The 57,671-nt window shown below is 62.4% G+C and carries 46 protein-coding genes and 1 pseudogene (1 of these 47 running past the window's edge); 27 read left to right on the top strand and 20 right to left on the bottom strand.

The genetic code is table 11. From position 1 onward, the window contains the following. From BAC01S_RS31980 to BAC01S_RS19870, 3 genes are all read left to right on the top strand, one after another. On the top strand, positions 1 to 137 hold the 3' end of the coding sequence (locus BAC01S_RS31980) for an Lrp/AsnC family transcriptional regulator (RefSeq protein WP_043202952.1). It extends 346 nt beyond the left edge of the window; only the last 137 of its 483 coding nucleotides appear in the window; its start codon lies beyond the left edge, outside the window; it ends in the stop codon at positions 135 to 137. Positions 138 to 281: 144 nt separating this feature from the next. Then, complete coding sequence (locus BAC01S_RS19875) at positions 282 to 1,760, top strand: NAD-dependent succinate-semialdehyde dehydrogenase (protein WP_027796335.1); 1,479 nt, start codon at positions 282 to 284, stop codon at positions 1,758 to 1,760. 21 nt (positions 1,761 to 1,781) lie between these two features. Beyond that, complete coding sequence (locus BAC01S_RS19870; RefSeq protein WP_027796334.1) at positions 1,782 to 3,176, top strand: aspartate aminotransferase family protein; 1,395 nt, start codon at positions 1,782 to 1,784, stop codon at positions 3,174 to 3,176. Positions 3,177 to 3,375: 199 nt separating this feature from the next. Here BAC01S_RS19870 and BAC01S_RS31975 read toward each other — a convergent pair whose 3' ends face one another. After that, on the bottom strand, positions 3,376 to 4,776 hold the full coding sequence (locus tag BAC01S_RS31975) for an MFS transporter (RefSeq protein ID WP_084168696.1): 1,401 nt from the start codon (positions 4,774 to 4,776) through the stop codon (positions 3,376 to 3,378). 199 nt (positions 4,777 to 4,975) lie between these two features. Between BAC01S_RS31975 and BAC01S_RS31970 the strand changes: the two genes are divergently transcribed. Beyond that, the gene (locus BAC01S_RS31970) at positions 4,976 to 5,824 is read left to right on the top strand and encodes an alpha/beta hydrolase (RefSeq protein WP_043202950.1); all 849 of its coding nucleotides are present in this window, start codon (positions 4,976 to 4,978) and stop codon (positions 5,822 to 5,824) included. Positions 5,825 to 5,862: 38 nt separating this feature from the next. After that, entirely contained in the window at positions 5,863 to 6,714 is an 852-nt protein-coding gene (locus BAC01S_RS19855; RefSeq protein WP_027796333.1) for a 2OG-Fe(II) oxygenase, read from the top strand. 19 nt (positions 6,715 to 6,733) lie between these two features. Here BAC01S_RS19855 and BAC01S_RS19850 read toward each other — a convergent pair whose 3' ends face one another. The 6 genes and pseudogenes from BAC01S_RS19850 to BAC01S_RS19825 form a co-directional block, all read right to left on the bottom strand. Beyond that, positions 6,734 to 7,003 (bottom strand): DUF1488 family protein, encoded by a 270-nt coding sequence (locus tag BAC01S_RS19850; protein ID WP_027796332.1) that lies wholly within the window; start codon positions 7,001 to 7,003, stop codon positions 6,734 to 6,736. A 52-nt stretch (positions 7,004 to 7,055) separates the two neighbouring features. Then, on the bottom strand, positions 7,056 to 7,313 hold the full coding sequence (locus BAC01S_RS19845; RefSeq protein WP_027796331.1) for a CsbD family protein: 258 nt from the start codon (positions 7,311 to 7,313) through the stop codon (positions 7,056 to 7,058). Between the two features lie 324 nt (positions 7,314 to 7,637). Then, positions 7,638 to 8,780, bottom strand: a pseudogene (locus tag BAC01S_RS31965) (AAA family ATPase); the annotation flags it as partial. Between the two features lie 112 nt (positions 8,781 to 8,892). Continuing rightward, positions 8,893 to 9,378, bottom strand: coding sequence for an Hcp family type VI secretion system effector (locus BAC01S_RS19835; protein WP_027796330.1), 486 nt, complete (start codon positions 9,376 to 9,378; stop codon positions 8,893 to 8,895). A gap of 92 nt (positions 9,379 to 9,470) precedes the next feature. Continuing rightward, the gene (locus BAC01S_RS31960; protein WP_043202947.1) at positions 9,471 to 11,294 is read right to left on the bottom strand and encodes an OmpA family protein; all 1,824 of its coding nucleotides are present in this window, start codon (positions 11,292 to 11,294) and stop codon (positions 9,471 to 9,473) included. Continuing rightward, positions 11,291 to 11,953, bottom strand: a complete 663-nt coding sequence (locus BAC01S_RS19825; RefSeq protein WP_156954480.1) for a DotU family type IV/VI secretion system protein — start codon at positions 11,951 to 11,953, stop codon at positions 11,291 to 11,293. The genes BAC01S_RS31960 and BAC01S_RS19825 overlap by 4 nt, the downstream gene beginning before the upstream one ends. A gap of 510 nt (positions 11,954 to 12,463) precedes the next feature. On the opposite strand from BAC01S_RS19825, the gene BAC01S_RS34760 reads away from it, so the two are divergent. From BAC01S_RS34760 to BAC01S_RS31955, 5 genes are all read left to right on the top strand, one after another. Then, the gene (locus BAC01S_RS34760; RefSeq protein WP_156954479.1) at positions 12,464 to 12,619 is read left to right on the top strand and encodes a hypothetical protein; all 156 of its coding nucleotides are present in this window, start codon (positions 12,464 to 12,466) and stop codon (positions 12,617 to 12,619) included. 123 nt (positions 12,620 to 12,742) lie between these two features. Next, positions 12,743 to 13,255: a type VI secretion system contractile sheath small subunit gene (tssB, locus tag BAC01S_RS19820; protein ID WP_027796328.1), complete on the top strand. Its 513-nt coding sequence runs from the start codon at positions 12,743 to 12,745 to the stop codon at positions 13,253 to 13,255. A 70-nt stretch (positions 13,256 to 13,325) separates the two neighbouring features. Next, complete coding sequence (gene tssC / locus BAC01S_RS19815) at positions 13,326 to 14,861, top strand: type VI secretion system contractile sheath large subunit (protein WP_027796327.1); 1,536 nt, start codon at positions 13,326 to 13,328, stop codon at positions 14,859 to 14,861. Positions 14,862 to 14,954: 93 nt separating this feature from the next. Beyond that, entirely contained in the window at positions 14,955 to 16,550 is a 1,596-nt protein-coding gene (gene tssA / locus BAC01S_RS19810; protein WP_043202944.1) for a type VI secretion system protein TssA, read from the top strand. Positions 16,551 to 16,603: 53 nt separating this feature from the next. Next, on the top strand, positions 16,604 to 17,503 hold the full coding sequence (locus tag BAC01S_RS31955; RefSeq protein ID WP_156954478.1) for a zinc-ribbon domain-containing protein: 900 nt from the start codon (positions 16,604 to 16,606) through the stop codon (positions 17,501 to 17,503). Between the two features lie 75 nt (positions 17,504 to 17,578). Here the strand turns inward: BAC01S_RS31955 and BAC01S_RS19800 are convergent, their stop codons facing one another. From BAC01S_RS19800 to tssC (BAC01S_RS19780), 5 genes are read right to left on the bottom strand one after another with little or no spacing between them, the layout of a single operon-like run. Beyond that, positions 17,579 to 17,854: a PAAR domain-containing protein gene (locus BAC01S_RS19800; RefSeq protein ID WP_027796324.1), complete on the bottom strand. Its 276-nt coding sequence runs from the start codon at positions 17,852 to 17,854 to the stop codon at positions 17,579 to 17,581. Between the two features lie 30 nt (positions 17,855 to 17,884). Then, on the bottom strand, positions 17,885 to 18,316 hold the full coding sequence (tssE, locus tag BAC01S_RS19795) for a type VI secretion system baseplate subunit TssE (RefSeq protein ID WP_027796323.1): 432 nt from the start codon (positions 18,314 to 18,316) through the stop codon (positions 17,885 to 17,887). Positions 18,317 to 18,323: 7 nt separating this feature from the next. Beyond that, a complete protein-coding gene (locus tag BAC01S_RS19790; protein WP_027796322.1) occupies positions 18,324 to 19,001 on the bottom strand; it encodes a DotU/TssL family secretion system protein in 678 nt (225 codons plus the stop codon). Next, positions 18,998 to 20,344 carry a type VI secretion system baseplate subunit TssK gene (gene tssK / locus BAC01S_RS19785; RefSeq protein ID WP_084168693.1) on the bottom strand — a complete coding sequence of 449 codons (1,347 nt, stop codon included), beginning with the start codon at positions 20,342 to 20,344 and terminating at the stop codon, positions 18,998 to 19,000. Before tssK ends, BAC01S_RS19790 begins: the two co-directional genes overlap by 4 nt. Positions 20,345 to 20,363: 19 nt before the next feature. Further along, on the bottom strand, positions 20,364 to 21,719 hold the full coding sequence (tssC, locus tag BAC01S_RS19780; RefSeq protein ID WP_027796320.1) for a type VI secretion system contractile sheath large subunit: 1,356 nt from the start codon (positions 21,717 to 21,719) through the stop codon (positions 20,364 to 20,366). 317 nt (positions 21,720 to 22,036) lie between these two features. On the opposite strand from tssC (BAC01S_RS19780), the gene BAC01S_RS19775 reads away from it, so the two are divergent. From BAC01S_RS19775 to BAC01S_RS19725, 13 genes are all read left to right on the top strand, one after another. Continuing rightward, the gene (locus BAC01S_RS19775; protein WP_027796319.1) at positions 22,037 to 24,361 is read left to right on the top strand and encodes a type VI secretion system Vgr family protein; all 2,325 of its coding nucleotides are present in this window, start codon (positions 22,037 to 22,039) and stop codon (positions 24,359 to 24,361) included. Between the two features lie 17 nt (positions 24,362 to 24,378). After that, positions 24,379 to 27,276 carry a cell wall hydrolase gene (locus tag BAC01S_RS19770; protein WP_027796318.1) on the top strand — a complete coding sequence of 966 codons (2,898 nt, stop codon included), beginning with the start codon at positions 24,379 to 24,381 and terminating at the stop codon, positions 27,274 to 27,276. Between the two features lie 39 nt (positions 27,277 to 27,315). Next, a complete protein-coding gene (locus tag BAC01S_RS35645) occupies positions 27,316 to 28,137 on the top strand; it encodes a hypothetical protein (RefSeq protein ID WP_245616628.1) in 822 nt (273 codons plus the stop codon). 999 nt (positions 28,138 to 29,136) lie between these two features. Further along, positions 29,137 to 29,652, top strand: a complete 516-nt coding sequence (locus BAC01S_RS34755; RefSeq protein WP_156954477.1) for a hypothetical protein — start codon at positions 29,137 to 29,139, stop codon at positions 29,650 to 29,652. Positions 29,653 to 29,722: 70 nt separating this feature from the next. After that, positions 29,723 to 30,079 (top strand): lysozyme inhibitor LprI family protein, encoded by a 357-nt coding sequence (locus BAC01S_RS34005; RefSeq protein ID WP_084168689.1) that lies wholly within the window; start codon positions 29,723 to 29,725, stop codon positions 30,077 to 30,079. 529 nt (positions 30,080 to 30,608) lie between these two features. After that, on the top strand, positions 30,609 to 31,766 hold the full coding sequence (locus BAC01S_RS19760) for a hypothetical protein (protein WP_027796317.1): 1,158 nt from the start codon (positions 30,609 to 30,611) through the stop codon (positions 31,764 to 31,766). Then, complete coding sequence (locus BAC01S_RS19755; protein WP_027796316.1) at positions 31,763 to 35,359, top strand: ImcF-related family protein; 3,597 nt, start codon at positions 31,763 to 31,765, stop codon at positions 35,357 to 35,359. The genes BAC01S_RS19760 and BAC01S_RS19755 overlap by 4 nt, the downstream gene beginning before the upstream one ends. 118 nt (positions 35,360 to 35,477) lie before the next feature. Further along, positions 35,478 to 37,289, top strand: coding sequence for a type VI secretion system baseplate subunit TssF (gene tssF / locus BAC01S_RS19750; RefSeq protein WP_027796315.1), 1,812 nt, complete (start codon positions 35,478 to 35,480; stop codon positions 37,287 to 37,289). Between the two features lie 11 nt (positions 37,290 to 37,300). Further along, positions 37,301 to 38,389, top strand: coding sequence for a type VI secretion system baseplate subunit TssG (gene tssG / locus BAC01S_RS19745; RefSeq protein WP_027796314.1), 1,089 nt, complete (start codon positions 37,301 to 37,303; stop codon positions 38,387 to 38,389). Positions 38,390 to 38,420: 31 nt separating this feature from the next. Then, positions 38,421 to 39,038 (top strand): type VI secretion system lipoprotein TssJ, encoded by a 618-nt coding sequence (gene tssJ / locus BAC01S_RS31950; RefSeq protein WP_043202937.1) that lies wholly within the window; start codon positions 38,421 to 38,423, stop codon positions 39,036 to 39,038. A gap of 78 nt (positions 39,039 to 39,116) precedes the next feature. Continuing rightward, on the top strand, positions 39,117 to 39,617 hold the full coding sequence (locus BAC01S_RS19735; protein WP_027796313.1) for an OmpA family protein: 501 nt from the start codon (positions 39,117 to 39,119) through the stop codon (positions 39,615 to 39,617). Continuing rightward, entirely contained in the window at positions 39,614 to 40,675 is a 1,062-nt protein-coding gene (locus BAC01S_RS19730) for a DUF746 domain-containing protein (protein ID WP_084168686.1), read from the top strand. The genes BAC01S_RS19735 and BAC01S_RS19730 overlap by 4 nt, the downstream gene beginning before the upstream one ends. Positions 40,676 to 40,944: 269 nt before the next feature. Next, the gene (locus BAC01S_RS19725; RefSeq protein ID WP_027796311.1) at positions 40,945 to 41,169 is read left to right on the top strand and encodes a hypothetical protein; all 225 of its coding nucleotides are present in this window, start codon (positions 40,945 to 40,947) and stop codon (positions 41,167 to 41,169) included. Between the two features lie 14 nt (positions 41,170 to 41,183). On the opposite strand, the gene BAC01S_RS19720 is transcribed toward BAC01S_RS19725, so the two are convergent. From BAC01S_RS19720 to BAC01S_RS19705, 4 genes are read right to left on the bottom strand one after another with little or no spacing between them, the layout of a single operon-like run. Beyond that, positions 41,184 to 42,167, bottom strand: a complete 984-nt coding sequence (locus BAC01S_RS19720; protein ID WP_027796310.1) for a Wadjet anti-phage system protein JetD domain-containing protein — start codon at positions 42,165 to 42,167, stop codon at positions 41,184 to 41,186. Beyond that, the gene (locus BAC01S_RS19715; protein ID WP_027796309.1) at positions 42,140 to 46,570 is read right to left on the bottom strand and encodes an SbcC/MukB-like Walker B domain-containing protein; all 4,431 of its coding nucleotides are present in this window, start codon (positions 46,568 to 46,570) and stop codon (positions 42,140 to 42,142) included. The genes BAC01S_RS19720 and BAC01S_RS19715 overlap by 28 nt, the downstream gene beginning before the upstream one ends. Positions 46,571 to 46,629: 59 nt before the next feature. After that, positions 46,630 to 47,298 carry a chromosome partition protein MukE gene (locus tag BAC01S_RS19710; RefSeq protein ID WP_043202935.1) on the bottom strand — a complete coding sequence of 223 codons (669 nt, stop codon included), beginning with the start codon at positions 47,296 to 47,298 and terminating at the stop codon, positions 46,630 to 46,632. Further along, complete coding sequence (locus BAC01S_RS19705; protein WP_027796307.1) at positions 47,291 to 48,730, bottom strand: hypothetical protein; 1,440 nt, start codon at positions 48,728 to 48,730, stop codon at positions 47,291 to 47,293. Before BAC01S_RS19705 ends, BAC01S_RS19710 begins: the two co-directional genes overlap by 8 nt. 1,109 nt (positions 48,731 to 49,839) lie before the next feature. Between BAC01S_RS19705 and BAC01S_RS19700 the strand changes: the two genes are divergently transcribed. After that, on the top strand, positions 49,840 to 51,549 hold the full coding sequence (locus BAC01S_RS19700) for a dihydroxyacetone kinase family protein (RefSeq protein ID WP_027796306.1): 1,710 nt from the start codon (positions 49,840 to 49,842) through the stop codon (positions 51,547 to 51,549). A gap of 7 nt (positions 51,550 to 51,556) precedes the next feature. On the opposite strand, the gene dbpA is transcribed toward BAC01S_RS19700, so the two are convergent. Together dbpA and BAC01S_RS19690 are read right to left on the bottom strand one after the other, a co-directional pair. Further along, positions 51,557 to 52,954: an ATP-dependent RNA helicase DbpA gene (dbpA, locus tag BAC01S_RS19695; RefSeq protein ID WP_027796305.1), complete on the bottom strand. Its 1,398-nt coding sequence runs from the start codon at positions 52,952 to 52,954 to the stop codon at positions 51,557 to 51,559. 69 nt (positions 52,955 to 53,023) lie between these two features. Beyond that, complete coding sequence (locus tag BAC01S_RS19690) at positions 53,024 to 53,500, bottom strand: YaiI/YqxD family protein (RefSeq protein WP_027796304.1); 477 nt, start codon at positions 53,498 to 53,500, stop codon at positions 53,024 to 53,026. A gap of 182 nt (positions 53,501 to 53,682) precedes the next feature. Between BAC01S_RS19690 and BAC01S_RS19685 the strand changes: the two genes are divergently transcribed. Beyond that, positions 53,683 to 54,081, top strand: a complete 399-nt coding sequence (locus BAC01S_RS19685) for a hypothetical protein (protein WP_027796303.1) — start codon at positions 53,683 to 53,685, stop codon at positions 54,079 to 54,081. Between the two features lie 220 nt (positions 54,082 to 54,301). Here the strand turns inward: BAC01S_RS19685 and BAC01S_RS19675 are convergent, their stop codons facing one another. Next, entirely contained in the window at positions 54,302 to 55,261 is a 960-nt protein-coding gene (locus BAC01S_RS19675) for a GlxA family transcriptional regulator (protein WP_027796302.1), read from the bottom strand. Between the two features lie 116 nt (positions 55,262 to 55,377). On the opposite strand from BAC01S_RS19675, the gene BAC01S_RS19670 reads away from it, so the two are divergent. Together BAC01S_RS19670 and BAC01S_RS19665 are read left to right on the top strand one after the other, a co-directional pair. Next, positions 55,378 to 56,175: an SDR family NAD(P)-dependent oxidoreductase gene (locus tag BAC01S_RS19670; RefSeq protein WP_027796301.1), complete on the top strand. Its 798-nt coding sequence runs from the start codon at positions 55,378 to 55,380 to the stop codon at positions 56,173 to 56,175. A 75-nt stretch (positions 56,176 to 56,250) separates the two neighbouring features. Then, positions 56,251 to 56,562 (top strand): DUF4148 domain-containing protein, encoded by a 312-nt coding sequence (locus tag BAC01S_RS19665; RefSeq protein ID WP_027796300.1) that lies wholly within the window; start codon positions 56,251 to 56,253, stop codon positions 56,560 to 56,562. 83 nt (positions 56,563 to 56,645) lie between these two features. Here BAC01S_RS19665 and BAC01S_RS19660 read toward each other — a convergent pair whose 3' ends face one another. Continuing rightward, positions 56,646 to 57,536, bottom strand: a complete 891-nt coding sequence (locus BAC01S_RS19660; RefSeq protein ID WP_027796299.1) for a LysR family transcriptional regulator — start codon at positions 57,534 to 57,536, stop codon at positions 56,646 to 56,648. Between the last annotated feature and the right edge of the window lie 135 nt (positions 57,537 to 57,671).

Raw genomic sequence — 57,671 nt, 5'->3', positions numbered from 1 at the left:
TCGATCACTATCAGCGCTTCATCGACAGTCTGCTGGTCGAGGATCTCGGCATCGAGCGCTATTTCACCTACATCGTGACGAAGGTCGTGAAGTGCGCGCCTTCGCAGGTGCCCGGCTGGGCCGCCGAGGGCCTTTGAGTCTCTTCGCGGGGCCGGCTGTTTTTTTCGCGCCGGCCGCCGCCATTTCAAAAAGAACCGCATTTCCGGCGCCGCGAAACCAAAAATTTCACGCGCGCCGGCGCGACAGAATGGAGTCCATACCGACCACGAAGGAGTAGAGACATGTTGCCTGGACATCCCATCCTGTTCAAATCGCTGTGCTATGTGGACGGCCGCTGGATACACAGCGACAGCGCCGCCACCGTCGCCGTGCAGAATCCCGCCGATCAGACGGTGATCGGCCATGTGCCGATGCTGGAGCGTGCGCAGATCGTCGCGGCCGTGGATGCCGCGCAGCGCGCCTTCGAAACCTGGCGCTGGGTGCCGCAGCCGCAGCGCAGCGCGGCCCTGCTGCACTGGCACGCGCTGATCCTGCGCCACCAGGACGATCTTGCCTCGCTGCTCTCGCTCGAACAGGGCAAGCCGCTGGCCGAATCGCAGGGCGAGATCCGCTATGCGGCGAGCTTCGTCGAGTGGTTCGCGCACGAGGCGAAACGCCTGGCAGGCCGTACGATTCCCACGCATATCGACGGCGCCCACCTCGCGACGGTGGCGGAGCCCGTCGGCGTCGCCGCGCTCATCACGCCCTGGAACTTCCCCGTGGCGATGATCACGCGTAAAGCCGCCGCGGCGATCGCCGCGGGCTGCACGACGATCGTGAAACCCGCGCACGAGACCCCCTATTCGGCGCTCGCGCTCGCGCAGCTTGCGGAAGAGGCCGGCTTTCCCGCGGGTGTCTTCAACGTCGTGATCGGCGAACCGCAAATGGCGATGGAAACGCTCGTGAGCGATACCCGCGTCCGTGCCGTGAGCTTCACCGGATCGACGCGCGTGGGCGCGCTCGTCACGCAGGCGGCGGCGCGCGCGGGCATCAAGAAAGTCGCGCTGGAGCTGGGCGGCAACGCGCCGTTCATCGTGACCGCCGACGCCGATCTGGAGCAGGCCGTGAAGGTTGCCGTAGGCGCGAAATTCCAGACCTCGGGGCAGGACTGCTGCGCGGCCAACCGCATCTTCGTGGCGCGTCCGCTCTACGAGGCCTTCGTCGAGCGCTACGCCGCGGCGGTGCGCGCACTGAAGACGGGCCCGGCGTTCGAAGCGGGCGTGGAGGTCGGTCCGCTCATGCATCAGGCCGCATTCGACAGCACGGCCGCGCGCGTGGCCGACGCGAAGGAGAAGGGCGCGCGCATCGTGGCGGGCGGTTATCCGCACGCGCTGGGAGGCTGGTTTTTCGAGCCCACGGTGATAGCGGATGCCGCGCCCGGCATGCGCGTGTATGACGAAGAGAACTTCGCGCCCATCTCCGCCGTCTGCGCGTTCGACACGCTCGACGAAGTCGTCGCGAAGGCGAACGACACGGAGTACGGTCTCGCCGCCTACGTGTGCGCGACCCACGTCAACACGATCTTCCAACTCGTGCGCCGGCTCGACTTCGCCATGGTTTCGGTCAACGGCGTGAAGTTCACAGGCGCGCCGATTCCGTTCGGCGGCATGAAAGCGTCGGGCCTCGGCCGCGAAGGCGGCGCGGAAGGCTTCGAGCCGTTCGTGGAAACCAAATATTTTTGTCTTGGCAATCTTGGCCTGCCGCTCGCGGCCACGGCCTGAACCCCGCATCAGGAGCACATCATGACCCAATCTCTCGAAACCTTGTTCCAGCAGGACCGCGCGCATTTCATGCACCCGTCCACCCACGCGTACGATCACGAAAGCGGCGCGCTGCCCGGCAAGATCGTACGCGGTGCGAAAGGCATCCGCATCGAAGACCATCAGGGCAAGCAGTACATCGACGCCTTCGCGGGCCTCTACTGCGTCAACATCGGCTACGGCCGCACCGAGGTGGCCGACGCGATCTACGCGCAGGCGAAGCAGCTCGCGTACTACCACACCTATGTCGGGCATTCGTCGGACGCCATCATCGAACTGTCGTCGCGCATCATCGACTGGGCGCCGGCCGGCATGAAGAAGGTGTACTACGGCATGTCCGGCTCGGACGCCAACGAAACGCAGGTCAAGATCGTCTGGTACTACAACAATGTGCTGGGACGCCCGAACAAGAAGAAGATCATTTCGCGCGAGCGCGGCTATCACGGCTCCGGCATCGTGACGGGCAGCCTCACGGGACTGCCGAGCTTTCATCAGCATTTCGATCTCCCGATCGATCGCGTGAAGCACACGGTCTGCCCGCACTGGTATCGCAAGGCGCCCGTGGGCATGACCGAGACGCAGTTCGTCGCGTACTGCGTGGAGGAGCTCGAAAAGCTGATCGCCCGCGAAGGCGCCGACACGATCGCCGCCTTTATCGCCGAGCCCGTGATGGGCACGGGCGGCATCATCGAACCGCCTGCCGGCTACTGGCCCGCGATCCAGGGCGTGCTGAAGAAGCATGACATCCTGCTGATCTCCGACGAAGTGGTGTGCGGCTTCGGGCGCCTCGGCTCGAAGATGGGCGCGCAGCACTTCGGCATGGCGCCGGATCTCATCACCGTCGCGAAGGGCCTCACGAGCGCCTATGCGCCGCTCTCGGGCGTGATCGTCGGCGAGAAGGTGTGGGACGTGATCGCGCACGGCTCGCAGGAGCATGGGCCGATGGGGCACGGCTGGACCTACTCGGGCCACCCCGTTTGCGCGGCGGCGGCGCTCGCGAACCTCGACATCCTCGAGCGCGAGAATCTGGTCGGCAATGCGGCGGACGTGGGCGCATATTTCGGCGCGAAGCTGCGCGAAGCGTTCGGCGCGCATCCGCTCGTCGGCGAGGTGCGGAGCGTGGGCATGCTGGGCGCGCTCGAATTCATGGCCGACAAGGCAGCACGCACGCCGTTCGATTCCGCGCTGAAGATCGGGCCGCAGGTGTCGGCCGCGGCGCTCAAGCGCGGTGTGATCGCGCGCGCCATGCCGCACGGCGACATTCTCGGTTTCGCCCCGCCGCTCGTCATGACGCGTGCCGAAGCCGACGAGATCGTCGGTATTGTCCGCGAGGCCGTTGACGAGGTGGCCGAGCGCAATCTGACCGTTGCCGGTTGAAGTCTTGCCAAGCTGACTGCGAGAGCGGTCAGCCTGGCAGTCCGGATCAAAAAAGCCTGGGCCCCGCTCGACGCGGGGCCCAGGCTTTTTCTCATTGTGCAGACCGTCTCGACGAAAAAAAGCCCAGCCTGGGCTGGGCTACGAGCGCTATGAGCGCTACGAGAGGCGAGGGCCCGAAATGCCCTCGGCCGGGGATGCATCAACGCGTCTTGCCGGGCACCGTATGGCCGCGCAGCGAACACCCGCGCGTTTCGATGACGAAGAGGAGTGCGATTGCGCCGACCGCGCAGGCGGCCATCATGTAGTACGCCGGAACGAGGGCGCTGCCGGTCTTGTCGACAAGCCAGTCGCTGACGATCGGCGCCGTGCCGCCGAAGAGCGACGTGGAGAGGTTGTACGCGATGGCCATGCCGGCGTAGCGCACGTGGGTCGGAAACATGGCGGGGAAGGTCGCGGAAATGGTCGCCAGCTGCGGGACATAAAGCAGTCCGAGCACGGAAAAGCCGATCAGCGCGCCGATCACGCCATGGTGCATCAGCTCGAACATCGGCACCGCGGCGACGAAGAGACCGATGAGCGAGAACCACCAGAGCCGCTTGCGCCCCAGGCGATCCGAGAGATGACCCGCGAAAGGCAGCATCACCATCATGGCCAGCATGCCGAGAAGCGGAATCAGCAGCGACAGGTTCTCGCTCACGCCCAGCTCTTTGTGCATGTACGTCGGCATATAGGCCAGCAGCACGTAGTTCACGACGTTCAGCGCCACCACGAGGCCGCCGAGCAGCACGAGCGGCAGGCGATAGTCGCGCAACAGCGCGCGCAGCGACACCGCCGGCCGCGCATGCGCCGCTTTCTCGATCTGCGCTTCCAGTTCGCGGAATACGGGTGTGTCTTCGATGCGCGAACGCAGATAGCAGCCGACGAGCCCGAGCGGCGCCGCCACGAGAAACGGCAGGCGCCAGCCCCACGCATGCATCGCGTCGTTGCCGAGCAGCAGCGAAGCCGCGAGCATCAGCAGCGCGCCCAGCGAAAAGCCGGCCAGCGTCGCGAATTCGAGGAAGCTGCCGCAGAAGCCGCGCCGCTCGTCGGGCGCATATTCGGCCATGAAGGTGGCGGCGCCGCCATATTCGCCGCCGGTGGAGAAGCCCTGGATCATGCGCAGCGCGATCAGCGCGGCGGGCGCGAGCCATCCGGCCGTGGCGTAGGTGGGCAGCAGGCCCACGAGCAGCGTTGCGCCGGACATGAGCAGCACGGTCAGCGCGAGCACGCGCTTGCGGCCGAAGCGGTCGCCGAGCGGTCCCCAGAAGAGACCGCCGAGCGGCCGGATCAGAAACGAAATGGCGAACGTGCCGAGCGCGAACAGCGTGGCGCTGGCCGCGCTGCCGGGAAACAGCGCGGCGGAGATATAGGCGAGCCCGTAGGCGTAGATCCCGTAGTCGAACCATTCGGTCGCGTTGCCGAGTGCCGCGGCCGCGATGGCCCGGCGCGGCAGCGTGTGCGACCGCCCTGCAGCGGAGCGGCGTTCTCGATCCGCGGAAGCCTCGACTTCCCAGGGGGACCGACCCGCGGGCTTGCGGGGCCAGGGTAAGGCGTATCGCATAAGGCATCCTCAGTCTGGAGCAGCACCCGAATGGCCTGCTTGAGCGATCAAGTTATCCCGGTCAATTTGCGAGGGCGATGTCATAGGACGATTTCGCCTCGGGAATTTCCCTGGTCGGGCGCAGGTTGCACACCCGGGCCGCACGCGCCGTGCGTGTACCATGGCGTCTCCGAGTTCCAGCGAGTGACGCAGATTCCCGATGCCAAACCGTTTTTCCGGCGCCGCGCTGCTTGCGGCCTGCCTCTTCGTCAGCGCCGGGGCAGGCTGCGCCGCACTGGATCCCGTGGGCCACGCCGATGCGATCGCGCAAGCGGCGCATCTGCAGCGCGAGCGGATCGACGCAGGCGACTTCGTCCTGACCGCGTACGCGAAAATCGGCAAGCCCGGCGAGCCGCTCCATGTCTATATCGAAGGCGACGGCCAGGCATGGATCTCGCGCACGCAGCCCTCGCTGGACCCGACGCCGCGCGAAGCCACGGGCCTCAAGCTCGCGGCCGCGGACCCCGCGCCGAATGTCGTTTATCTGGCCCGTCCCTGCCAGTACACGCCCATGGCCATGAATCCGCGCTGCGGCATTCCGTATTGGACAGGCAAGCGGTTCGCGCCGGAAGTGGTGGCGTCGATGGACGATGCGCTCAGCCAGTTCGCCGCGCGTGCGCCGGGACAGCGGATCGATCTGATCGGCTATTCCGGCGGCGCCGCGGTCGCGGTGCTGATCGCGGCGCGTCGCACCGATGTCGCCTCGATCCGCACGGTGGCCGGCAACCTCGACGACGAGTTCGTCAACCGGCTGCACCATGTGTCGGCGATGCCGCAGTCGGATAATCCGATCGATTTCGCGGGACAGGTGGCGTCGATTGCGCAGATCCATTTCAGCGGGGCCGATGACGACGTGGTGCCGCCCGCCGTCGCGCAACGGTTCGTTGAAGCCGCGGGCCCGCGCTGCGCGCAGGTCCGCACGGTCCCGGGCATGACGCACGACGGCGACTGGAGCCGGGTGTGGCCGGCGCTGCTGAAAGCGGCGCCCGTCTGCACTTCGGCCAACTGATCTTTTACACGTTTGCAGCCAAAGAGGAAACGCAACCCATGCCGATTATCGATGCCGCCTGGCGAAGCTGGCTGACCACGAATGCGGGCCGCGGATGCAGCGCGCAATCCATGATCGACGCGATGGTGGAAGCAGGGTTCGATTCCGCCGCGGCGGACGTGGCCGTGCAGGAGACGCTGGGCGCCCATGGCGGCGTTGAGGCAAGTCCCGCCCGCGGCCCGTCGGGCGAGTACCGGTACGACCGCGGTCCCGTTGCGGCCGGCAACCGGATTCGTGCCCGCGATCGCGACGTCACGGTGCTGATGCGCAGCGAACGGCCCCAGGTCATTCTCTTCGGCGACGTCATGTCCCCAGGCGAGTGCGCCGAGATGATCGAGCGTTCGCGGCACCGGCTCAGGCGATCGACCACGGTTCATCCCGAGACCGGCCGCGAGGACGTCATCCAGAATCGCACGAGCGAAGGCGTCTGGTTCCAGCGCGGAGAGGACGAATTCATCAAGCGTCTCGACGACCGCATTGCGAGCCTCATGAACTGGCCAGTCGAAAATGGCGAGGGCCTGCAGATTCTTCACTACAACGTGGGCGGCGAGTATCGGCCGCATTTCGACTATTTCCCACCGGATCAGGCGGGCAGCACGGTTCACACGGCGCGCGGGGGGCAGCGCGTGGCAACGCTCGTCGTTTATCTGAACGACGTGCCGGCCGGCGGCGAGACCGTCTTCCCGGAGGTTGGGCTATCCGTTGGAGCCCGACAGGGCTGTGCGGTGTATTTCCGCTACATGAACGCGATGCGGCAGCTCGATCCGCTGACTTTGCACGGCGGTGCGCCGGTCCTCGCCGGCGACAAATGGATCATGACCAAATGGGTGCGAGAGCAGCCCTATGTTTGAGTCCGCATCAAGCCTTCTGTCAACGCATGCCCTCGAAGTCGAGTGCTTCCAGTTCCACGGACAGTCCGCCGTTGCTGTTCAGGGCGTGCCGCGCCGCCTGCTCGATCTTCGCGCGGTGGGTCTCGAACGCGCCCAGCAGCGCATGCGCCGACGTATCGGTAACGCCGAAGCGCTCGCTTGGCGCGTCCATCGATACGCTGCACCACACCGGCCGATTGTCGACGTGTGCCTCGAATGCCACCCGGGCGGCAGCCACGACGTGGCGACGGCTCGTAAATTCGACTCTCATCTCGATCCTCCGCGTCGTTCAATCCATGCTCGCAGCGGCACGTGGGGAAATTTTATTCGCGGTTCGCGGACCATAAGGCACCCACTAACATACCGATGCCGAGCGCGATGCCAAGGGCCGCCAGCGGATTGCCGGACACCGTCTCGCGCGCGGAAGAGGCCGCGTTGGCCGCCAGCCGCTGCAAGCTTCCGCATAGCGCTCTGGTTTTTCCGACCAGGTGCGTGCCTGTATCGCCAAGCGCATCGCCCGCCAGTTCCTCGGCTCTTCCCGCCACTTCCTGCGCCATGCCCTTCACCTTTGCCGTTTCCATAGTTGTCCTCCTTGTCATGTCAACGGCTGGAGAAGCAGCCGTCGTGCCTGCATGGCATCCATCCTTCTGTGCGGCGTGAGACCGGCACGGCGGCCACCTCGATTCCGCGCGGTCCAACGCACGCGAGCGGGGTACATCGCTTGCGCCACGGGAAGGCAGTCAACAGGAGCGCCCCATGCCAACACGCCGTCGCAAAGCCGGACCGCCTGCCACCGAAGCCGCCCAGGCGCGTTTCTCGGGCTATGCGAAGCCGCTCGTGAGCGAGGCGCGCAGGCGCGCGGCGATGCCCGCGAAACGGCGCGCGTCGTGCTGGCCGGCGCCGAACTCAAGCGCGGCATCGCGCTCGAAGTATTCCTTGTACTCCGACCAGGTGGTGGCGGCGATCGTGCGCAGCTCGCCGCGCGCGAGCGCGGGCTTGAGCAGGTTCGCCGCGTCGGCGCCGCCCGCCGCGTTGCCCGCACCGATCAGCGTGTGTGCCTCGTCGATGAAGAGCAGGATCGGTACAGCCGAGGCCTGGACTTCGTCGATTACCGTCTTGAGGCGCTGCTCGAATTCACCCTTCACCCCCGCGCCGGCCTGCAGCAGCCCCAGATCGAGTGTCAGGATGCGCACATCCCGGATCACGTTTGGCACGATGCCCTCTGCCACGCGCAGCGCGAGACCCTCGACGAGCGCGGTCTTGCCCACGCCGGGCTCCCCGACGAGAATGGGGTTGTTCTTGCGGCGGCGTGCGAGCACGTCGACCATCTGCTGGATCTCGCGATCGCGCCCGAAGACCGGATCAATTTTTCCCTCTCGCGCTTTTGCCGTGATGTCGATCGCAAAGCGGGCAAGTGCGTCGCCTTCCACATTGCATCGGGTTGCGGGTGGGGCCGGCACGGCCGCTTCCTGCGACGCGTGACCGCCGGCAACGGTTCCTGTTGCCGCCGCAGTGTGTTCCGGCAGGGTTTCCGGCTCGTCCGTCGGGTTCTCGCAGGTTCTTCGCCCGAGGCGCGGCAGCAGTCGCGGGATCTGCGCGGTGCTGAGGGAGAGCAGTTGCCAGGCGTTGTTCGCGCGCAGCACATGCGGCGCTTCGATGATGGCCTGCAACACGTTGCCGGAGCGGATCACCGGTTCGCCCGTTGCGTCGCCGGTCGACGCATGAAACCAGGCATCCTGGAGCACGACGGCCAGTTGCGGGGACAGGCTGGGCCGGCCACGCAGGTTGCGCGGCGTATGGTCGATTGCCCTGAGCAGCGCATCCCAGATGGCATCGACGTTCAGATCGTAGTGGTTCATGATGGCCGGGATATCGCCGTCCCCGGCCTCGATCAGCTTGAGCAGCCAGTGCTCGACCGTAATCTCGTCCGAGAGACGCCCCTGGCAGAGGCTTGCCGCGGCTTCCAGTGCATTCGCGCAGTGAGGATTGAGCCGCTGCAGCGGGTTCGCGTCACGGGAGGAAGGATTCCGGCACAGGTAAAGGAGCAGCGGCCGCGGAAGGCGGCCGCCTCTCGCAATAAAAAGACCAGCCTGTTGGCACAGGCTGGCGAAAGGGGAGGTCGTCATGCGTGTCGACCTCCAACTACACAGGTGCCGGATATCAGGAACGCTCGTTCCAGGTATCCTTGTGGATGATGTTGCCGTCCTTGTACGACCAGGTGATCGTCTCGTAGCGCAGTTCGACGACTTCCAGGTGGTTGTGCTTCTCGTAGTCCGGGTTCTTGATGTCGTACATCACCGGGCTGACCGAGACGATCTTGACGTTATCGAGCTTGGTGTTGAAGTACTCCTTCTCCTTGCCCGCGTCGTCGATCTTGTACCACTTGATCTCGGCCGACTTCAGCGTCTGGCCGCTCGTCACGGCCTTGTAGAGATACGGCGTCGAGGCGTCGGTTTCTTTCACGAGCTTGATCGGCTTGTGCACGCGCGTGCCCGTGAGCTTGCCCGTGTTGCCGTCGGTCGGAATATGCAGGCCATGGTCGAACGCCGTGATCTCGACGCTGCCCTCGCGGCCCTGGACGGTGACCGAACCCTTGATGTCCGCGCCACCATCGTCCTTGAGCCACATGTATGACGGAATTGCCATTACTTACTTCCTTCTTCGTACCGCAACAAGCGCCCGGATTCGGTTACCGGGCTACACAATCCCGAAGCCCTCGCTTCGGGGACTAAACCGCGTTATCCGGCTGAACCTGTCGCGCCTGACGCCGGGATGGCCGGCGCCGGGGCGGGCTTTATATCGGGAACGAGCGTAATCTCCACGCGGCGGTTTTTTGCCCGCCCGGCTTCCGTGTCGTTGTCCACAAGCGGGCGGGTGTCGCCATAGCCCTGGATCGCAAACTGCGTGGCCGCCATACCGGAAGCATCGATGAGCCAGTCGCGCACGGCCTCGGCGCGCGCCGTCGAGAGCTTCAGGTTGCTGTCCGGGTCTCCGACGTTGTCGGTGTAGCCCGCCACGAGAATCCGCTTGCCCGGATGCGCCTTGATCATCTCGAGTGCGCCCACCATGACCCGCGTCGAGCCGTCCTTGAGTTGCGCGCGGCCGCTGTCGAAGAGCGACATGCTGTCGAGCGTCACGATCTGGGGCGGCGGTGGCGGTGGCTGGTACGAGGCGATAGCCTCGTTGAGTGGCGGGATGAGCCTGGCGCCCCGGTACAGGCCGAACGAAAGGGGCAACGGCGTGCCGGTGCGTGCATAACGCTGGAGCTCGTTGCGGTCGGCAACCAGCGCCTGCAGTGCATCGCGCTTCGCATTGTCGTGACTGGCCGGGATCATCGAGTAACGGCCCAGGTCCGCCCCGATGCGGGCAAGCAGCGCCTGGTTGTGCTGCGTCGAGAAGAGGCAGGCGGCGATGGCCGCACAGGTCAGCATCGCCAGGGCGTGGGCCAGCGCGATCACGCGCGGCGACATCCAGAACCGCTGGGGCATCGCGCGGATCAGCGGCTGCGGGAGCGGCCATGGCATCGGCGAGGCGCCCGCGGGCACGCGCGAGACCCCGGTGTGCGTCTGCACGTCGCTCTCCCACGGGCGGCCCGGCCCGCACGCCGGTCCGCAGTCGATCCAGCCGATGCCATACAGTGGCCAGGGCGCGGCGGGTTGCCGCGAATCGACGAGTGCATGGATCACGACGCGCTGCGTCCAGTCCATGATGGACGCGAGGGCGGCGGCACGGGCAGCAGGCACGCCGCTGTCTGCCACGCAGGCGGCCTCGTTGTCCGCGGCCCGGATTACCGTCGCGAAATGCCGCGCATCCACCTTGTGGGTGGCCGACGACACGCCATACCACTGTGGCGCGAGAGCGTCAGCCGGCGGCGTGGCTGTGTGTCCCAGGACCAGCTCCTGCGCGAGACCCCGGAGTCCTCCCGTCGCGAGTCGCTGATACACCGCCACATAGCCCGGAAGAAGGCGTGTACCCAGCATCCGTGCCGCGTCGGCCATGGCCTGCCGCACCACGCGCAGCGCCTGCGTGAGCGTATCCTCGTCCGTATAGCGGGCCGGGGAGACCACCAGCACGATACCGTCCGGCGCCCGTCCGTCGCGCCACTGCCTGACGATTGATGCCATGCGCGCCAGATTCTCGGGCCGGTCCACGCGCAGCCAGATCGCGCCATCGCCGATGTGTACATGGCGCGCGCCGTCGTGCCGGTCGAACAGCGCGGGCAGATCGTCGCCCGTGACCAGTACGAGCGGCATGCGGGTGCGCAGACGCAGCGGAATGTCGGCGGTCGCGGCGCCCAGTGCGGTCAGCACATGCGCGCTATCCCGGCGCGCCATCGTGACGCGCCGCGTGCGCCAGACCTGCAGCGCAAGCCCGGCGATCACGATGACCGCCGTCAGCGCAGCAGCCAGTCCGGCGGGCAGCCGGGCCACCAGCCAGATGACGGCGAGCGCCAGCGCGGTCGCAAACACCACCATCAGCCGCAGGGGATACCCCAGCCCGTCGTGGCCCGTTGCCGGCACCGCAGCGGTTCCGGCCGTCAGCATCGACAGATCCGATTTCATGGCCGGATGCCTCCAGTCTTTACCTTGACCGGTGCGATCTGCGCGAGCTGTGTCTCCAGCATCCTGCTGCCCACGGTCCAGACAGCTACCATCACGAAGCACCCGAGGACGATGGGGATACACGGCGCAAGCCGGCGAAACCCACCGGAAAGCCTGGGTCCGGCCGCGTCGGTCACGAAGGGCTCGTCCACGGTCGTGCGAAGCGTCCGGGTTCGCGCATCGAGGGCGGCAATCAGGGCCGTGCGCTTCGCCTCGCCTTCGCGGGCATGGCGACCGAGGAATCCCAGAGCGAGAACTGCAGCATAAAACTCAAGCAGCCCGACATCTGGCGAGGGCTCGTGCACACGTGCTTCAATGGCGTCGATCACGCGGCGGCCGGCGTCGTAGATGGAGAAGCGCTCGACCTGCATCGGATGCAGTTCCCATGCCGTACGCGCGTCACCAGGCAGATAGCGCAGCGCCACCTCGTCGAGCAGGCCGCACTGCGCCACCAGCGCTTCGTGCTGGACGTCCCCGGGATAGTCCCCCTGCGTGAGCGCGTCGGCGAACTGTTCAACAAGCTGTCTGCAGCGCTCGCGAAAGCGTGCTGAATCCTGGACGGTTCCGCCGGAGGTCAGTGAGCTCACCAGCAGCGCGGTATCGTGCAGCAGGTCGCGCATGCCAACACCGGTGGGACCTGCACTCCCGGATGCAGGGTTCATGAGAGGCCGTCCGTTGCGGCCCAGGGTCAGTGTGATCATGCGCGCTGATGTGTGGTGCAGGACCGCCCGGCCTGAAGCTCAGGCATCGTGCTTCGATGGGACTGCCGACATTTCAGCGCAGTGGTAAACGGCGAAGTTCGGTGCTTCACAGGTTGCGCGGGAGAAGGGTCTGCCGGTCCGGACAGGCGATCGGTCTGCAAGGTGTGGTCTCGGTTATTTTTCCTGTAACGCGGCGATTCTATATGGCCCTTTTCGATTTGGCATAGCGAATTCTCCGGTATCCATGATGATAAGGTTTTTAAAATTTGTCATATAAAAATGGTGGTTAAATTAGAGATAACTATTGCGCATTGAGTAGTGAGTATTTGATTGATGGTCGTCAAGGAACGGGCAGAATATGACCGTTAAAGACCATATTTTCCAAGGAATTTCCTCTACCCATACGCCGAGAACGGGAGTGGATCAGGAATGGAAAGTGTTCCGGCAGGCGTGCAGAATCACCGGAATTTAATTCTGGATAAAGCGAATGATGCGCTTTGGACAAGTGTTGATAAATTATTGTGCGCAGGCTTTGACGGAATGCGGGTAAACCTGTTTAATGGCGCTGCCAATAGGGTCGCATGAATGGAAACCCGGCTATGGGAGGCAGTCTGGATGATGAGCATTCGCGGTGCGTGTGCGGGGCGCTTTTCTGTTGCTGCGGTTGATTCCTGCGGAGATTGTGAACGTCATTCCTGAGGACAACTGATGGACAGCTTCCAGAGAGAAATTCCCAAGAGCCGTGTCTCAATAACACTTGACCTGCATACGGGCGGGGCGCAGAAGAAGGTCGAACTGCCGCTCAAGCTGCTGGTCGCGGGCGACTTCAGCGCGGGCCGCGAGCAGGCGCCGCTGGCCGAGCGCAAGAAGGTCAACATCGACAAGAACAACTTCGACTCGGTGCTCGCGGACTACGCGCCGGACCTGAAGTTTGCGGCAGACAATACGCTGTCTGCCGACGGCTCGGAACTGCCGATGAACCTGTCGTTCCGCTCGATGAAGGACTTCGAGCCGGAGCAGGTCGCCCGCCAGATCCCGGAGCTCCAGGCGATGCTCGCGATGCGCAACCTGTTGCGCGACCTGAAATCGAACCTGCTCGACAATGCCACCTTCCGTCGCGAGTTCGAGAAGATTCTGAAGGACAAACGTCTGTCTGACAAGCTGCGCGGCGAACTGGCGCAGCTGGCAACGGCGGCCACGCAGCCGGAAGGCCATGCCTGAGCGGCGGCCGAAGCAGGCCTTCACCGCATTTCGCCACCAGGCAGCGTTACAGAATCCGACAGGAATCCAGATGAAACGGAATGAATCCCGCAAGGGCGCAGCCGAAACCGTTGTGCTCGACACCCCCGACAGCGTCTATGCCTCGCTGTGCAGCAAGATCAACCTGAAGCCCGTCGCCGAGGCGCGCCCGATCGAGGCGTTCCGTGACAGCGACACGCTCTCCGAAGCCTCCGCCGACGAGCGCATCGCGCGCGGCATGGGCGCCTTCCTCGAACTGGTCGCGAAGTCGAGCCAGCCCGTCGAGCGTCTGGACAAGTCACTGCTCGATTTCCATATCGGCCAGCTCGACCGCCAGATCAGCCGTCAGCTCGATGCGGTGATGCACGCGCCGGAATTCCAGGCGCTCGAAGGTCGCTGGCGCGGCCTCAAGATGCTCGTCTCGCGTACCGATTTCCGCCGCAACGCGCGCGTCGAGGTGCTCGACGTCTCGAAGGAAGCGCTGCAGCGCGACTTCGAGGACACCCCGGAACTCATCCAGAGCGGCCTGTATCGCCTCACGTACGTCGAGGAATACGACACGCCGGGCGGCCAGCCGATCAGCGCGATGGTCAGCGATTTCGAGTTCGAGAACTCGCCGATGGACATTGCCCTGCTGCGCAACATCTCGAAGGTGGCCGCCGCCGCCCATATGCCGTTTATCGGCGCGGTGGGCGCGGCGTTCTTCGGCAAGCAGTCGATGGAGGAAGTGGCCGCGATCCAGGATATCGGCAACTACTTCGACCGTGCCGAATACATCAAGTGGAAGAGCTTCCGCGACACGGACGACGCGCGCTATGTGGGTCTGACGATGCCGCGCGTGCTGGGCCGTCTGCCGTACGGCAAGGACACGGTGCCGGTGCGGGCCTTCAACTATGAAGAGGCCGTGAAGGGCCCGGATCACGACAAGTACTGCTGGGTGAATGCCTCGTTCGCGTTCGCGGCGAACATGAGCCGCAGCTTCGTGAATAACGGGTGGTGTGTCCAGATCCGGGGTCCGCAGGCGGGCGGCAAGGTCGAAGACCTGCCGGTCCATCTTTACGATCTGGGTACCGGAACCCAGGCCAAGATCCCGACTGAAGTCCTGATCCCCGAGACGCGCGAGTTCGAGTTCGCGAACCTGGGCTTCATTCCGCTCTCGTTCTACAAGAACCACGACTTCGCGTGCTTCTTCTCGGCGAGCTCCGCGCAGAAGCCCGCGCTATACGAGACCAAGGAAGCGACGGCCAACAGCCGCATCAACGCGCGGCTGCCGTACATCTTCCTGCTCTCGCGCATTGCGCACTACCTGAAGCTGATCCAGCGCGAAAACATCGGCACGACCAAGGACCGGCGTCTCCTTGAGCTCGAGCTGAACAACTGGATCAAGGGTCTCGTTACCGAGATGAAGGATCCGGGCGATGAGCTGCAGGCCTCGCACCCGCTGCGCGAAGCGAAGGTGACCGTCGAGGACATCGAGGACAATCCGGGCTTCTTCCGCATCAAGCTGTTTATTATCCCGCACTTCCAGGTCGAAGGCATGGATATCGGGCTGTCGCTCGTGTCGCAGATGCCCAAGGCCAAAAGCTGAGCGGCTGATGTCGATGTGAACTGCGCCGGGGCGAGGTACCGCCCCGGCGCTGCTTTTTTATTCCGCCTGCTTCTACCTGTTGAGGATCTGTTGATGCTTTCCGGTCTGCTCAGGACACTGTTTCCGTCGCGTGATGCGGAGCAGCTCACCCGCTCGCGTCTCGATACCTGGAGCGCCTGGCTGCAGCCCCTGCCAGGGGATCATGGCGTGGGACGCGACCCCGGCTATGAGGATGCGTTTTTCACGCTCAAGGATGAGGCCACCCGGCTTTCCGGCATCGACGATGCACTGATCGTGCGCTCGTGCGAGCAGTTGCTCAAGGAAACCGGCAAGGATCTCCGGGTTGCCGGCTACTATGCCGGCGCGCGGTTAAGGCAGGACGGCCCCGCAGGTTTTGCGGACGGGCTGGAACTGGCCGCTGCGCTCGTCGAGCAGTTCGGAGAAGCGGTGTTGCCCGCGCGCGCCGAGGCAAAGAGGGGTGCGCTGGAAATGCTGGCCACCGCGCGCATGATCGAGCTGCTCGACAGCGGCAGGGACGCTGCATCGCCGGAGCGCGAACGCGCGCTGGAACGCTCACTGGCCGCACTTGACGTGCTGGTGACGCAGACAGCGACGTGGGCGCAGGCGGCGCGACCGAACCTGCAGCCGCTCATCGCGCGGTTCGATCGCAGGGAGGAATCTGCCGGTGGCGGCGCCGACACGGTGCAGGCAACTCCATCACCCATGACTGGCGCGCCCGCATCCGGCGCGATCGCTTCGACGCGTGATCTGCTGGAACAGGCGCGGACGATGGCGACCTGGCTACGCGACCAGGAGCAGGGCTATCTGCCGTCGGTGCGGCTAGTACGCTGCGTTCGCTGGGACACCCTGCACGAGGTGCCGCCGGCGGATGCCGCCTCGCATACGCGACTTGCTGGCCCGCGCCCGGAACTGCGCGCGCAGATGAAGCGGCTCGTGCTGCAGAAGCAGTGGAACGAACTGCTCGAGCGCGTCGAGGGTGCCTTCATGGAGGGCGTCAATCACCTGTGGTTCGACCTGCAGTATTTCCAGCACATTGCGCTCGATCATGCGGGCGCGCCGTACAGCGCATGGCGCGAGCTGCTGCGCGCGGATTTCGCGCTTTTCCTCGAACGGCTGCCCGGCATCGAGCGGCTGTCGTTCAACGACGGCACGCCGTTCGCGGACGACACGACGCTGGAGTGGATCGCACGGCACGCGGTTGTGCGTGACCTCGAAGCCGGGGAGACGGTGGCGCCGCTGCCCGTGTCGGCCGACAGCGAGGAGGGCGGTGCAGGCGACTGGCCCGAAATCGAGGCGCAGGCTCGGGATCTCATGGCGCGAGATGGCATCGAGGCGGCCTTCGCGTGGCTCGAGGGGCTGCCCGGCATGAAAACAGAGCGGCACCGGTTTTTGCAGCGCTTCGTGATGGCGCGTCTCGCGCAGAATGCCGAGCGTGCCGATACGGCGATGGCGCTGCTGCTCGAACTGGATGCGGCCGCGGTTTCGTTGCCGCTCGTGCGCTGGGATCCCGCGCTGGTGTTCGAGGTCAAGCTTCAGTTACTCCGGGCACTGAAGGCCGCGAGCAACCGCAAGGATGCGGACAAGCCCGGGCTCGCGCGCCGGATTGCCGGACTGCAGGGCGAGATGACCGTGCTGGATCCGGCACGCATGCTTTCGCTGGGCCAGTGACCGGGTTCGCCATCGTGACCCGCGTGTGCGCGTAACGTGCAGAAGGAGTGCTTGTGACGAACGGTTCCGCATGGTCACCGTACGTGCCCGCTGCGACCCGCAGGCGGGTGCAGCGCGCGATCGCCGGGTTGCCTGGTCGCGGCGGCGCCGGGGCAGCAGGCTATCCCGACGTGGTGCTGAACGGTATGCGCGAGGTCGCAGCCGCATGGGGTGGGGCGTGCCTGTCCACCGCTTACCGGGGCTACAAGATCCCGCTTGAATTCCGGTGTGCGGCCGGCCACCGCTTTCCGATGCTCGCGAAGGCGGTACGGATGGGGCACTGGTGCATTGACTGTGCCTACGATCGCGCGATCACGCACTCGCTGGAGGAGGCGCGCACGATTGCCCTTGAGCGTGGAGGCGTCTGCCTGTCGCGCCGCTACGTCAACAATCGCGAGAAAATGCACTGGCGTTGCGAAGCCGGGCATACGTGGTTCGCTTGCCTCGAAAACGTCCTTCGCGGTGACTGGTGCCAGACGTGTCACTTCGAACGCATCAAGCCACAGCAGGACGAACTCGAACGCGCCGCGGCCGGGCACGGAGGTCGGTGCCTGTCGGCCTACGTCGACAAGGAGGCGCCATTGCAGTGGGAATGCGCCGAGGGCCACACCTGGCTGGCGCCGTGGTTTCGCGTCAGCAAGGGGCAATGGTGCCATCTTTGCGCCGTGAAGGCCCGCACACGCACGATCGGGCAGATGCAGGATCTTGCGCGCTCGCGCGGCGGCGAGTGCCTGTCGACGGTCTATCCCGGCGCCCATGGCAAGATCGAATGGCAGTGCGCGAAAGGACACGTATGGCACGCGTCAGTCAACAGCGTCTGGCGCGGCAGCTGGTGCCCCGACTGCGCGCATGAGAGCCGCCGCATTGCACGCACGCAGGGCAGGCGCGGAAACCAGGTGCCGATTCTCGTGTGACCCTGTTCATTCAGTGCCCGCCGGCGCACTACCGGATTGCGCTGGTTGCGTGCCAGCGGCATCGTCGGATGGGGATTACTCGTCGTAGAACTCCGAACGGGCGATGACGCGGTTCTCACCTCGCGGACACTGGCACGCCACGATATCGTTGTCCTTCACGGCCGTCGCACCCGTCAGCCCCCAGTTCTCCGCCGTGCCCAGCATCGGGCCATTGTGCCCACAGCGCCCGCACGACGCGAGGCCCCCGTTCTTCGCGAGGGCTCCGTTCTCGTCGGAAAAGTCCTCGTCGCCGTCCAGCACTTCGCCTCCGGTCGTGGTCTTGTTGCCCTTGACTGCCAGCATCGTTGCCATGCCAATCTCCTTGGTGGGGTTGAAAAAACATCAATACCGGTCAAGCGCGGCCTGCCTCATCCTGAGGCGGGTTTTGCCGTCCGGCGTGAACACCGTGTCAAAGCGCACGAGCCCTTCATGGCGCAGGTGGCAGGCCAGCGTGAAGCTGACCATCATGCCGGGCTCCGGGGTATTCACCTCGATCTCGACCGCCCTCAGGCGCGGCTCGTACCTGAGCAACGTCGATTCGATGGCATTGCGCAGCTTGTGCGTCGACGAAGGCAGATGGCGGTAGATTTCCGACAGGTCGTCGAGCCCGAAGTCCGGCAGGTGGGCAAGCGAGCCGCGCCGGCTGTTCAGGATGCGCTCGACGTTGTCCCGCACCGAGAGGAACGTCTGGTCCTCGACAGTGAAGTCGCTTACGACGGATCCATCGGCAAAATGCCCCGTGATCCGCTCAAAGAGTCCGGGTCCTGTCCGCATATGTGCCTCAGTGCGCCATGCCGGCGATCGACGACAGCAGCCACCGGTCGATGGCGAACCAGACGAGTCCCGCGGCAATGCACGCCATGAGGACCCACGCGAGCGGCGAGAGGGGCCGCCGGCGCCAGCGTGACGGATTCACCACGACCGGGCCAGACAGATCCGGGCCGCCTGGGCCTGCGTTGCCGCCCATGGCGCGCGCAAGACGGTCCTCGATTGCACGGACGAGCTTCGTGCGTGCGTCGGCTTCGTTCTCTGCATAACGGCCCCTGAATCCGAGGTCCAGCACGGCAGCAAAGATGCCGAGAAGGAGCAGGACGGGCCTGGGTTCCCGCAGACGCTGGCCGATGCGCCGCAGCAGCTCCTCGCCGGCATCGTTGCGGCCAAACATTTTCACCTGCAGTGGCTCGCGCGCCCACGCATCGCGTGCATCGTCACCCAGTCCATTGAACGCCGCCTCGTCGAGCAGGGCGCACTGCGCATAGGCCGCATCGTCGATCACGTCGCGCGGATGGCCGCGTCGCTGCAGTTCCTCGCGCAGCGCGACGACCTGCGCATTGCATCGCCTGCGCAGATCGTCGAGCGATGGCGGGTTGACGCTGCGCAGCTCCATCACGGTATGCGCCGTATCGCGCAAGGCGACGGGCAGGAGGTCCGGGACGGGTTTGGCGGTGGCGATCTTCATGACGGCAGCACCGCATAAAGCTCAAGCTCGGCCTCGGGAATCGACGCCGGCAGATAGATCTGGCATGTCCGGGCGGCGATCATCCGCGCGAACGCCGGGTCCGTGCTGTCCACGGCGAAGTACTGGTTTTCGATGCGCACCGGAATGGCCGCCGGCAGACGCGATACCGGACGCAGCGGAATACCGGCGAGCGCCGAGTTGACGACCTGCTCGACCTCGTCGGGCGCGCCCATCTTGCACAGTCTCGGCAACTGCTCGAGCAGCGTGTGAGCCGGCATCGACGCGCGCACCGACAGGTAGTAGTCGGTATCCTCGGTGAGGCGCTCGTCGTTGATCTGGCCACGCCACATCGAGGTGCGCAGGCGTTCGAGCGTGATGGGTACAACCCGGGAAGGAATCACGGCATCCAGTAGTGCGCGGATCAGGGATTCCAGCTCTTCAAATACCGGTTCCGGCGCGCGATGATCGTACGCGGGAATGGCCTGCAAGGTCTCCGTGGTCGAGAACGTGAGGAGCGATCCGGCCAGCCGCGCGAGCACGGCATAAAGCCTTTCGGGATGCTGGTCGGGCGCCTGGGCAAGACGTGCCAGCTCCGGCCACGTGCTGTTCACTGAATGCAGCAGCCAGAAGAGCGCCACATCGGAGACCGCATAGTCGGCGATCTGGTCCGAGCGCTCCTTGCGGCGCACCGCGAGACTGGCGTTTTTGGCCGTCAGGATCTCCGAGATGCGCCGCACGCGCTGCGTGAGCCGCGTGCTCGCTGACAGGAACAGGCACGGCGGCACAAACGTCTCATCCTGTTCGAAGCGGCCCTGCGGCGTGCGCACGAGACGTGCGACGGGACACGTGACGTAGTCGTCCGGTTTCTCGAAGTCGAACAGCAGTGCCACGACCTGACGCTCGACGCTGATCTCCTCCTTTCCCTCGCCGTTGATGTCGACGACTTGCAGGTGTTCGCGGGTGACGCGCCGCGGCCGTGCCGGCTTCTCGCCGGGCTCCACGCAGTTGTTCCCCTTGGGGTCGACGAGGGCCACGCCGGCGAGCACCGTCACCGCATCGACATTGGCGGGAATATCTGCGAGATTGCGTGCTCCCGGCAGCCAGTCGGCGGTCTCGCTGTCGATGAGTGTGCCATCGCGCAAACGCGCCGTCAGCGTCACGAGCTGCAGCCGGTCGACCGCAAGCGCCTTCGCATCCAGCGCAGCGGCGATCACGCCCCAGGCGTCGGGACTGGCGAGGCGGGCAATCTGGTCATTGGCAAACTGCTCCCACAGCGCCTGCTGCTGAAAGTGCTGCGGCGTCATGAAAATGCCGCGCGCCCACAGGGGTTTCGTTATTTCCATCGTGAATAGGGGTTGTGATTCAGGTGGGGGAGGTAGGCAGATCCCGATGTCTGGCCCTGGGCATCTGGGACATGAGCGACAGGCTCACGTCCATGCCCTCGATCTGGAAGTGCGGAACAATGAAGAGTGCGATGCGAAAGAAGCCGGGATTGTCTTCAATATCCTGTACCTCAACACGGGCGTCGCGTAACGGGTGGGACGCCTGCAGTTCGTCGCCTGCATCCTTCATTTCGGTGACGAGTTCCTTGATCCAGTTGTTCAGCTCAAGCTCAAGCAGGCGGCGGTCCTTGGTGGTGCCGATGTTTTCGCGCTGGATCAGCTTCAGGTAGTGCGCAATGCGCGAGAGCAGGAAGATGTAGGGTAGACGTGCGTTGATGCGGCTGTTGGCTGAAGCGTCCCGTGTGTCGAAGACAGCGGGTTTCTGCGTGGAATGCGCAGAGTAAAAGCACGCGTAGTCGTGATTGCTGGTGTACGACAGCGCGATAAGGCCGAGCCCGGCGAATTCGAATTCACGGGTTTCGGGAATCAGCGCGTCGGTGGCAATCTTGCCCAGACGACTGGTATCGAGATCGTAAAGATGGACGGGCAGATCGGGAATCATACCGCCTGCACGGGGGCCCCGGATCTGAAGACACCATCCATTGCGAACGAAACTTCTCACCAGGTTCACGGCAAAGGCGAACGCTGCGTTTGCCCACACGAACGCGCGGCTCCCAGCGCCGCGGACATCCTCGGTGTAGTTGAACGCGCGCACGGGGGAGGTGTCAGGTCCGTACGGCAGCCGCGCGAGGAACCGGGGCAGCGTGAGTCCGACATAGCGGGCATCCTCTGTTTCCCGAAACGCCTTCCATTTGAGATAGGCCGCGCGCTCGAAGTAGCCGGGCAGGTCACGTATCCCCGTCACCTCTTCCATCGATGCGCGGCCAAAGAACTCCGGTGAAACCGCGCCGATAAATGGCATGTGTGCCGCGGCCGCTACCTTTGACAGACTGCGTAGCATCGCGATGTCCGGCGCGCCGGCGTCGAACTCGTAGTTTGCGATGATCGCGGCAAAGGGGTAGGCCCCTGGCGTGTCGTATTCCTGTGTGTACGTCTGGACGAACAGGCCGCTCTGGGTCAGATCGGGGGCGTCCTCGAAGTCCTGCCGCAGGGTTTCCTTCGGGACGTCGAGGACCTCGATCTTTACCTTCTGGCGAAAGTCCGTGCGGTCGACCAGGAACTTCAGGCCCCGCCATCCTGATTCGAGCGTCTGGAACGCGGGGTGATGGAGGATGGCGTCGATCTGGCTGCCGAGCATCCGGTCGAGGGTAGCGAGATCGTGATCGATGCGTAGCGCGTCCACGCGCACACACTCGGGCATGAGCGTGCCGGCCATCGTGGTCTGCTGGTCTCGCGGAGTGCTGTTCTGGACGCTTGCGCTCATTGTTCCATGCCTGATCTGTCCCGGCTTCGCTTGGCCGGTGATATTTAGCACGCCGCCCATCTCAAAACCAGATTCAAGAGCTAATGATTGCCACTTTCTGATTAAGAGCAATCAATGTTGCCTGATGGAATCTTCATCGATTCACGCGCGGTTTGAATCGGCATAATGTCCTCGCCCAAAATAGCCGTTGCGTGCGCAGTCATCGTTTGTGCGCGACGACGCCGAAAGCATTTCCGAAGCAGTGCTGATCAGGTGAGGAGCGAACAAAAATGGCAAGCCTGTATGACGAAGCGAGGCAGTTCGTAACCAGTCTGACGACCATCCCGGGCCGCCAGGCGTACTTTCTGGAGGTGCCCGGTACCGACAGCGCAGCGCAGCTCTCGGTGGTGTCATTTACCGCCACCGAGAAGATGGGCGAGCCCAACGTCATCACCATCGAGGTGACGCACCCCGGCCAGCTCGCCCGCGCGGACTATCTGAATCGCGATGCCTGCTTCAAGATAGTCCCCGACGACGGCGTGCCGCGAACCTTCTCCGGCTACATCGGGCGCATGTCGACCGTGCAGACCACCAGGGACTACACGAAGTACGCGATGGTCCTCACGTCGCACTTCGCACGCCTAAAGGCTCGCACCAACACCGCGGTCTTCCAGCACCTCACGATCCCCCAGATCCTCCAGAAGCTTCTGCGCGCGCACGGCATCCGCGAGCACCAGATGCTGTTTCGCCTGCGCGGCAACTATCCGAAGTTGCTGTGGCGCTTCCAGTACCAGATGACCGACTTCGACTATGCGCACATGCTCATGGAGAAGGCCGGCATCTACTGCTACGTCGTCGAGACGGAGTACGGCGACCAGATCGTATTCGGCGACGACATCGATCATTACATTTACGACCCGAGACTGATCGCGCCGTACCGCGAAGCGGCCGGCCTCGAAGCCGGTGGCGTGGAAGCGATCAGCACGCTCAAGACCCACACCGAGATCGTGCCGCAGTCCTACATGGTCGCGGACTACAACCCCGAGAGCGCGTGGGAGCGGTTCAAGGATGAGGCCAACGTCGCGCCGCAAGATTCCACCACCTACGGCCAGCCGTACATCTACGGCACCGGGCATCTGGACCAGGCTGGCGCGAAGTGGGAAGCGCAGCTGCGCCACGAGGTGGTGCTCGCGCGCCAGATCGTGTACGAGGGCGAGAGCAATATCGTCGCGCTGCAGTGCGCGCGCGTGCTCGAGACCGATATCGTGCTGCCGGACGCACCGCAAGGTCAGGTGATCACGGAGATCACGCACCGCGGCGCGCGCGACAAGCCCTACTCGAACTCGTACAAGGCGATCCCTGCCGACCGGCGTTTCAGGCTCCAGCTTGAGCCGTCTAAATGGGCCAGAATCGCCGGCACACTGTCGGCACGGGTCTGCAGCCCGGACAAGTACACCTATGGCTACCTGAACGCCGCGGGCTATTACGTCGTGCGGCTCGATGCCGACTTCGGCGACTGGCCCAAGGGCGGCGAGAGCGTGCCGCTGCGGCTGGCCAAACCCTTCGCCGGCAAGCTGCAGACCGGCATGCACTTCGTCGCGCTGGATAACGACGAGGCCAAGATCACCTTCAGAGATGGGGATCCGGACAAGCCCGAAATCAGCGGCTTCCACCATCATAGCCAGGCCCGCGACCTCGTCACCAGCGATCGTCGCTGGCTCTCGCGCAACACGATCCGCACGCAGAGCAACAACAAGCTGCGCATGGAGGACTGGAAGGGCCAGGAAGGCATCAAGCTCTCCACCGAGCACTCGGGCAAGACCCAGCTGAACATGGGCTACCTGGTCGATGGCAAGCTCACGCAGCGCGGCGAGGGCTACGAGCTGCGGACCTCGGGCTACGGGGTGGATCGGGCAGGCAAGGGTCTGTATCTGACGACCTGGGACCGGCCGGGCGCCACCGGCAAGCAGCTCGACATGCAGGAGACCATCGCGCAGCTCGAAAGCGCGCTGGCCACGGCGAAGGCACTTGCCGCGTCAGCGACGAGCGCCAAGGCCGAGCCTGCCGACACCGATGCGCAGCAGCAGATCAAAACCGATCTGGATGGCCTGAAGCAACCGGGCATGCTGATGAGCACGCCGTCGTCGGCCGCGCTCGTGACGGGCCAGGGCATGCAGTTCGCCGCAGAGGGCAGCATCTCCGCCACCGCGGGCAAAAACGCCGACTGGAGCGTGGTGAAGCGCTTCACGGTCGCAGCGGGCGAAAAGCTCTCCCTGTTTGCACAGAAGCTCGGCATCAAGATCTTCGCCTCAAAAGGCCCTGTCGAAATCCAGGCCCAGAGCGACGCGATGTCGATGTTCGCCGACCAGGATGTGTCGGTGACGAGCGTCAACGGCACGGTACGCGTCAGCGCGAAGAACGAACTGGTTCTCGAGTGCGGTGGCGCGTTCGTCCAGCTCAAGGACGGCAACATCACGCTGGGTGGCCCTGCGGACCTGTTCTTCAAGGTCATCACGATCCAGAAGAAGGGCGCGGCGTCGATGAACAGCAATCCGATACTGCCCCACGGCACCGGAACGATTCCCCAGAATCGCGCGGACCACTATTCCAACTGACAGGGGTGCAATAAACCATGACGAAACATAACGGCCACCCCAAGCATCCCGCGACCCCGGCTGCACCTACCGCTCCGCCGCCACCACAGTGGCAGCCCCTGAACTGGAGTTTTCCGTTTGCGCCCAAGAGCGGCAACCCGGCGGACCCGCAGACCTGGCTCAAGGCTCTCTCCAATGCGGACGGTGGCTTCTATCCGCTCGGCTCGAATGGAATGATTCATGGTGGCATCCATTTCGATGCCGCCACGGGTGGCGTGCTCAAGCAGGACGATGGCGTCAAGGTCATTGCCGATGGCGAAGTGGTGGCCTATCGCCTGGATTCGACCTATCCCGAACTGACCTATCCAAAAACACCACCGTGCTACGCGCTGTATTCCACCGGGTTTGTTCTGGTGCGTCATGAGCTTGTGTTACCTCCTGCGCCTGAGAAGGCAGGTACCTCTTCAACTTCGCCGTCGACGCCCGCAGGCGCGTCAGGCGCTTCTTCGACGACGCCAGCAGCACCCGCTTCTGGGGCATCCGCCGGTGGCACCAGCACCCCGCAGGCTTACCAGCCGCCCGCCGATGAGGTGATGGAGTTCTACAGCCTCTACATGCACCAGCTCGATTGGGCAGGGTATAAGGCAGCAGAAGCCAGCGGCAGCGGCCAGGCAGCGTCCCCAATCCATTCACTCCCATTCTGGGAGGGTGACAAGCACTACCGCGTCGGCAGCAAGGCTAACGATCGCCAGGCGCAACCCCCGCAGCTCAACACACCATTCCGGTTCGATCTGAATTCCACCAATGCAGATTCGGCGGGAGAGTTCGAAAACTGCCTGCCACTCGACAGCGTTGCGGCGGGTCCGTCTCCTGGCAGTCTGGAAGCGCTCACATGGCAAAGTAAGCCGACGCTCCGATATGCCCTGCCGTCGGGCGATGCAGGGAACACGGCAAGTGCGCCGGAGAGCGCTCAGGGCGTTCGCATTCTGGACCGGGTCAAAGGGACGGTTATCGGATTGCTGCCGCGTGGAGGCGAACTCGGCGTGACAGGCACCGCAACATCCGGCTGGGCGCAGATCGCGACGATCATCTCGGGTACACCTGTCGCTGCCGTCGCCGGCGGTACACCCGATCCGCGCGCTGCGACGGGGTGGGTGAATCTCGATGAACTCGATACGGTCGTTGATCCGAAGCCGCTGGATACGGTAGTGGTGCTCGACAAGCCATATCCGGTCAAAGCTGGGGACGTGGTGGGCTACCTGGGCGAGTACGAGAACTCGACGCACGCTCAAATCTTACCGCCCCAGCCGATGCGTCCCATGCTTCATGTCGAAGTCTTCACCGGGGTGCAGATCAAGGACTTCATCAGCAAGAGTCAGGATCGCGCGAAGCAGCTCCCTGACAGTGGAAAGACGATGCTGGTGATCCAGCAGGGGGCACAACTTGTCAAACCTGCGGATCCACAAAACATCCCTACGGTTATCGGTAAGACGCTTGTTCCCGCGAAGGGCGATCCCGGCAAGGGCAACTGGGCAAAGGTGCAGCCGACCGAGTACCCGACACAAGCCGCCGCGCACAGCCATGGGCAAGGCCACGCCCATCACGCTAGTCACCCTACGGGGACACCCGTGGGCAAGCCGGTGTGGGTCGAGCGCAAGTTTGCGGGAAAGGCGGCCACTTCGATGGTGCGGACCTGGACAGACTTTCCACTGCTACTAGCCAATGCGAAGTCCGCGGCTGTCGGATATCAACAGGTATTCTCTCGCGCCCAGCTTGACCAGCTATTCGATTCGGGCAAGGCGGTGGACGAGCAGGGTACGCAATGGTGGTCCATCACGGCCGGTGATGCCGACGGTAATACTATCTCCGGCTGGGTCTGCGAAAAGAATCATCCCAATACGGAGTGGCAAAGTCCGTGGTCGTGGCCGGGATTCGATACAGTTGATACGACCAGCGTTCCGCTGCTCGATATGTACCGGCGCAACCTTTACGAAGTGAAGCAACTGCTCGACGGCGAAGAAGAGGAGTTTCGCGTTGTCGCAGCGACAGTAAATGCGGGGCTGTTGATCGGAAAGCTTGAGCAGGCTGCGAAGCGTCAGGGTAGCGGCAAGGGGAACGTGATCCCGGCCGATCTGAAGAACGCATTGAATGTGCCGTGGTTGGCCGAAGCCGTCTCACACTTGATCGTCCGCTACGAAAGTGAGTGGGGCGGCGACATGAGCAAGTGGGAAAAGCTCCTGTCGATCATGGGTGACGCCGGAAAGCCCATCTGGAAAACCGAGATGGAGCGGATCAAGAAGCTGCAATGGTGGGATCAGGCAAAAGCCGTGAAGGGTTATCCTTCAGATCCTGAGGTGTGGCATATCCATCCGATCGGACTAGCGGGGAATTTTTTTAATAACACTGATACCGCTCACACTCTCATCTTGACGTCGAAAGACGTTCTCGATTTGAAGAAAACTCTGCAGACAGAGTGGGTGCAGTTTGCAGGGGACATGCAGGCGAAGGGAGTCATCGACACGATATTGAACCGCGTAGCGTCAGGTCAGCTTGGACCGAACCATCATTTCGGAAGTACTGTTTCGGAAGTTGTCAACCAGTACAATCAGTTTTCTGATATTAGCGGACCAATTGCTAGAAACCAGCACGGCCGATCATCAGTTGAACAAATCCCTGTAAGCTCGATAAGCCAGCGAGTCAACGATATTGTCGATTCTTATTTGCGTGAACGTGCCAATGGGGCTGAGTCTTCCGTTGGAACTAACTTGAATTACGCGAATCCCTTCTTTTCATCGCCTAGTAATTTGCCTTGGATAAATGCATTGTCGGGACCTCGCTATGGAACGGGGAATGCCATCCACTACCACGGAACAACACCGGGATTGGAAAAATATCGCCCCGAGCCATATCGGATTAGCTTGAGCAGTGGCACGTAAGGCGAGCATTTACCACGATGAAAATAGATTGAGGGTAATATGGCAAAGAGAGTGCTGAATTGGACCTTCCTCGCATTATTTTTTATTGCAGTCTACCCGGCATCGACCTTCGCTGACTCTACTGGAGACGCGGTAATATTAGGTCATTCTTGTAGTTGTAATTTCGGACAATATGGAATGGTCACGATCGACACTCGCGACCCCGGGGCATCAATAACAATTAATGGTGTTCGACACCCTGCGACAAGCGGCAGTTATTTCTATCAGACTGATGATGGGAAAGTGGCAATTGCATTCAACCCGAAGATGTCTGTTTGGACATTCTTAAGCGCAGAAGATCCGAATGGTGTATCCGACACGCATTGCAAGATGACTCTCAACAAGAGCGTCGCTGAAAAAGGCGTGCCACCAAAATTCTCGGACTACACAACTGAAATTTATAAGGGTCAATTGAAGATCCCGAATTATTATCAGAAAACAGACGATGGATGGCGAGATGATATGGGGAAACTGGTAGCTCCGTTGGAGATCAATTTTGCAGGAAAATATTACATCGGACTTCATAGTTGTGGGGCTGGATGCAGATATTACACGCTCTCGGACTTATCGAGTGGGACCGATTCAAGTACGCTGGACATCTTCTCCAACGCAGACGGCCATTCCCAGAAAATATCCGATAGCCATGAATATACGAGCACTCTTGTTAGTCGCGCCAACAGCAAGATGCTGATTGCTCAGTACCATATCGAACAGACCACTACGCTTCCTGAAGAGTGCAGAGAAAGAATATTCGTATTGAGCGATGACACCAAAAGCATTAAACCAATAACTGACACAATTAAATTCTGTCAAAAAAGATGACGGTACCTGGCACCGGACAATCTTATTCAATATGACGAGTCAGCGCCGAACAAGAGATGCAAGATGAATGGTGTTTTCATTCTTTCATGTGGGAGAACTGACGCGCACCAATACTACAAGGCTTACACCTTAGTGGTATACGTCAACTGAAAAAACAATACCAATGTGCATGGGTGGGCAAATCCAATCAATTGCGGCCAACAGGGTTAGGTATGGCGCCGTCCCAGTGCAATTAAATCATTATGAAGAAAATCACCTCATTGATTATATATAATTCTATCATGCTTGTGTTGCGGAGCGAATGCTCAAGGTTCAATTTCTGGTCATGCAGAAAATCATCCATTTACGGATGTCAGGATAACTTGCGCTCACGAAGAGTGTTCTTTTCGTTACTCCAACATTGATTTTTGCGATCAACGTCATATTGAGTCGATTAAATCTTCTCTTCAAGAAGATAAGCCGAATTTTTTTCTCCACTACATACTCTTGCCAATTCAAGAGGGGCCCGACAATTATTTTCAACGCTCACTTATGTTAATTGATACATATACTGGAGTAGTCTATCCGCTTCCGATTGACTCGTATTCCGGCCATACACTCAAGAACAGTTACGTGACTAAACATGCCGGCGAGCTCTCTTATAGCTTGAGTAGCAATCGAATTTGCATCTTGGGTTCAATCTTCACGCACGGCATGGTTAAGAATGGGAAATTCTGTTTCACATTCTTAGGCGATCGGTTCAGCGGTTACAAGACAATTTATATGTACGAGTAAGCGTGACAGGCTGCCATGCCGAATCTCTAGTTGCGATATCAAATCATCCATTCGAAAACGTGGAAATTAAGCACTCTCACGCCGATGCTGGATGCTCTTTTCAATATTCTCCGTTGGATTTTTGTGACGCCAGACATATCTTGGAAATAAAATCGGCAATAAAAGAGACAATAGGTACCACGCAACCGCCCCAGGGCAAGTAATTACCCAGAAAAGATAATGATCATGCTCAAAAAAATCACACTTGTCTGTTCTCTATTTTTAGCGATTAGTCCTGTCAGTGTATTAGCTCAACGTGCGTCGCCTGACGTACTTTCGGCAGACGCAATTCAGCCTGGATGTAAGTTGATGGTTTCGAGATATGGTTACAATCCGGATGACATCAACAAATACCAGCTGAGCCTAAACTGGCAATGCACGGGGAAGAAGCCTTTTGTCATCGATGCATATGGAGCAGACAACGGAACTCCCGAAGTTGTCACCGTCTTCTATACGAAGAATCGCGACGTTATAGCCCTCTTGAAGTGGCAGGACGGAGCTAAAGACTCAACAGTGGTCCGTTACAAAGTCTTTGCCTATCGCTACGTTGGGGATATTTCTGATACAGCGTTCTTCCGACTGGATCGTCTGTCTGAGCGGTTTGGGGAAGGATTCGATGGGGTGGTAAACGGAAAACCAGTCGAATATCCTTTCAAAACTGCCTCTTCGATCAGAAAGCAGCTTGCCGAATTTGGGCAATAGCATTTATTGAAAAATGGGATGAAAGCGTTATCGAAATCAATTTTCACCTTATTTGTCCGTTGAAATCGTCATGAAAAAATTAATTTTTCTTGTGATTTTTCTGTTACCCCTGAGCTCATTTGCTAAAGCGTGTATCGAAAGCGGGAATGTGTGTGATGATTTATCTTGCGCCGATCAAAATCCAGGTCGGCTAAAGAAAGATCTTAATATCATTTACCAGAAAATATATTCATCTACGCAATACAAGAATGAATTTGAACAGTCGCAAAAAGCTTGGCTTAACTATAGGGAGCGGCAATGCAATGGTTATATTGCAGCTGAGGCCTCGCAAGCTCAAGGTGCTGGATCTGGTCTGATTACGAAAGACTGTCTTGTCACGATCACCAAGCAGCGAGTTGAGTATTTGAAAACCCTTGTTGATAAATAGCGGCGCTCGACAAATCAACCTCAGCTATTCCGATAGTCATAGGCGGCTGTGATGCGGAATCCAAGGCATTCCCGACGCGGTTTTGATGCCCCGGACGACGATCCAGCGGTAGTCATGTGCCAGTTCGGTTGTGGGTCCCCGCGTTGATGTTGACGTGTGTCAGCAATGTCCTCGCCTTTTCCAAATCCCGGCGGGACTCCCGCTACGATTTGCAACACGCTTGAACGCAGGGCAAGTCCGAGGTGCTGCTGCCAGGCGACGGCGACGAGTGCAAGGCAACTGTTCGTGATCGGCTGCAGCTCCATTGCGCACCCGACGAGGGAGACACGATGTCTGACATATTTGTCCTGCCGAACGGGGAGGTCGATTCGCACCCTGAGTTCGATGGTTATGTTTCCCTTGTCCATTTCAGTCAAAAAAATGGCGCTGGCGCAAGGGGTTGGGTGAAGTCCGACGACAGACTAAAGCCGACGGGTTTGGGAACGGCTCCGCGTCAGCCGTAAAGTGATTCGTGAACCACATTTGACCCATGTCCTGGCCTATTCCGACATTCCCGGAAATCGAATATCCGAAGCCGATCTCCTTGCGCGTGTGGATTCCCACACTCTGTACCCTTGCACTGGGCACCGCGGGCGCCGTGCTCATGATCTGGCCGCACGGCAAGCCAACCAATACGCTTTTGTTCTGGGCCACGCTGGTTGGCGCACCGCTGGTCGCCTGCGCCTTGACGTTCGGTTTTAAGCTCGACCAGTGGGAGGACGAACAGACCGATGCTGAGGAAGTCGAAAAGGAGCGGCATCGGCTTAAGGGGTTATGGCGTGACTGGAGCCGCCGCCGCTTGTGCGTCGTCGATGCCGTGGCATACCCGGCGGCCACAAAGGAGGTCGGCAAATTTGCCGACCCGAAAGCTGACCTGCCGTCGTGGAAGGACCGTACCGCCGAATTCGAGCTGGGAAAAAATCGCCCCGCCACGTTCCGGTGCACCAGGCTGCTGCACCACGTTGCCATGCATTTTGCCGAGGCGCTTCGAACCCGACGGGAAGTCACCATCACCCTCATGCTCGATGAAGCGTCGCTCGAACACGTCGAGTCTTGGACCCGTCGCGCCACGTATATTTTTGGCCGCACGATTCCAGGCGTCACGTTTCACATCGATCCGCAGCCGGCGAGCAGCGGCGCGCAGTGGATCACCGATCTGGTGGACCGGGTCGATCCGGCTACGCGAATTGTGGTCGCCGCGCAGTTCTGGGCAGATGGGAAAAAAACCCACGAGTTCAGCGAGGGGGCAGCGGCCTTTCTCATTGAGCCGGATGCACCGCAGGCCGGTGCCATTTTCCGCCCCATGGCAAGTACGCCCGACGCACTACAAACCGGGCTCACCCAGATCAAGGATTACCAGGTGTCGCCTGAACGCCCGATGCTCGCGTGGTTCACCCGTTGCGAAGAAGGTGAGTCGACGGCGATCCGTTCTTCAGTCACGCAGGACCCCAAGGATTCTGCGGCCGAGCGCCTGCTCGACAAACCCCTGGGGTTGCCCGGGCCCGCCAGTGGCTGGATTGCACTCGCCATTGCGATGGAAGCGATGCGCGGTGCAGGACCCCAACTGGTTGTCTGGCGCGAACCCACAGCCGACTCTCTTCATCTCTGCACGATCCTGCCCCTGCCTCAAAAGGAAACAACGGTTTGAACAACGAAAAAAAACACATCCTGGGCCGGATTCTGATTGCTGCTGCGGTGATTGGCATTATCGCGGGCGTGCTTCTTTATACCGTTGATCCGAAGGATATTCTCGCCTGGATCATCCGGTTCAAGGCCATTCTCATTTTCGGGGGGCTCTTCGTCCTCGCGGGGCTCGGCTTTCTTCTTCAACGACGCAAGGCGAAGCGGGACGCGGTCCAGCAGACGTCCCAGGACAAGGGAGCCGTACCACCCGGCAAGACGGATCCCGCAGCGGTGACGGCAAAGAGCCGGGCAGAGCAGGTCGTCAACTGGGCGAAAGAACTGAAATTCCAGCTGAAGCAGAAGCGCTGGTTCCTCTGGGCCTACGTCCAGCCGTGGGTGCTGGTCGCGGGTGACGCCGCGGCCGTGACCGCTTGGATGCCGGAACTGGCCCAGAAGGGTTTCATCATCACGGATGACGTCGTCCTGCTCTGGGGTGGGCTGGATGCGAATGACCGGCCGGACGAACTGTGGCTGCGCGAGCTCCGTTCGTCGCGACGCATGCGACCGCTCGATGCGATTGCGCTCGTGCTCGACGACCGGACGCCGTTGCTAGACCCATCGGGCGAGAAGAACCAGTGGGGTATCCGCCTTGCGCGCATGACCGAACTGCTGCACTGGTCGGCGCCGGTCTACGTTCTGGATGTCGCGGGCGCCGATGCTGTTCATCGGTTCGACACGCCGGTGACGGGCTGCGAATTCACGCGCCCGCTCAACGTGAGCGCCATCGAAACGGCGCTGCTCGGGCTGCGTGACCAGCTCGCCGACCGCAGCGTGCGTCAGCTGGCGACGAACGGCGACGACGCTTACGCATCGGATCTGTCCACGCGGCTCGACGTCCGCAGTGCGCCACTCGCGCGCTGGATCGCGGGCCTGACCGACTGGCAGCGTCGCCCGTTGCCGGTAGCCGGCGCCTTCTTCGCTCCTCTGGTCGTTGCCGGTGCAACCGCATCGAGCTCGTCGGGCGCTTCGTGCAGCAGCCGTCTACCGCTGTGGCGCTATCTCGCTGACGCCTCGAGGCACACGCCCGGCCGCCGTACCTGGTCCAATCCCGTCACGATTGCCTCGACGGTTGCCCTGGTCCTCATCGGCATCTGGAGCGTGGGCATGCTCGCCTCGGGCATGAACAACGCGCACGAGGTCATGCTCACGAACGAGTCGCTGCAGGCGCTTAACCGTGCGGGCGATACCCCGGGCCGCCTGCGCGCATTGCTCGGTCTCCAGCAGCGCATCGGGCTGCATGAGGCTCGCGTGCAGGAACATACGCCGCTGCTGACCCGTTTCGGGCTGAACCACGACCGGGCCATACTCGATGCCCTGTGGAAGCCCTACGCGCGCGCCGCAAAGCCGTTGCTCGTCGCCCCCGTCCAGCAGGACATCGAAGGCCAGCTCGTCGATCTCGGTCAGATGTCGACGGCCCAGGTCGACACGCAGAGCAGCCAGGTCGCGCAGGACGGCCAGCAGGCGCTCAAGACCTACCTCATGATGGCCGATCCGCAGCGTGCCGATCCCGCCTTCATGACGCCCCAGCTCGGGCAGCACTGGAATCTGGATACCGGTCTGCGCCCCGGAGAAAAACTCGACCTGTCCGCGCAGCTGCTGGGTTTCTGGGCGCAGCACTTTCCCACGCATCCCGACTGGCGCATCCAGCCGCGCGAGGATCTCGTGGGCAACGCGCGCCAGACGCTGCTTGCGATCATCGGCGTCAGGAACTCCGAGGACACGATCTATCAGGGCATTCTCGACTCGGTCGGCCACAAGTACCCCGACCAGACGCTTGCCTCAGTGACTGCGGGCACGGACACGCGCGGACTTTTCTCGACGTCGGCGACGGTTCCGGGCGTCTTTACGCGTCAGGCCTGGGAGGGCTCCATCGAAGCCGCAATCGACGACGCCGCCAAACACAATGGCGTCGAAGGCAACTGGGTACTCGGCAACGCTGGCAGTTCGCAGGCGGGCACGGCCATGACACCCGACGAGCTGCGTACAGCACTGCGTGCCCACTACTTCTCCGATTACACCGAGCACTGGCAGGACTTCATGAACAGCATCCGGTGTGCGGCCGCTCCCACGCTGCCGGCCGCCGTCGGGCAACTGAAGCTCATCGCCGATGCACGCCAGTCTCCGCTCATTGCGCTGATGAAGTCGCTTGCTTACCAGGGCGGCGCCGGCGCGCAGCAGGCAACGCTTTCCGACGCGCTGGTTACGAAGGCCCAGAACTTCTTCGGCAAGAAGGACGACACCCCGCAGCCGGCACAGGCCGATCCCGCCGGCCCGCTGGGCGCCTCCTTCGGTCCGGTGCTCAAGCTTGTTGCCCAGGGTAACGGTAACGCCACGTCCCCGGCCAGCGACCTGAGCCTTGAGCGCTTCACGGAACGGGTGACGACGCTGCGCCTGAAACTGCAGCAGATCAGCGACAGTCCCGACTCCGACGACCAGGCACGGCAGGTCGCGCAGGCGCTCTATCAGGGCAAGGGCTCGGACCTCTCCGATACGCTCGGCTATGCGCAACTCATCGCGGCCAGCCTGGGCGAGCAGTGGGCCGGCATGGGCAATTCGCTCTTCGTCGAGCCGGTCACGCAGGCGACCCGCACGGTGCTTGCACCCGCGGAAGCGAGCCTGAACGACGCATGGCGCGAGACGATCGTCGCCGCGTGGAACCGTTCGTTTGCAGGGCGCTATCCGTTTGCCAGCACCGCCAACGATGCGTCGCTGCCGGAACTCGCGCGCTTCCTGCGCCCGCAGGGTGGCTTGATCGACACATTCCTCTCCACGCAGCTCGCCGGAGCGTTGCAGCTGCAGGGCGACCAGTGGGTGCCATCCTCCGGTGGCGGCGGCAGCGGGTCGGCCAGCACCGCACGCGCATTCGATCCGGCGTTCCTGAAGGCCATCAATACCCTTCAACAGATCGCGGGGCACATGCTCGCGCAAGGCGAGCCGCAGTTCGTATTCGGGCTCAAACCCGTGCCGACACCGGGCATCACCGACACGCTGCTCACGCTCGACGGGCAGACGCTGCATTACTACAACCAGGTGGAATCCTGGAGCACGATGACATGGCCATCGAGCGAACCGCAGAAGGCCGGTACGCGACTCGAATGGCAGACGGACACGGCGGGTACGAACAAGGGCTTTGAATTCCCGGGCCGCTGGGCGCTCGTGCGTCTGCTCGAGCGTGCAAAGGTCGAGCCAATGGACAGTGCGACGTATCAGCTGACGTGGCAGGCGAAGCCGGAAAACGCCGATCCGAAGTCTGGCGTGACGAAAGTGGATGGGCTCACCGATCTCGCCGCGCAGGTGGCGCGTGAACCGCTCGCGCCTGCCCCCCCGGACATGACGCATCCGTTGCGCTATCTGATCCACACGGATGTGGGGCAAGGGCCGATGGAGCTGCTCGCACTGCGGGGCTTTGTGCTGCCCTCGCGCATCTTCGTGGATCGCAGCAGTTTCGCCGCCGCAAGGCAGCCCGCGCCCTCAGGGCCGCCGCCGCTGCCCAAGGCAGCCATCGCGGCGGCGAAGCACTCAACCGTCGCGCTTCCCGCAGGCGTTGTTCCTCAATGAAGCATCGGGTCCGTCAGCGTGACCAGGCGCGTCTTGACCAGGAAATTCCGTGCGGCGCGCGCGATTTCCTGATCGCGGTCTGGAATCCGGAACCATCAACCACTGATACCTGCCGATCATGACCGAATCTACCCGCGACAACGAGATCCTGCGCTACTTCGAGGCGGAAATGCGCTACCTGCGCGAAGGTGGGAAAGAATTCGCTCGCGCGTTCCCCGATCGCGCACGCGAGCTGGACCTCGACCGTGTGGGCGAGCGCGACCCGCATATCGAACGCCTCTTCGAGGGCTTTGCCTTCCTGATGGGGCGCCTGCGCCACAAGCTCGACGACGAGCTGCCCGAGCTGACGGAAGGGCTCGTAAGCATGCTGTGGCCGCACTACCTGCGCATGATCCCGTCGCTCGCGATCCTCGAACTCATCCCCGAGCACGGCGCGCTGCAGAAGCACGAAACACTCGAAGCCGGACTGGAAGCCACCTCCGATCCGGTCGGTACCGGTTCTGGCCCGGACGATGCCACGATCGAGTGCGTGTACCGCACGACGCAGGAAGTCGACATGTATCCGCTGGCGCTTACCGAAGCGGGCGTCTATGCGCGCGAGGATGGGCGCTCGGTTATCCGTCTGCATCTGGACATCCAGGCCCAGGCCGGGCGTGATCGCCTGCAGGTGCCGCGCCTGAGGCTGTACCTGAACGCAGACCGGCCTGTCGCGCTGTCCCTCTACGCCGCGCTCACGGCAAAGCCGGTGGCGATGCAGGTGCGCCTGCCCGGCTGGCCCGAGGACCGGCCAGGTGCGCCGGTCGCGATGTCAGGACTGCGTCTCGCGCCCGCCGGCTTTGCCGCCGAAGAACGCCTCTGGCCCAAGGCCGATAATGCGTTTGGCGGCTACCAGCTGCTGCTCGAGTATTTCACGTTCCCCGAGAAGTTCATGTTCGTCGACCTGCTCGGACTCGATATCCAGGCGCTTCCCCCGTCGGCCACGTCCGTGGACGTCGAGGTCGTGCTCGAGCGACCGTATCCGGACGACATGCGCTTTACTGCCGAGAATATTCGCCTCTACTGCACGCCGGTCATCAACCTTTTCACGGTGGGAGCCGATCCGGTAACGGTCACGCAGCACGAGACGGAATACCGCGTGCGCGCGCGGGCCGAGGCCGGTTCGCTCATCGACATCTATTCGGTTGATGGTGTGGAGTATTTCGAGCGTGGCCGCCGCTTCGAGTATGTACCTTTTGCTGCATTCAGGCATCGCGGTGGCATGCTGCGCCACGACATGCCCGAGCGGTATTACCACACCCACATGCGACGTGGCCCGTCCGGGCGGTTCGATACGTGGCTCGTGCTCGGCGGCCACGCGTGGGACCAGGCGACCACGCTGCCGAGGGAAATCCTCACACTGTCGGTGACGGGCACCAACGGCATGCTGCCGCGCAAGGCCCTGCGTGAAGCGGGGATTACGCGCATGCGCGGCGGCTTCACCAACATCGGCGCGGTACGCAACCTCACGGCGCCTACCCTCCCGGTCTATCCCCCCACCCGGGAGCGGTACCAGTGGCGTGTGCTTTCCCACCTGTCGCCGAACTACCTCTCCCTGCTCGACGCGGAAATTCTGCGTGGCTCGCTCGCGCTCTATGACTGGACGGAGGGCGAGCTGAACCGCAGGCGCATCGAGGCGATCACCGACGTGCGCCACCGGCCGCTCAGCAAGCTTGTGAAGGGTGGCCTGATGCGCGGCGTGGAAATCACGGTGACACTCGACGCCGGGCGTTTTGCCGGCGAGGGCGATCTCGAGCTCTTTGGCAGCATGCTCAACCGGTTCCTCGGCCTCTATGCGACGGTGAACCTTTACACGAAGCTCGTGATCGTGACCCAACCGACGGGACGGCGTATCGAATGGCCCGAGACGAAGGGTGAGGGGGCGCCGTTTTGAACGCACCCGGAATGCCGGCGGCCGCACCTGCCAACGCTGCGCCGCTGATGCCCGCGCTGCTCGATCAGGCGCCGCGGATGAATTTCATCCGATTTTGCGAACTGCTCGAACTGGCGGCACCCGACATGCCACCGCTCGGCACCACAGATTCGCCCGCCGCAGAACCGGTGCGGTTCCGCTCGCGCGCGCAGCTGGGTTTTCCGGGCCGGGAGATCGACGCGGTCCGGTATGACCTCGACAATCCGGCGGTGCCACCATCGGTGGTCACGACGTTTCTCGGGTTCTATGGCGTCGATGCGCGCATGCCCGCGTACTTCGTCGACGAGGTCGCGCAGAACCGCGACGGGGCCGAGTCCCTGGCGGCGTTCCTCGACCTCTTCCATCACCGCATCATCACGCAGTACTACCGCGTCGCGCGCAAGTACCGGTATCCCGTCGGCTTCCGGCGGGACGGCACGGACCCGGTGTCGCGCTACCTGCTCAGCTTTGCCGGATTCGGGTTCAGCACCTCCGCGCGCGTCCCTGCTTCCGCAGGCAGCGAAGCAGGGGAGTCCATCAGCGCGCGTCAGCGGCTCGCGGCGGTGGCCGACAAACGCCGGCTGCTGTCGATGCTCGGGCTCGCGATGCAGAGAACGCGCACGGCCGAAGGGCTGGCCGGCGTGCTCCGGCACGCCGTCCCGGACGCCTCGATCACGGTCGAGGAATTCCACCCGGTGTGGCGCGAAGTCAACGATTTCGAGCCGGCCGCGCTCGGCGAGCAGTGCCTGCTCGGCCGCGGCTTCTACGACCGGGCGAACGTGGTCCGGATCGTGATCACGCCGGCGCTGCGCGAAACGGTGCTGTCGCTCGTCCCGGGGCAGCCCGCCCACCGCGAGATCATGGCGCTGCTGCGGTTCTATCTGGGCTACGAGAGCGACGCGGATCTGGAGATGCATGTGCGCGCCGATCTCATGCCAAAACCAAAGCTGGAGCCGCGCGAGGCCAACCTGGGTTTTACGGCACAACTCGAAACCCTGCCCGGCTCGGCGGCACGCGGGTCGGAACGTGTCACGCGCGTGCAGCTCGGCCGCTGGAACGGAGCAGGGGGAACGGGCACATGAAGAACAGTAAAAGGAACAGGGGAGTATCCCAATGAACGCAAACAGGAAACGCGCGGCACGCCACGCCGGCCTCGCGGCCGCGATACTGGCGGCCGTGGCCACGGCCGGTTGCGGCCTCGGTCAGGCGGTGGGTGACAGCACCGTCGATGCCGCGAAGTGGGTCTTCACGACCCAGGTCAAGACCATGAACGTGGACCTCAAGGGCCGCTCGTCGATCAATGCGGATGTGCAGGGACAGTCGCTTTCGACGGTGGTCCGGTTCTACCAGCTCAAGGATGCCAGGACCTTCGCACAACTGACTTATGCACAGCTGCAGTCTGACGACCTCAACCTGCTCAAGGCGGACCTGGTGGCCACGAAGGACGTTGTGCTGCGTCCTGACGCGGGCGCGAGCCTTGCCGAGCCGATGAACCCGGATGCCCAGGTCGTGGGGGTGGTGGCGTTTTTCCGTGAGCCGGTGCAGGACCGGGTCTGGAAGCTCGCGATTCCGAAGAAGCAGTGGAAGAAAACGGACCCTGTGAAGATCGAGGTCAACGGCAACGAACTGGTTCTGGTTGGTGCCGATTCGCAGCCGGTCAAGCACGAAGCGCCCCAGCAGGCCGTACCGGCCAGTCCCGCGTCGTCGGCAACAACTCACAAACAGGGCTGACCCGTACCCCCTTACTGCAACCTTGGGGTATGGCGATCTGTACGCCTATCGCGTGCCCCATTCCTGAAGGAGAACAATTTGAAGAAACTGCTTTCGCTGGGGACCTGCATCAGCGCGCTCGCACTGCTTTCGGCGTGCTCTGGACTGGATCGCGACCATGAAATTGCACTGAACCAGGCCACGGGTATCGAAGTCACACAGGGCCCTGACGGCGTGCAGTTGCGCCTGCCCGAAAAGGTACTCTTTGATTTCGACCAGTCCACGCTGCGCGCAGACGCTGCACCTGCACTGGCTCGCGCAGTGGTACTGCTCAAACGCAGCGACAAGCCGGTCATCGTCGAGGGACATACGGATAACGTCGGTACGCACGAGTACAACATGCAGTTATCCGAAGCACGCGCCACGACCGTCGCTGATGCGCTCGATGAGCGCGGCATTCCCCCGTCGCGGATCACGACGAAGGGCTTCGCTTATGACCAGCCGGTGGCGAGCAACGACACGCCCGAAGGCCAGGCGAAGAACCGGCGCACCGAGATCGTGATTACCGGAGAGTCCGAGGCCAGGATCATGGGCCGATGAGCGATCTGCGAGCCGTCGCGCCTGCGCCCGGTACAGGCCAGGACGACGGCCAGGCACTTGTCCGCTTCCTGCAGACGCATATTGCCACGCTCCTGTCGCCGAATGCCGACCCCGTCCCGCGTTGCCCCAGGTGCGACGGCATACGGATCGCGAAGAAGGGCTACGCGCGGCTGCTCACCGGCCCGCTGCCGACGTACCAATGCGAGCGATGTGGTCACTACTTCAGCCGTCTGACGGGAACGCCACTCTCGCACCGGCCGTTCCGGCTGCAGGTCAACGAACTGGTCGCAATGCTGCCGCAACCGCTTAGCTGCTCACAGGCAGCGCGGGAACTCGGCGTGATGAAGCATACCGTGCGCGAAACCGTCCGGCTGGTGCGACGCTGGCTGCAGGAACTGGATCCTGACGGTCATTGCGCGCGTCTGATCCGGCTGGGCGGTGGCCTGGAGGTGGTGCAGTCTGTTGTACCCGAAGCGGGTTTTGACGCAGAAGACACGACGCTGTCGGCGACGCTGACGCACGATTTTGATGCCATCCATTCGCCCCGGGCCGATCCGCTGCCCGTCTGCCCCATCTGCGGCAACCGGAATGTCCGGCGCAAGGGGCGCGTCAGCGGCTTTCCGCGGTTTCTTTGCACGGCCTGCGGTACCCAGTTCAATCGCCGTACCGGCACACCCTTCACCCGTAACCGCGGTGCCGCGCGACAGCGTGAGCTCATCCGTTGTCTGGGCCTGCCACTGCCGCTCCTCCAGCTCGCGGAGATGATCGATACGGATCCGGCCATTACGGCGCGGCTTGTCGATGAATTCCGTGCGCGCTGCATGCAGCTCGATCCGTCAGGGCAGCTCGCCGCGCGTATCCGTGCCTGCGTGCGCCCAGCGGCCGACACGCCATGCGTGAGGTGCGGCGAGCGCCAGATCGGGTTCGATACGGGCATCCCGCAGGCGAGGTGTAATGCCTGCGGCCGGCTCATCTCGATGCGCCGTCAACTGGTTGAACGTAATGGCGTCCTGTACGCCGGCCCCTGGCAGGCAGTGGCCGACACGACGGGACCATGAATCGCGCCACCGGTCAACTCAATGAGCCATGCACTGCGGTGCCGGCTGGATCTGGCTGGACCATGTGAAGGTTTCCCGTTCCGGGAACCAGCTTGATCCAGATCACGGAGTCCGAAGGTTTCCCGATCGCTGAATTTTGGGATGCTGCGGCTTCATTTCGCAGACATGCACGCGCACGAACATCGGGCCTTTTACGCAAGAGGCCTACGATGCACCCGAACGATCAACACCCCCGTCGAATTCCCCCTTGCTCACCTGGCCGGCGCAGGATGCTGCAGCAAACCTTCAGGGGTGCCGTCAGCACCATGTTGCTGCCCACGGCCGGCAGCGCGCTGCTCGCCGCCTGCGTGGGCGGCAGCAGCACGACTCCCGCAACGCCCGTGGTCGCCGCGCCGATGCCGCCCACGCCCATCCTCGCTTCCGTCAACAATTTCCGCGACGTGGCAGGTGCCGACGACGATCTGGCCTACCAGCCTCAGCACGGAATGCAGTGAAGCGCCACGTCAACTCATAGTCGACCTAACTCGTCAATGAACTCCGGAAGTACTACTATTGGCTCTTGCTCAAGCCACTTGCTGTGCTCGATCAACCATGACAGCGCCGGATGATTACGCATTGGTTCGGGGATGTTGTCTTCATTCCATTCCCGATCCAAACAAAGAGCGTGGGATCTCAGAAGGGCTGCAGCGGAGGTGGGTATCCAGACTTTTGCATCATTGCCCGCATCTGAGTCTGTGGTGAGCACGAGGCCAATTTTGATCCCGTTGGGATCGAGGTCGCCAAAGTGCCGCCAGCGCACACTCGCCGGCAGCCGTGCCCGTATCCGCCTGACATTGGGAAGATTCCAGCCCGGGCTGTGAACAATCAGGCAGTCGTCGGGCTTTTTGATGTCCACGAAAGATCCGACATTCTCGACAGTAAGCAGAAGTCGGGGCAGGGTGCCACAGAACGTCCAGCTTTCCGATAACCCGCGATCTGGGAACGCTATTTCCGTCAGGCTGCGTTGCAGGGCCGACAGGTCGTATTCCATGCCATCCATACCTCGTAGCCGGAGACCTTCATTCACACGCGCCCGAATCGTGTCATCTGTCGTTATCGCAGCGGAAACGTCTGGCACGGCTCCGCGCGACTTCGAGTGGGTTCCAGCATACGCCGCCAAAGTCCTCCTGTTCAGTTGAGGGAACCCGGCCGGCGGCGCGAGATGGTCGCGCCGAAGATCCCGCAACGTCGCTACGTCGATCGGAAGACCTCTGGACTGGATCTTCGCTGCGATCTCGCGATAGTCGGGCCATCTGGAGATCAGGAAGGTCTTGTAGTAGGTAAGGCGGTCCGGAACAAGCACGAGTTCGCCTCGTCGCGGGGTCGTACTGACGACCCCGACGTCTTCAAGTTGGGCCACGAAGTCCGCATTGGACCTGGATCGAACAATACGCCCCGTTAGCAGAAGGCGGATGGCCGCGACCCTCAGACGGTCGTCGCTTGCCCAGTCCATGCCCCGAACCTCCGTCCTTGATAAGTGACGATTTCGCGCTCGTTGTAGATTTCGCGCACGAGGCTGTAGACGGTGCCGTTGCGAGGCTCTTCCAGCCCCGGCGCCGCAACGAGTGCCTGCACATCCATGGCCTGGCAGAACTCGGTTAAAGTGTCGAGCGCCCTGTGGTCCAGGCGATTTGCTTCGTCGAGCAGGATCTGTTGCATACAGTAACCAGCACCTGCCCCATTGATTCGACGCAGGTCTTCGCTCCACGTCCGGAGGATCATGATGAGGATGGCAGCGCCTACGCCGATCGATTCTCCAGTTGAAAGCCCCGCGGTCGAATCCCACGTGCCGTTCAGCCGGCGAACCTTGACGTTGAGGATGACATAGTTGCGGTAGTCGAGCAGTTCGGCGCCTTTGATCGTACCGCCGTTGACGTGCTGGTAGATTTTCGCCAGCGTTTCGTCCAGAGGGGCATCACTTTCGAACAATGACCGATCGCCGCCATTCTTCAGGGCGAGGAGCATGTTTGCCATCTCATCCGACTGTTCTTTCTTTATGTTGACACCCCGTATCGAGCCGAATGAAACATTTTCGAGTTGCGAATTTAGCTTGTTTATTAAATGGCCGACGCTGAGGGTTCGAGACGTGATCGCGGCGCCGAGACCGCTCGAACTAGCTCGCATTTCCGTTTCCAGATCGGCAAGAGTCCGGTGCAGTTCGGCCAGCTTCTCCCGCATTTGCTTCAAGGCGATGCGCGGATCGTCGCTTGATGCGATGTTGCGCGGGATACGGCTCTCAATATGGGAAAGGATGCAACCCCAGCCCTGGATGGCCTGAATAACACGCCGTTCTTCGGAATCGTCAACGACCAGTTCTTGCAATTGCTGCTGTACTTGAGGCTGCGCGCGAAGACGTTCGAACAGGAGGGTTTGATTCCTGTCGGCCTCGCTGAATAGCGACCGCGTTGGCATCCGCCGGCCTTGCAGAACTTCCTGCCCGTTAATTTCCGTGTCGATCTTTCCGCCGAGTTTGTGCTCTGCGACAGCGGCGTGAATTTCACGGCGAACGGCTCGTTCTGCGCGAATGTTCTGGTAGCGTTGTTTTACCTCATCGTTGGCGCCCTTAACGACAGATTCAGAATGCCCAATGTCAGTTTCGACCGTGACCTTCCTCTCGTTGGTCGTCGCCTTCTCTGATTGTGTCTTGCTCAGGGCGGCTTGTGCTTCCTGGTAGGTTGCCTCTGCGGCTATGACCTCTTCGTTTGTACCTTGCAAGCCGGTCGATTCAAGGCTTGCGCTAAGCGTCCTGTGGACATCTTGAGCCCGTTGGTGTGCCACGTTGCAGTCGTTCTCTTTCGCGCGAGCCGCGTCGACGGCTGACCTCGCGCTCGTCAATCCTGCGGATGCCGTCTCAAGACGTCGCGTGACAGCAGCAAGTTTGACTTCCAACGATTTCATCACGCTGGATTTTTCGTCATGAACCTTTTCGTCCTCAGTGAACGCAAGATCGCCAGCGACCGTGAGAAGAGCCCCAAGTGCATCGCTCGAGGCCGCGGCAGCATTGCGCTCCAGGATGATATTGGCCAGGGCCGCCGCTTCTCGTTCAATTTCTGCCGGCTCTGGCAATCGACTCAGGATCGGTAGTCCTTCCAGAATTTCGCGCACCGGGCTTTCGAAGCGCTTTACCCAGTCCGCTGCGGTACGGCAAGTCCGCAAGTCATCCTCGACACGCAGTACCTCGTCCCGATAGGTGGGTTGATCGAGCAACGCGCTGTGGGCGGCGATTTCATCAAGCGCTTTCTGCCGCTCGCGCAACTTTCCCAAGTCGGCACTAATTTTAGTCAGGGCGGTCTCCAGGTCGGCCAGACCTGTGCGAATGCCGAACCATCGCGCCCGCGCTTCGTCCAGAGCAGGGCTGGGGTCGTCGTGCCATACCGATTGTCCGAGCGCGAGAAGTTGCTCAGTCAGTTCCAGGATTCGCTTTAACACCCCGCTATAGCCGCGCAGGCTCGCCAACTCGCTCTCGACTTCGGCCTTTTCTTTCTCTCGTCGCTCAATATCAGCCTCCCGCGCTTTCCGACCAAGAACCGGCTGATCAGGATGGCGCGACAGGCGGACGCCGGCTCCATCGACCCCTTCGCTCACAATTTCACTGTCGCCCAGCGTGACTCCAATACGTTGTCCAGCAGCGAAGTCGCTGCGCACGAAATGTAAATTTTCGGGCCGGTCCGGCAGGTCGATGGCCATCTTGGCCGCGGACTCAGGGTCATCAACGACAATCGCCTCCATCCAGGGACCAAGGCGCGCTTGGGTGCGTGCCGCTTCCTCGACGTCCAGATCTTCAAATTCGCCAGAAAGTAAGTAGCCTTCAACATGCCCGGCGACTGATCCGACACGTTGGTCGATTGTGCCGAAGCCGCTGCGTAACCTACGGATAATTTCCGTCAGCGCCCGAAGCCAATTCTCCTTTTCGCGTCGGTTGTCCAAAGCGGCGACAAGCCGGACATTGACGTTATCTCGGGCTTCCTCCAAATAGTCACGGTTAGTGATGGTCTCAAAGTCCTTGTCCAGTGCGCACAGCTGCTGCTGAAGTTCCCGACGTTGACGATACGCCTTATCCGCGTCTACCAACTCATTCACTTTTCTCGATGCGTCGGTTTCCTGGCTCAGCAAAATCTGCTTGCGGTCAAGTTTTCTGTCGCGTTCTGCGTCCAGATCTGCGATTTTCTCTCGCAATAGGGCGCCTTCATCCAACAGGTGTCGGGAGTTCTGAATATTCAAGCGGCTTGCCGTTGCGCGTACTTGCTCTTGCCGCTGGCTCAACCGATTCATGTTGACGCGTGCGGAGTCAAGTTCCGGCACCCGGGCGGCCAATCCATTCATGTCGCGCAACTTCAGATCGAGTTCCACTGCGCGATCATGGGCTTCGAAATCCACCACGGTCAGCCCATCCTCATTGCAGATGGTCCGCAATTGCCGAAAGAGCCGGTCAAAGGCCTCTTTTCGCGCCTTGCTGTCAGCCAGGTTGGCTTCCGTGCGCAGCGCGCGTTCGGTCAGGTCCTGATAGCGCTCATCGAACCCCGCCCTAAGTTCTTGCGCATTGTGCTCGTTGACGTTCTGATCAATCACGCGGCGGGCTTTCGCCAAAACTTCACGGGCCTTGCGCAGGCGAATCACACGGCCGATTAGTGCCTCGATGGCGTGGTTCAGGCTCCCCATTTGGGTTGAGATATTCGTGTGTTCGTCGCGTGCGGCGCGGTCTTCGACATTAGCCTTGGTCTCGGCCGATTCGGCCTTTACCCTCGCAGCGGACTCGGCGGCGAAGTTGCGTGCCGTTGCCTGGAGGTTTTGCAATGCATCAGCCAACTGCTGACGTAGAGAAAATGCCTGCCTGGCGATATCCAGAGATGTTTTGCGTGCTTGCGCTGTAGTGTCATCCGCAGCTTCCTGTGAGGCGAGCCTGGCGAGACGCTCGATAAGGACTCCCCGCTCAGTGAGCAAGTTCTGGTGTTGTTTCCGCAGGTCGCGGGCGACTTTGAGTTGATGCAGCCATGCTTCGTTCACCTGCTCGAATCGAGCTAGCGCGCCGAAATAGGCAAAGGAGACCATTTTCCATGCGGCGTCGAAGAGCCCGTGGATTTCGTCATGCTTCTCTTGGGTGTTTTCAATCTCCCGCCTGGCGCGCTGGGTGTCACCCAGGCAGGTTCGCATCTTGCTCACCACGTTACCGACGTCCGGATCCGCATTCAAAAGGAAATTGCGCAGCTCCGATTTCGCAATGGCTCCTAGTGAGGTTCCTGCCATGGAGCTGGCGAGAAGGCGGTAGAAGCGAGCCTGCTCTGCTTGTTCTTGCATTGGCTTCGGCGTGATGCCGTAGTCGTAGAGGGCGCGCATGTAATTCTGCAGCCTTGGGTAGGTCGTTACCTTTGCACCTTGCATCGTGAGATGCTCCCGCATGTGCTTATAGGTGGGAGGGACGATCCACTTGCCCCCAAACTTCATGGGGAACGTGGCATAAGGGTCAATTTCGCCCAGGAACTGAATTGTGAAGTAGTGCAGTACCTCGATTTTCGGGCGGGTGCCACGAGCGAGGGCCACACCGGCCCAGACACTCTCGCCGCGGGGCGTGATCCACTCGATCATTGTGTATGACGTGCTGCCATCTTCGCCCAGGCGTCCCCAAAGGCCCGCCTCTTCGGAGTCCGCTGCGCCGTCTGAGGCAATGCTCGGAAAAGAGAGCAGGCGCAGATTCGGGATGATCGCCGTCAGGAAGCCAGCCATAGTGGTCGTCTTGCCCGCCCCGTTGTCGCCTTCCAAACCGGTGACAAACCGATCCGTCTCGCACACCTGAAAAGGGACGCTCCGCCAGTTGGCGAGCAACAGGTGACGGTGGCACGCACGTGTCAGCTTGGGCATGGAAAATCCTTCGGTACTGGGTTGATCAAGGCCTATGCTCGCGGCGCCTGGCTGGCTCGTCAGTCGTCGACAGGCGCGGCGTTCTTGCGGTTATCTGGCAAGAGATCAATTTGTCCTTCCTGGATCAGCCGGCGCATCGCGTCCTCGGTCACGTCGGTGCTCGTACGGACCGGGTCGGCGAAGCGCATGACGGGGGAGAGGGGGATCACGACAGCACTCTCGCCCCGGCCCTCCCGCTTGATGAATCCCAATCGCTCGAGGGTCTTCATGGTGCCCGCCAGCGATTCGCGTAATTTCTGCGCGTCTAACTCATCATTCTGACCGCGCTTGCGGCCCGCGTAGCGCAGGAGTTGCTTCGTGCCCAACAATTGCTCCAGCGAGGCCAGAACCTGGAGGTCCGGGATGCGCCGATTGGTCTCCAGCCATTGCGGGTCAAGCATCATTAGGGCAAGCGTCTGGCCAACGAGCATGTCGAGCAGGCCAAGATGGCGCCGGCCTAGCGGGGCCCTGTCCGCGCTGACGGGCAGGAGGTAGAAATAGCCTTCGGGACCGCTCTGCAGCAGTACCCCATAACGGCGGTAGTAAGAGGCCAGGCAGTCCTGGTTAGAGTGAATGAAGTCGTACAGGCTGGCGTCACCATCAGTACCGAGATGCTTCCCCTGGCGAAGCAACAGATCGGCTTGTGGATAGCGGTCATCGGCGATGACCTCCATCAGTTCACTAGACATCGTTTTCTCCCTCGGCAGGATGCTGCGCTTCTGGATTTGGCTGAGTTTCGTCGGCAGGCATCGAGCGCGAACGCAGTTTGAGCGACTGCGTTTCCAGTCGGGCGCTCAGCGCCGCCCAACGGCGTGCACTCAACGCGGCCGGGGGGATACCGCGATCCAGCAAGAGCGGTGTTACTCGTGAAATCAGCACATACCAGTCGAGGTCGCTCAGGTGAGCGCCATCAGTGACAATCGACGTGGCGAGGTCGATCTCTCCATCTTGTTCCAGACGAGCCAGCATCCGCTTGATCACCTGCCCGATGTCGCTTTCCCGCGGCACGCCGACGTCTGCCACTTTCCGGTTAGCGAAGGCGAAGGCGGGCACATCAACCTGGTGGTTCTTGTCGGGCCGCTCGACTTCCCGCATGTGCAGGAACGGGACGGGGTCCAGCACGACAAGATAGTAGGGCGTCTCGGGGAAGCGCTGAATGTGGTCCCGGATTCGGCCACGCATGCGGTTGTCCGGGTCCATTTGCACGTGAGTCCGGATGAAAGTCATCACCATCCCGTGGTAATTTGCCCATTCGGTGTGACGCTGCATACTCCAGTTGTGCAAACGGTGCAACTGTGTGCGCAGGCTCTCTACCAAAGGCAGAATGGCCGCATCGCGGTCTGAAAACTCCGCGATGTCATCGAGCAGCCGGGTCAGCGACTCAACTTGCTCGGTGAGGACGGAATACAACTCAAACAGCGTGCTCATGACGCTATTCAGCATCGACTTACAGATGTCCGCCGCATCTCCCCATTTTTGATGAAAGAGGCTGGTGATTTGTCGCCGAAGTTGCTGGTTCGAGATATCCAACCCACGCGCCCGGCGCTCCAGAGCCTCAAGTAGATCCGTGACCAGATATCGGAGCAGGGCGACCACCGTGGCGTCCCAGTCCGTAGTTTCGTTCGCAGAGCGGGCCGTAGCGATTACATCGGCAAGCTCCGCGCGGATGCGCGAGAGCAGGATCGTGAGACTTTGCACCGTCAAACTGCTCTCGTCGCTGATATATCGGCCGATCGCATTGCCCAGCGTCGAGAGAGTGTATCGGCCCTCCTCCCAGACCCCACCCGCGTCGGCACGAATCAGGATGCTCTGCGACTTCAGGCGGGAAAGCGCGTTGGTGCAACGCTGTTGAATGGTGTCCGGGTCGCCGTTCACCATTTCGTTTACGGGTTCGTAGATGGCGCGAAGGACTGCCTCGTCAATGTAGGAATCGTCAGACTTCTTCTGAAAATGAAAAATGCCCGCGACGTAGGCGATATCGTCCCGGCCGAGGCTTAGGTCAAGTTTGGTGTGGTACGCGTCCGCGACGGCGCGGCCAACGCTCTCCGGCGCGGCCTGCCCATGAAAGTCGCTATTGCCGTCATCGGACGACAGATCCGGTCCAGGTTCGTTGTTCGCCATTGATGTCTCCCAATGGGACGAAAATAGAAGGTCTGGCGATGCTTTTGTGACAGGGCCCTCGCAGGAAGGGCATAGGCGGCAGGCATGCAGACCCAGAGCGCCTCATGAGGCCATTTAGACCTTTCCGATGTTATAGGGTTTCTTGTAATTTAAAACCAGATGAAGGCGAGCGGCCTGGGTGGAGGTAGGTGTTCGCGGCGGCGAACCCGAGGACAGGCGGCGCACACTACAGCGTCACCACCGCGTCCCCCGCGTGTCTCCACGCGGCACGCCCTTCCGGCCATGCGAAAAGAGGGGAAGTACCGCCTGGTGGGGTAGCGGCCTGAGGCCGTCGGAGTAGAAGGGGGCAAAGCGAGATAGCAGCTTTCCCAGCGGACTATCAAGGTATCCGCGATTTAGTGCGCCGGAGCATGGGCATTCGGTTTTCGCCCGCTAGTTCATAGCCGGAGCAATCGTATGCGGTTGTAGTGCGTCCGGAGCATAGATAGGTGGCCATGGAGTACTTCGGAGCAAATCCGTGAATGTCGAAAAACGGGCCAGTACGGCTGACTACCAAACCTGAGTGTGCAATTCGCGGAGCAAACTTTTGCATATCGCAGGTTTCCGAGGCAAACCATTGGCCAGCCAATCCCCGAACTTCACTCTTAGATAAATTGGCCGCATGCACAATTTTGCTCCGAAGCACGTTGCTTTGGAGCAAATCTCTGAGCGTCGAATGGGCCAGACCGGCCGCGTATCAAACTTGTGAATGTGCGATTCAGGGGAGCAATTCTGTGAATATCGAAAGATAACCTAGCCGCATTCACACTTTAGCTCCGAAGCACTGCATGCCAGTGGTCAAAAACACGACATCTGTAAATAGCCAGAACACGACATTAGGATATAGCTGCTACAGGAGAAATTTCGATAATTTGCATTATGTAAAATTATATTGATAAAGAGCCCACCCCAAACGAGGTCCCGGAAAGCACACTGAGAGACCGAAACTCCGCAGGGATCATAATGTCCGGGATCGCAATCTACCGATACCAATATTGCCGCCCTTTGTAATGCGCTAGATGCACTCGCCAGAGCGCTGAACTCACACCCAACCACCGCCGAAGCCCAACATGAAGAAGCTCATCAACGATCCATCGAACGTCGTTCGGGAAATGCTCGAGGGCATTGCCAGGCTGGCTCCGAACACCGCTATCCTGGGCGACGAAAATGTGCTCGTTCGCCGTGATCTGCCCGAAGTCTTCAATCGACCCGTCGCCATCATCTCGGGCGGCGGCAGCGGCCACGAACCCGCGCACGCGGGTTATGTCGGGGCCGGCATGCTGAGCGCCGCGGTGTGCGGCCAGGTGTTCACCTCGCCGTCCACCGACGAAGTCCTTGCCGCCATCCGCGCAACCGCGGGTCCCGCCGGCGCCGTCCTGATCGTCAAGAACTACACGGGGGATCGGCTGAACTTCGGCCTCGCCGCCGAGCTCGCACGCGCCGAAGGCATTCCCGTCGAAGTGGTGATCGTGGCCGACGACGTTTCGCTTCGCCGGCACACGACGCGCGATCGCCGCCGCGGAATCGCCGGAACGGTGCTCGTGCATAAAGTCGCCGGAGCCGCCGCAGAACAAGGGCTCCCGCTCGATCAGGTGACGTCTGCCGCGCGCGCCGCCGCGGCAAACCTGGGATCGATGGGGGTGGCGCTGGACGGCTGCACGCTACCCGGCGTCGAAAAATCCGGCTTCACGCTGGCAGACGACGAGATCGAGCTAGGCCTCGGCATTCACGGCGAAAAAGGCGTCGAGCGAACCGCGCCACAGCCGGCCGACGAGATCACCCGAACCCTGCTCTCGAATATTCTGGAGGACATGGGGCTCGCGGCAGGCGAACGTGTAGCACTCCTCGTGAATGGCCTCGGAGCCACGCCGCAGATGGAACTGGACATCGTCCTGCGCGCGGCCTGGGAAGCGTTGACGGGAAAGGGGATCGCCGTCGAGCGGGCATGGTCGGGCACCCTGCTCTCGGCGTTGAACATGCCCGGCTGCTCCGTTTCCGTCCTGCGCGTCGATAACGACCGGCTCGCGTTGCTCGACGCGCCCACGCTGGCCCGCGCGTGGCCGCGCGGCGGCAGCGTCAGCGCCGATATCCGGATGGACTCGCCGGTCACGCGCGCCGGCGAAACTCCGACGATTCTCGACGCGGCCGCCCAGGCATGGATCTCCCGCCTCAAGCCGGCGCTCACCGCTGCCGCTCACGCCCTGATCGCTGACGAACCGCGCCTCACCGAGCTGGATTCCCTCGCCGGCGACGGCGACCTCGGCATCAGCATGAAGCGCGCCGCAGACGCCATCCTCGCCCTCCCCGACCCGGCCTTCGCCAACCCCGCCGGTGCGCTCGCCGCTTTGGGCGGCGCGCTACGCCGAGCCGTCGCAGGCAGCTCCGGTCCCTTCTATGCCACGGCGCTGCTGCGCGCGTCACGACGTCTCGCGGAAACGCCCCAGCCTTCCGCCCACGATTGGGCCGATGCCTTCAGAGCGGCCGTCGAGGCCGTCGGCGAGCTCGGCGGCGCCAAGGCCGGTGACAGAACGATGCTCGATGCCCTCATCCCCGCTGCCGATACGTTCGCGCAGGAACTGCGATCGGGCTGCCCCGCGGCCGTCGCTTTTTCGCGGGCCGTCTCGTCCGCAAAGCTCGGCGCCGAGGCAACCTCCACGATGAAACCGCGCGCCGGCCGCGCAAGCTATCTGGGCGATCGTGCGATTGGCTCGCCCGACGGCGGCGCTGTCGCCGTGACCTGCTGGCTCAGCGCGATCGGTCCCCACGTCGTGGCCTCATGAATGCCGGCTATTCGTCCATCATCCGGACCTTGACCTTCTTGCCCTTGACCTTCCCCGCCCCGAGCCTGCGCAACGCCTCGCGGGCAATGCTGCGATCGACGGCCACATAGGTCGAAAAGTCGGTTACGTTGATCTTGCCGATCTGGGAAGCGCTGAAGCCCGCATCACCCGTCAGCGCTCCCAGCACGTCACCCGGACGAATTTTTTCCTTGCGCCCGCCAAGGATTTGCAGCGTTTCCATCGGCGGCAGCAGGGGCTCGTTGCTGGCGGCCTTCAGATCGGCCAGCTTGTGCCATTCGACATCCTGTTTCTGCGCCTGCTCGATGCTGCCCACCCGCCCCATCTCGTCCATGCTGGCGAGGCTCAATGCCCAGCCGTCCTGATCGGCGCGGCCCGTGCGGCCGATGCGGTGTACGTGCACATCCGGGTCGGGCGTCACGTCCACGTTGATCACGGCTTCGAGTTGCGCAATGTCGAGGCCGCGGGCCGCCACGTCGGTCGCAACGAGCACCGAGCAGCTGCGGTTCGCGAAGCGGATCAGCACCTGATCGCGCTCGCGCTGCTCCAGTTCGCCATGCAGCGCCAACGCATGGAAACCCTGCGCGCGCAACACGTCGAGCAGATCGCGGCACTGTTGTTTCGTATTGCAGAACGCCAGCGTGCTCACCGGACGATAGTGATTCAGCAGCATGCCCACCGCGTGCAGCCGCTCTTCCTCGGCCACCTCGTAAAAGCGCTGGCGGATCTTGCTGCTGTCGTGACGCTCTTCGAGCTTGATTTCCTTCGGATTACGCAGGAATTGCCGGCTCAGCCGGGCGATCCCCTCCGGGTAGGTGGCCGAGAACAGCAGGGTCTGGCGTTCCTTGGGGCATTGGTCCACGACGGTGGCGATATCGTCGAAGAAGCCCATGTCGAGCATCCGGTCCGCCTCGTCGAGCACGAGCGTATTCAGCGCGCCGACGTCGAGGTTGCCGCGCGCCAGATGGTCCATGATGCGGCCCGGCGTGCCGACGACAACATGGGCGCCGTGCTCGAGACTCGCGGTCTGAGGGGCCATGGGCGTGCCGCCGCACAGCGTCAATACCTTGATGTTCTGCTCCGCGCGGGCGAGGCGGCGAATTTCCTGCGCGGCCTGATCGGCCAGTTCGCGCGTCGGACAGAGGACCAGCGTCTGCACGGCGAAACGCTGCACGTCGAGGCGCGCCAGCAGCGCGAGGGAAAATGCCGCCGTCTTGCCGCTGCCGGTTTTCGCCTGGGCGATCAGGTCATGCCCTTCCAACGCCACGGGCAAGCTGGCCGCCTGGATCGGCGTCATGGCCGTATAGCCAAGCTGGGCCAGATTGGCGAGCATGGCGGGGGCAAGCGGAAGCTCGCTGAAGGAGCGCACAAGGTTTTTTTCTGGCATTTCTGGGTGTTCCATCTATTGAGCGGCGCGCTGCCGCCGCAAGCGTCGTAACCGGAATGGCTGCGACGATCAATCCGATCCCTCGTTCCCGCGAGGCGGCTTGCCGTAACGTGCGAGGAATCGGTCGAGCTGTCCGGCAAACGCCTTGCTGTCGCGCGTGCTGAAGGGAGCCGGACCGCCCGTATCGATGCCGGCGCTGCGTAGTTGATCCATCACGTCGCGCACCGTCAGGCGTTCCTGAATATTCTCGCGCGTGAACCAGTTGCCGCGCGGTTCGAGCGCGTGCGCCCCTTTGTCGAGCACCGCGGCGGCAAGCGGAATGTCCGCCGTGATCACCAGGTCGCCCGGCTCGGCCAATTCGACGATACGGGCATCCGCCGCGTCGAAACCGGCCGGCACCTGAATGGACGTGATGAAGGGAGACGGCGGCGTGCGCAAATACTGGTTCGCGACCAGAGTCACCCGCACCTCCGCCCGTCGCGCGGCCCGGAACAGCATTTCCTTGATGACCACGGGACAAGCGTCGGCATCGACCAGCACTTGCATGGGGGCAATTCCACTACGTTAAAACGCGATCATATCTCAAGGCGAATCCCGGCGAATCGCGCTCCGGATAAAAGAGAGCGGCCGCGTCCGTCTCGGGACGTCACACAATGGCCCGAGGCAACCCGGCGCGGCACGCCCGATGCGCAGAAAAGTGCCTGTTCCTGCCCACACTGGAGCGCGCCATGAAAACCTATGATTTCGACCAGCGGATCGAGGAGATCCAGCTTGCCCTGGCACACGAATTCGACTCGCCCAGAAGGCCCGCGGTGAGTTTCCTCGATACCGGCGATGCGCTTGTTTTGAATATCACCTGGGTGATCGAATCGCACCCCGACACCACACTCGATAAACGTTGCGCCGCGACGCTTCGTGCGACGCGCGAACAGTTCGAGCGCTATGCGAAGCACGACACGGCCCAGCGGCGCGAAATCCAGCAGCGGATCGGCGCGCGCGTTCGGTCGTGTTTCGAGGCGAGCCGGCAGTCCCAGCCTGAGAGCAACGAGTGCGCAATCGAACTCGTGCTCGACGACGAGATATTCAACGCGGAGAGCGACAGCCATTACCGCCCCACTCTCTCATGAATGCCCGAGCAGCCCGTTCAGCGTTCGCGGGTGCGCGGAACAGCGCCCCACCGGCAGCTCAACGACGGCACGGCTTGTCCGAGGACGTCGGCCCCGTCATCGCCGGTTTGCTATCCGACGAATTCGGCTGGATCAACGCCCAACGCATCGAAGTCGCGGGAGGCATTCACATCCAGCGCGGCGAGCGATGAAAGCGAACCGCGGACTCTGGAAGATGCGTCTACGCGGCATCGCGGCTGCCCGTGCGGGCGTCGCGCCGCACCGCCTGGGGCGGCAGGCCGAAGCCGCGCAGGAACACCTCGCGCATATGGCGCCGATCGCGAAAGCCGGTTTCTTTCGCGATGACTTCGAGCGGGTGACGGCTCTGCTCGATCATGAGCCGCGCCGCCTCGAGGCGCAGCCGCTCGACTGCCTTCGCGGGCGACTGCCCCGTTTCGAGCGTAAACACGCGGCTGAACTGGCGCGCGCTCATGTGCACGGTTTCGGCCAGCTCTTCCACCGTTAGCGCGCGATTCAGGTTCTGGCGCGCATAGGTCAGCGCGTTCTGGATGCGATCCGTTTTCGGGGCGAGTTCCAGCATTTCCGAATGCTGCGACTGGCCGCCCGCGCGGCGCTGATGCATCACGAGCTTGTGCGCCACCGAGCGCGCCGCCTCGGCGCCCAGATCCTTCTCCACCATCGCCAGCGCCAGATCGAGCCCCGCCGTCATGCCGGCGGACGTCCAGATCGGTCCGTCGACGATATAGATCCGGTCCTCCTCCACGCGCACATCCGGGAACAGGCGCTGCATTTTGCGCCCGAACGCCCAGTGCGTGGTGGCGCGCCGCCGGGCGAGCAGGCCCGCTTCGGCAAGCACGAATCCGCCCGTGCAGATACCGGCAATGCGCCGCGCGCGCAGGCTCGCCCTGCGCAGGAACGCCAGCACCCGCCTGGGGGCCGGCGAGCCGAGCGGGTCGTTGACGCCGGCGACCATCCACGTATCCACCGCGGCGGCGCCGCGCAATGGCCGCGTACCCACGGCGAAGCCGAGCGACGAGCGGACCTCGCCGCCGTCGAGGGAAAAATTGTCCATCGCGTAGAACGGCTCGCCTGCCACGACGTTCGCATACTCGAACACCGACTGCGGCGCGAGCGTCATGATCTGGAAGCCCTCAGTCAGTAAAAAGCCGATCCGGTGCATGTCCGTTTCCCGTCAAGCCATGTCCTGAATCATAACCATATATGTCATTTCTGTCGCGGCGAAACCCGGCCAGAATGTGCTCACGGTTTCATCAACTTTTCGAATGGAGTGACATCATGGCTCATACGCATCGCGGTACTGCCCTCATTACCGGCGCGTCTTCGGGTATCGGCGCGGTCTACGCCGACCGGCTCGCGCGGCGCGGCTACGACCTGATTCTCGTGGCGCGCAATCGCGACCGGCTGGCCGCCCTCGCGCAGCGCATCACGAACGAAACGCAGCGTAGCGTCGAAATCATCGACGCGGATCTGAACGACCGCGCGGCGCTGGCCGCCGTCGAAGCCAAGCTGAAGCAGGACGCGAGCATCACGCTGCTGGTCAACAACGCGGGCGTGGGCACCCACAAGCCGCTGCTCGACAGCGACGTCGAGGCGATGACGCGGCTGATCGACCTGAACGTCACCGCCCTCACCCGCCTCACGTATGCCGCGATCCCGGGCTTCGTCGCGCGCGGCGCGGGCGCCGTGATCAACATCTCGTCCATCGTGGCGATCTCGCCGGAAACGCTCAACGGTGTCTACGGCGGCAGCAAGGCCTTCGTGCTCGCGTTCAGCCAGTCGCTTCACCACGAGCTGGCCGCCAGCGGCATTCAGGTGCAGGCCGTGCTGCCCGGCGCCACCGCCACCGACTTCTGGCAGACCGGCGGCCTGCCGATCGAACACTTGCCCGCAGCCATCGTCATGTCGGCCGAAGCCATGGTGGATGCCGCGTTGACGGGTTTTGACCGCCATGAACCCGTGACGATCCCCTCCTTGCATGCGGGCGAAGAGTGGGAGGCTTACGAAGGCGCCAGGCGGACGATGGCTCCGCATCTGTCGAGCAACAGCCCCGCGGCGCGCTATGTGACCGCGTAATCAGGCTCGAACCCTCTCACCCTTGCTCATTTCACCATGGTAAGGATGACTTACCATGGTCCGGAGTCCACGATCATGAAATCGCTTTTCAAGGCTGTCGTGCTCGCCGTCGCCGTGACCGCGCCGCTCGTCTCGTTCGCCCAGACGGCGCAGCCGCTCTCGCGCGGCGAAGTGCGCGCGGACCTGGTGCGCGCCGAACAGGCCGGCTACAACCCGAACGACTGGCTGCACTACCCGGAGAACCTCCAGGCAGCCCAGGCGCGCATCGCCGCGAATAACGACAAGACCACGTATGGCGCCGGCACGAATGGCTCGTCGCAGGCGGGCCGACAGGCCGAAGTGACCGTGAGCCCGTATTCGCCGCCGGTCGAAGTCAAGGATAACTAAGCCTTTGACGCCTACGCTTTCGCCGGCGGCGCGCCTCGTCAGCGAACCGGGTCGATCGGGGAAGGCGGCGTGCCGCCTGCCGATTAGTCCCGGGCACTCTCGCCGGCCAGTTTCAGAAAGTTCGCGACTTTCGCATTGGGCACATGGGTGCGGCACGCCACCTTGAGGCCAATATCGGGCACGTTGCCGTGAACGTCGACGTAGACCACGCCCTCCACCTGGATCTGCGTGACGGCAGCAGGCACCATCGAAACGCCGAATTCGGCCGCCACGAAATTGATCACTGAAGCAAGCTGCGGAGCCTGCTGCCCGAGCAACGGTTCGAAGCCCGCTTCGCGGCACGCGCCGACGATCCGGTCATACAGGCTTGGACTGGCTTCGCGCGGTATCAGCACGAACGGTTCGGCCGCGAGCGCCGTAAGAGGCAGCCTGCGCTTTCTCGACAAGGCGTGCGTTGCCGGCAGGACGAGTTTCATCGGCTCGATCGCGAGCGGATGAAACTCGATTCCGGTCGGCGGATTTCCTGCGGGCCTCACGAATGCCACGTCGAGCCGGCCCTCGTCGAGCAGCGAGAGCAGGTAAGCGGTGTTTCCCTCGGCCAGCGTGAGTTGAACGCTGGGGAACGACTGGCGAAACAACCGTATGAGCCGGGGCACCATCGGGTTGAAGGCGGCCGAGCCGGTGAATCCGATGTTCAGGTGCCCGACCTCGCCACGTCCGGCGCGCTGCGCGTTGCGAACGGCACCCTGCACGTCGCCGAGAAGACGCCTCGCGTCGTCGGCGAAGGCGGCCCCGGCCTCGGTCAGTGCCACGCCGTGTCCCGTGCGCCGAAAGAGCTGGACCCCGAGTTCGCGTTCGAGGGCGTGCAGTTGCTGGCTAAGCGGCGGCTGGCCGATGCCGAGCTTGTCGGCGGCCCGTGTCACGTTGCGCTCTTCCGCAACGGCGAGGAAATACCGAAGGTGGCGCAGTTCCACGCGATGTTCTCCAGCGATGTTCTGTAAAATGTATATCAGATAGACGTAACAGATATTGGACAGAATATCAAGGGCGAGTGACAATATGTCCTGTAGAGATCCATCAGGATGTCGATTTCACGGGTGAGAGAGGAT

The organism is Paraburkholderia acidipaludis NBRC 101816, from assembly GCF_000684975.1.
Taxonomy (GTDB): domain Bacteria; phylum Pseudomonadota; class Gammaproteobacteria; order Burkholderiales; family Burkholderiaceae; genus Paraburkholderia; species Paraburkholderia acidipaludis.
The sequence above is the reverse complement of the archived record's forward strand: the minus strand, read 5'-3'. Positions and strand labels throughout refer to the sequence as shown.

Coding starts and splice junctions, on each gene's coding strand:
- BAC01S_RS31960 (WP_043202947.1), bottom strand. CDS start 11,294: ATGAAATCGGATCTGTCGATGCTGACGGCCGGAACCGCTGCGGTGCCG.
- BAC01S_RS19775 (WP_027796319.1), top strand. CDS start 22,037: ATGGCAAGCCTGTATGACGAAGCGAGGCAGTTCGTAACCAGTCTGACG.
- tssG (WP_027796314.1), top strand. CDS start 37,301: ATGCCGGCGGCCGCACCTGCCAACGCTGCGCCGCTGATGCCCGCGCTG.
- BAC01S_RS19790 (WP_027796322.1), bottom strand. CDS start 19,001: ATGAAGATCGCCACCGCCAAACCCGTCCCGGACCTCCTGCCCGTCGCC.
- BAC01S_RS19710 (WP_043202935.1), bottom strand. CDS start 47,298: ATGTCTAGTGAACTGATGGAGGTCATCGCCGATGACCGCTATCCACAA.
- BAC01S_RS19700 (WP_027796306.1), top strand. CDS start 49,840: ATGAAGAAGCTCATCAACGATCCATCGAACGTCGTTCGGGAAATGCTC.
- tssF (WP_027796315.1), top strand. CDS start 35,478: ATGACCGAATCTACCCGCGACAACGAGATCCTGCGCTACTTCGAGGCG.
- tssC (WP_027796320.1), bottom strand. CDS start 21,719: ATGGCCGGCACGCTCATGCCCGAGTGTGTGCGCGTGGACGCGCTACGC.
- BAC01S_RS19690 (WP_027796304.1), bottom strand. CDS start 53,500: ATGCAAGTGCTGGTCGATGCCGACGCTTGTCCCGTGGTCATCAAGGAA.
- BAC01S_RS19850 (WP_027796332.1), bottom strand. CDS start 7,003: ATGAGAGTCGAATTTACGAGCCGTCGCCACGTCGTGGCTGCCGCCCGG.
- tssB (WP_027796328.1), top strand. CDS start 12,743: ATGGACAGCTTCCAGAGAGAAATTCCCAAGAGCCGTGTCTCAATAACA.
- BAC01S_RS19845 (WP_027796331.1), bottom strand. CDS start 7,313: ATGGAAACGGCAAAGGTGAAGGGCATGGCGCAGGAAGTGGCGGGAAGA.
- BAC01S_RS19835 (WP_027796330.1), bottom strand. CDS start 9,378: ATGGCAATTCCGTCATACATGTGGCTCAAGGACGATGGTGGCGCGGAC.
- tssK (WP_084168693.1), bottom strand. CDS start 20,344: ATGGAAATAACGAAACCCCTGTGGGCGCGCGGCATTTTCATGACGCCG.
- BAC01S_RS31975 (WP_084168696.1), bottom strand. CDS start 4,776: ATGCGATACGCCTTACCCTGGCCCCGCAAGCCCGCGGGTCGGTCCCCC.
- BAC01S_RS34760 (WP_156954479.1), top strand. CDS start 12,464: ATGGAAAGTGTTCCGGCAGGCGTGCAGAATCACCGGAATTTAATTCTG.
- BAC01S_RS19720 (WP_027796310.1), bottom strand. CDS start 42,167: ATGGACTGGGCAAGCGACGACCGTCTGAGGGTCGCGGCCATCCGCCTT.
- BAC01S_RS31970 (WP_043202950.1), top strand. CDS start 4,976: ATGCCAAACCGTTTTTCCGGCGCCGCGCTGCTTGCGGCCTGCCTCTTC.
- BAC01S_RS19725 (WP_027796311.1), top strand. CDS start 40,945: ATGCTGCAGCAAACCTTCAGGGGTGCCGTCAGCACCATGTTGCTGCCC.
- BAC01S_RS19730 (WP_084168686.1), top strand. CDS start 39,614: ATGAGCGATCTGCGAGCCGTCGCGCCTGCGCCCGGTACAGGCCAGGAC.
- BAC01S_RS19665 (WP_027796300.1), top strand. CDS start 56,251: ATGAAATCGCTTTTCAAGGCTGTCGTGCTCGCCGTCGCCGTGACCGCG.
- BAC01S_RS19855 (WP_027796333.1), top strand. CDS start 5,863: ATGCCGATTATCGATGCCGCCTGGCGAAGCTGGCTGACCACGAATGCG.
- BAC01S_RS35645 (WP_245616628.1), top strand. CDS start 27,316: ATGGCAAAGAGAGTGCTGAATTGGACCTTCCTCGCATTATTTTTTATT.
- tssE (WP_027796323.1), bottom strand. CDS start 18,316: ATGCGGACAGGACCCGGACTCTTTGAGCGGATCACGGGGCATTTTGCC.
- BAC01S_RS34755 (WP_156954477.1), top strand. CDS start 29,137: ATGCTCAAAAAAATCACACTTGTCTGTTCTCTATTTTTAGCGATTAGT.
- BAC01S_RS34005 (WP_084168689.1), top strand. CDS start 29,723: ATGAAAAAATTAATTTTTCTTGTGATTTTTCTGTTACCCCTGAGCTCA.
- BAC01S_RS19870 (WP_027796334.1), top strand. CDS start 1,782: ATGACCCAATCTCTCGAAACCTTGTTCCAGCAGGACCGCGCGCATTTC.
- BAC01S_RS19675 (WP_027796302.1), bottom strand. CDS start 55,261: ATGCACCGGATCGGCTTTTTACTGACTGAGGGCTTCCAGATCATGACG.
- tssC (WP_027796327.1), top strand. CDS start 13,326: ATGAAACGGAATGAATCCCGCAAGGGCGCAGCCGAAACCGTTGTGCTC.
- tssA (WP_043202944.1), top strand. CDS start 14,955: ATGCTTTCCGGTCTGCTCAGGACACTGTTTCCGTCGCGTGATGCGGAG.
- BAC01S_RS19825 (WP_156954480.1), bottom strand. CDS start 11,953: ATGCGCGACCTGCTGCACGATACCGCGCTGCTGGTGAGCTCACTGACC.
- BAC01S_RS19875 (WP_027796335.1), top strand. CDS start 282: ATGTTGCCTGGACATCCCATCCTGTTCAAATCGCTGTGCTATGTGGAC.
- tssJ (WP_043202937.1), top strand. CDS start 38,421: ATGAACGCAAACAGGAAACGCGCGGCACGCCACGCCGGCCTCGCGGCC.
- BAC01S_RS19685 (WP_027796303.1), top strand. CDS start 53,683: ATGAAAACCTATGATTTCGACCAGCGGATCGAGGAGATCCAGCTTGCC.
- dbpA (WP_027796305.1), bottom strand. CDS start 52,954: ATGCCAGAAAAAAACCTTGTGCGCTCCTTCAGCGAGCTTCCGCTTGCC.
- BAC01S_RS19670 (WP_027796301.1), top strand. CDS start 55,378: ATGGCTCATACGCATCGCGGTACTGCCCTCATTACCGGCGCGTCTTCG.
- BAC01S_RS19770 (WP_027796318.1), top strand. CDS start 24,379: ATGACGAAACATAACGGCCACCCCAAGCATCCCGCGACCCCGGCTGCA.
- BAC01S_RS19705 (WP_027796307.1), bottom strand. CDS start 48,730: ATGGCGAACAACGAACCTGGACCGGATCTGTCGTCCGATGACGGCAAT.
- BAC01S_RS19715 (WP_027796309.1), bottom strand. CDS start 46,570: ATGCCCAAGCTGACACGTGCGTGCCACCGTCACCTGTTGCTCGCCAAC.
- BAC01S_RS19800 (WP_027796324.1), bottom strand. CDS start 17,854: ATGGCAACGATGCTGGCAGTCAAGGGCAACAAGACCACGACCGGAGGC.
- BAC01S_RS19760 (WP_027796317.1), top strand. CDS start 30,609: ATGTCCTGGCCTATTCCGACATTCCCGGAAATCGAATATCCGAAGCCG.